Genomic DNA, 48,887 nt, shown 5'->3' on the forward strand with positions numbered 1-48,887 from the left:
CGGGTCACCCGGGACAACCCATCGCGTTCAACCAGGGCGATCGCCGCGCTCCAGAGTGACTCGGGAATGCGCTCCCCGGGTCGCTTGTGTTGGCGCCAGTGCGCGAACTGTTCGGCGAGCGCTTCCAAGGTCAATGGCGATGGCGATGGCGGGACGGTTGCGGTGTTCATGAGGGCCTCCGGTGATGGCTTTGCACCGGCGACATCCTAGTCACTACCCTGTCAAGGGATCACGCACGTTTGCCGGAACTACACGCTCGACCTGCATCGACGGTGCCCGCGATCGCTATGGGGTCTGCTATGCCACCGAGTCACGTTACGACTGCGGTACCACCGCCGAGATCCCGGACATCACCCGCGAGACGGCGATGAACTGCGCTGGGCCGGTGCGTTGTCTGGGCAATGACTGTCTGGATCTGACGTTCGAGCAATCGGATGACTTCGGCGAGGCCGCGGCAGCACTCCAAACCGTGCAGTACGTGCTCAGCGACAGCGACTGCACGAGCCCCGGTCAGTGTCAGATCTTCAAAGGCAAACCGGCCGAGTGCAAGCATGCCGTCGGTGGCATCGTCGATTGCTGCGAGACCCCCGCAGGCGTCTCGCTGGTCGACTACATCCAGCTGATCGTGGCGATGACCAAGATCGACGCCGCGATCATGGCCAGCGAATCCGGCAGCACCCTGCGCGGTGGCTGGGAGCTGCTGCGCGATCCACTGGTCGACACCTGGGATGCGGTGACCGAGACCATCACCTCGGCGGCGAACAACCTGGTCGGCAATACTGCAGCAGCCACCAGCGAAGCGGGCGCCAGGCTCTCGCTGGATGCGGCCAAGCAGGCACTGTTGCGCCAGACCGTGGACTGGACCGCGCAGGTGTTCGGCGACGCGGCGGCCAATGCGCTGTTTGCGGTCGAGGGCGGTGGATCGGCGGTGGTCAACGGCACCGTGCAGGCGGGCAACATCCAGCTTGGCGGGTTGATCGGCACCACCCTGGCCTGGGCGATGACCGCCTATCTGATCTACAGCGTGGTGATGATCCTGATCCGCATCATCTGGACCTGCGAGGAGGAGGAGTTCGAGTTGGGGGTGCAGCGCGAGCTGCGGGCCTGCCATTACGTCGGCAGCTATTGCGACAGCGATATCCTCGGGATCTGCATCGAGAAGCAGAAGGCCTTCTGCTGCTTCAATACGCCCTTGGCACGGATCATCAATGAGCAGGCCTATCCGCAGTTGGGTCGCAGCTGGGGGGAGCCTGAGCATCCGAACTGCCGAGGATTGTCGCTGCAGGAGTTGGAGCGGTTGGATTGGTCGCGGATCGATCTGTCGGAGTGGATCGCGCTGTTGACCCAGGCCGGGCAGTTTCCGCTGCCGGAGAACCTTGATCTGGAGGCGCTGACTGGAACAGGCTCGGAGCTGAGCACTGGGGCGCGGGCGGATGCGGCCGAGCGCAGTGCGGTGAGGGCTGAGGGGCTGGATGCGGGTGAGATCGGGCAGCAAGCGGCCGATCAGGTTTGGGAGGAGGTACGGCGAGGGTTGCCCTGAGTCCAGTTGACTCGAATCGAACACTTCGGTTTAAGGGAGCCCTCGATCCCCAGTCACATCGATGCCGCGCGCGCCTGGAGCTGACCGAGAAAGGCGCGTAGCTCTCGTTCCAGGCCAACCTTCATCAACGCTTGTCCCACCAGGGGAAACAGCTGAAATCCGGGCTCAAGCTCGGCGCGATAGTCGACCCGAACCGAATCCTCTTGCGGTGTCAGGCGCCACTCAGTGCGTCCCGCGGCGAAATCACTCTGTTCGGGAACGATCACTGCGACCTGGCGCCGTGGGCTTTCGCGCACATCTTCCACCCGTCTCAGTGTCTGACAATGGATCAGGACACAGGCGCGAATGCGCGTGCTGACCCGCACCTGCGTCGGCGTTGGCGTAGCGAGCACCTCGCTCTCGAGGATCGACGGACTGAGCCTGGAGAGTTGCTCATAATCGGTCAGCAGCCCATGCACCAATGCCAAGGGTGCATCGACCAGAAAACGCGCCTCGATGCGGTATCGCTGCTTCGACTCGCTGATCTGAAGCATCAGCAGATTCGCCGCATGCGTCTCCAGAGCGGTTGCGCCGCAGAGCACCAAGAGCGCGCTCAGGATGGAACGGGTGAGTCGCATGACTCGGCTGGATACCACGATTCGTTCAACGCAAGCGTGCATGGTGTGAATCGTTCGTGACGTTCCGATTGCGCTCGCAGGCGGAACCCGTTCGTGCAAGAGGCTGGTGGCAACAGTCAATCGACTGTTTTTATTGGCTTTCATGGAGTGATTCCAAAGTTGGCACAGGGGCTGCAATCTCTCTGGCAAGTCCCGGCAACGGCCAGGACGTCTACCAACCCACTGTCCAACGAGGAACACAGCATGAAAACCATCACCACCACACTGACCGCAACCCTGTTCAGCCTGGCTGCCGCTGGTGTCAGCGCCGCCGATGTCTACCAGGGCCTGAGCGCCGGTCATCCGGACCTCTCCAGCCAACCGACTGGCATCGAGGACGGCTTTAGCGTCAGTGCCACACCGCCCGGCGTCGGCAGCCAGATCGATCGCTATCACGGCCTCGCCGATGGCAACGCGGATCTGTTCAATGTCCGTATCCAGGGGCCATCCGACAGCGGTGAGCGTCCGAACATCTATGGCGCAGCTGAGGGCAATCCGGATCTGTCGTTCTAAGAGGGTTTGAGGCGTTGACGTCAGGATTGCAGTCTGGGGCCATCGGCCCCAGAGCCTGACGCCTGACGACGTCTCTCTCTGGATCTGCCGCCGTTTTCACCTCGTTCCCCCTTGCTCCGCCCGGAGCAATGCGTACAGGATGCCGAGCAGGTATCGCAATCAGCTCGCCGATTTCCCCAATCCCCAGCAGGTACCACCTGGTGCCAGCGAGCAGGATCGTCTTCAGCGACTTGGCGCAGACCTCTGCGCGCCGATCCCCCTATCAGCCCGACACTAGGGTTTCCCGTGACCGACATAGCCACCTCCACCGATCTGACCATCGCCCGCTATGACGCCGATGCCGAGCCGTTCTTCGCCGCGACGGTCGACGTCGACATGTCGCCGCTCTATTCGCCGTTTCTGGCCAAGCTGGCGCCCGGTGCGGCGATTCTCGACGCTGGCTGCGGTTCCGGTCGCGATGCCCGTGCGTTTCGCGAGCAGGGTTATGCCGTCACGGCCATTGAGCCGTCACCGCCGCTGGCGCGCCTGGCCGAGATACACACAGGACTGCCGGTCGAGGTGAAGCGCTTCCAGGCGATCGACTGGTGCGAGCGCTTCGATGGCATCTGGGCCTGCGCGAGCCTGCTGCATGTGCCGCTGGCCGAGCTGCCCGTTGTGCTGCAACGTCTCGCGCGGGCGCTGCGCCCCGAGGGTGTGCTCTACGTCTCGTTCAAGTATGGACACGGCGAGCGCGACAGCGGCGGCCGTCACTTCACCGACCTGAATGAGACCGCGCTGGCCGAGCTGCTCGACAGCGTGCCCGAGCTGACGCTGCTGGAGACCTGGACCACGGCTGACCGGCGCTCCTGGCGCGAAGCCGAGCAGTGGCTCAATGCGCTGCTGCGATTAACGCCACTGGGATGACAGACAATAGGGTCGCTGCCAGCCTGGCTTGTCTGCGCGTGAGGCGCCCGGAGTTGCACCTCATGCCGCGCGATCTGGCTCACAGCACTCCCCATCTGCGACGGGATGGAGCGCTCGTCTCCGCCGCTAATCGCCGACCTGCTCCAATGCCGCAATGATTGCGGCCGGCTCCATGCGCTGGCGATAATCGACGTCGGCAAACGCAGCGCGAATCACGCCGTCCCCATCGATCACGAAGGTTGCCGGTACCGGCAACACCCGCCGATCGGGGCCGTTGTACTCAGCCAGGTCCAAGCCGAGACGCTCACGGTAGACGGCATCCAGATCAGCAGGGACCTCGAAGTAGAGGTCATAGGCTTGCATCACACGATCATCCAGGTCGCTCAACACCTCAAACGCATAGCCGTCGTCCTCGACCTGCGCACGGGACTTGTCCGGCAATTGCGGCGTGACCGCGACGAGCTGCGCGCCGCGAGCCTCGATCTCGGGCAGGGATTGCTGCAGCGCGCGCAGCTGCAGATTGCAGTAGGGACACCAGGCACCGCGGTAGAAGGTCAGCACCACCGGTCCTTCGGCGAGCAGATCGGAGAGCCGCACGCGCTCACCGAAGGCGTTCGGCAGGCTGAAGTCAGGCGCCTGAGTGCCGACCGCCAGTCCCGGCTCTGGCATTGCAGTCGCCAGATCCTCAGCGGCCCGTTGCATGATGGCCCGATCGGCCGCATCGAGCTTGGGTCTGCCGGTCTTGGCGCGTTCCGCCTGAAAGGCGTCCAGTGCCTGTTGATAGCTGGGCAGGGGCGCCTCGGTCGCGGTCTCGGCTTGCGCGGCTGACGCCAAAAGCAGTGAGGAGGAGATTAGCGCGATCAGGGGAAAGGATTGCTTCTGCATGATGGTCTCTCGAGAAGGGGTGACAGCCAGAGGGCGATGGTTGCGCAAGCGGATCGAGCCTGGTCGATGATTGCGCACGCAGGTCAAGGTTGGTTGCGACGAACTGACCCCTTAAGACCGGTGTGATGGCCGAGTTCTTTCAACCGAATTGGTCAATCTTTCAACCGGGCTTTCAATTCAGTCAGTCCTCTCGATGCTGAGTCTGCGCATGCTCCTGCTTTCGGTGCAGCCGCCTCACGGGTGGCGATTTGAGCCCCTGGAGTCAATTCGACGCCGGTCGCTTGAAATGATCCGGCATCGCGGCAGGTCCAATCCCTATGATGAACGCGCATGCCTGCAACTACCCGCTCCGTGATCTGCGCCTGCTGCCGTCCGCATGGATGCGGATCGGGAGCAGTGTCGTCAGCATCCCAGTAAGCTATCGCGCGACTTGGCCCGATGGCCTCGGTGCGCGTGGTTGGAAGCTCGATGCCAACCTTGATGACCCCGAGATCATCGCCGCGACCAGCGATGCCAGCGGCGCGATCCCCACATCGGTCTTGGTCCATGATGCACTGGATCACCTGCTCTGCGGGTTCGCGCCCAGCGGTCATCGCGCCGAAGCGATGGCCCTTGAGCAGCTGGCGCGACGCACCGGCTCCGACCCAACGCCCGACTATCGGCAAATGGCCCGCGAGGATCTGCTCACCGGCCAGGTGGTTGGCGAGCCACTGTACCGATTCATCGGCGCAGAGCTCCGTCATCAGCTCCCGATGACGGCGACCGACTGGGATGATCGCTCGGTGGTGAATGCGCTGCGCGAGCGACTCGGTGACGAGGCACTGATCGAGCAGCTGGTACAGCGCATGGCCGGGCTCGGGCATGCCGGTCGACCGCACGCCCTGCTGAGTTGGCGCGTCACCGGCTTTGCGTACTCCCACCGCACCGAGCTTGGACTGCGCCTGCAGCGCCTGCTCGAGCAGATGGACGCCTGGGTCGACGCCGAGGGATTGACCGAAACGTCCGGCGAGATCCGCATCGGGCAGGGCGGCTGTGCCTTTGCCGCCGAGCAGGGACCGCGCTTGGAGGTTTAACAAGGCTGTTCGTCGAGACTGCGTTCGGCAGCCTAGACGCCATTCTGGACCCGGGACGGAGCTCTGTCATCGCATCACCGGCCCCGCGGCTCGAGCCCGAAGCAGTCCAGATCCGAGGCAACGCTCAGCGCGCCCTGATAGACAGCGCGAATCCGCGCCAGACTGTCATCCAGTGCCCGCTCCGAGCGGCGCATCAGATGGCTCAGCACCAGATGCTTGACCTCGGCCGCCTTGGCGATCTCGGCAATCTCCGAGGGCAGGGCATGCAGCCGTGCGGCGACCTGTCCTGCCTGCTCCGGCACGGCATGGTCCATGATCAACAGATCGGCATCGCGCGCAAAGTCGACGAACCAGGGATCATCGCCATTCAGATCCCCGCTGAAGACGATGCGCTGATCGCCCACGTCGATGCGGTAGGCCAGCGCCGGGACCGGGCCATGGCTGACGCCGATGGCACTGACCCGATAGTCATCGGTCTCAAGCACCAGGATCGGCTCGCGGCTGTCGGCCTCCAGCGTGTGGCGCTCCAGCCTGACCAGCCCATCGCTGCCATCGAGATAACCGGCGAGGTAGCCGAACGCCCCGGTCTTTGCAGCGAACAGCCCCTGCAGATAGCCCTCGAGATCCGGGTAATCCCCGCCGCCGGTTGGGCCGGCTATCGGCAAGGCCCGATTACGCGGGCTGAAATAGCCGCTTTTCAGCAGCGCCGGCAGGTCGGTCGCATGGTCGGCGTGCAGATGCGTGAGCGCGATCAGCTCGAGGTCGGCAAAGCGCGCGCCGCTGGCCCCATAGCGCGCGAAACTGCCGCCACCGAGGTCGACCAGCACCCGCGACTTGCCCTCCAGCCACAGCAGATAGCCCGCGCTGGCGCGCTCCTGCTGGGCCTCCGGACCGCCGGAGCCGAGCACCCGCACCCGCAACCGGTGCCTCGCAGGTGCTGGCAGCGGCACTGCTCCCAGCGCCCAGGCTGGCCAGGATCAACAACCCCTTGGCGAGTCGCCATCGTCTTGATGGTCGGGCCGGGGCGTTGCTGTGCAGGTTGATCCAAAACGGATCGAGCGGGTGCCAGCGCAACGTTGAAGTGAAGGTGCTGCGGAAACGGCTGAGAAACGAAATGGCACTATCGAGGGTCTCTTGCATGATGATGGCGTCATTCCGGGATAGATTCATGGTGGCTGAGATGGCCGCGAAGGTTTGCTGCAGATCACCCGTTATGACCGTCCTCGCGGCGGCCTTCTTTCGCCATCCATCGAGCGCTCATAAAGAGCACTAAAAGGAATACCGCGCCGCGCGGGTCCAAGAGGCAAACGGATCAGATCCACTGATCACATCCACCCAACCCGAGGCCCGAAGACCACCCGATGCCGGCCGAGATCGATCTCACCACCCATGTCGAGCTACCGCGCGCCGAGCTGCCCCAGGCCGAGCCCGGCGTCCTGGTGATCTTCGGCGCCCGCACGCTGATTCCCCACAGACACCGTTCAACCGGACCACAGGAGCAGCAATGAATCACGAGGCCAGACAGCGCGCTTGGCGACTCCTCGAGGAATCCGTGGTCACCTATCGCGGCCAGCCGGTCGGAACCGTCGCCGCCCATGATCCCGAGACCGAGGCGCTCAACTACGACCAGGTCTTCACCCGCGACTTCGCCATCTCCGCCTTTGCCTTCCTGCTCGACGGCCGCCCCGAGATCGTGCGCCACTTTCTGACCACCGCCGTGCGCCTGCAGAGCCATGAGCGTCAGCTCGATTGCTTCAAGCCCGGCGAAGGGCTGATCCCGGCCAGCTTCAAGGTCACTGGGGACGGTGTCGACGAACGGCTTACCGGCGACTTCGGCGAGGCGGCGATCGCCCGGGTAGCGCCGGTCGATTCCGGCTTCTGGTGGCTCTTGACCCTGCAGGCCTACGTGCGCGTGACCGGCGATCAGGCGTTCCGCGTGGACCCGTCGGTGCAGGAAGCGATCCGCCTGGTGCTCGATCTGAGCATGACCAGTCGTTTCGACATGTTCCCGACCATGCTGGTGCCGGACGGCTCCTTCATGATCGACCGGCGCATGGGCGTCTATGGCTATCCGATCGATATCCAGGCGCAGTTCTTTGCCGCGCTCTGTGCCGCCGCCGATCTGCTCGATGCCGATGAGCCGGCGAACGCGCGCTATCGCGATGCCCTGCACGAGCGCCTGCCGCATCTGGCCCATCACGTGCGCACCTACTATTGGCTCGACCTCGAGCGGCTGAACCAGATCTACCGCTACGGCATCGATGAATACGGACCGGCCGCGGTCAACAAATTCAATATCCATCCTGACGCCATCCCCGACTGGCTCATGGACTGGCTGCCGGAGACCGGCGGCTATCTGCTCGGCAACGTCGGCCCCGGCCGGCTCGACTATCGCTATTTCGCTCAGGGCAATCTTCTCGCCTGCGCCGCCGGGCTGGCCACCGAGGCGCAGACCGCCGCGCTGATGCAGCTGATCGCGCAGCGCTACGACGACCTGATCGGCCAGGTGCCGCTCAAGCTCTGCTTCCCGGCGCTGGAGGGCCAGGACTGGCGCCTGCTCACCGGCTGCGACCCGAAGAACCGCCCCTGGTCCTACCACAATGGCGGCAACTGGCCAGTGCTACTCTGGCTGCTGGCCCTGGTCGGTCTGCGCACCGGTGCCGATGAGCTGGTCGAGCGTGCGATGAGCGATGCCGAACGACGCCTCGTCCAAGACGACTGGCCGGAGTATTACGACGGCCGTCGTGGCCGCCTGGTCGGTCAGCAGGCACGCCGGCGCCAGACCTGGAGCGCCGCCGGCTATCTGGTCGCCAGCCAACTGCTGGAGCGCCCCGAGCGCATCGAGCTGCTGCACCTGGGTCGGACGGTGGAGGGTGCTAGCTGCGCGGCTCCGGTCTGAACGGTTGCGTCTCAGGCAAGCACTGGCACCCGTTGCCCGCAGTGGGTCAGTCCATCCTCGTCCTTGGGCTCCAGCATAGGGACCAGCAGGCGGGCGTTCGGCGCGAGCGGGATGGGCTCATCCCAGAAATACCTTGCTCGCCGGATAGGCGACCCGAGCCTTGGCCCGCGTGGCGAGGAAGAAGCCGAGCGTCAGCGGGCCGACGCGCCCGATGAACATCACCGCGATGATCACCGTCCGTCCCAGCTCGTCCAGCGCGCCCGTGGTGCCACGCGAGAGACCGACCGTGCCGAACGCGGAGGTGACCTCGAAGGCGGCGTCGAGGAAATCGCCCTCATAGGTCAGCATGATCAGGAAGATAGCGACCAGCACTGTCATCAGGCTCACCATGGCCAGCGCCAGGACCTTCATGACCTCCTCAGCCCCCAGACTGCGCCCAAAGACGTGAAGCTGTGAGCGGCGTTTGAAAAAGGCCAGGGTGGCCAGCAGCAGCACGATGAAGCTAGTCACCTTGATGCCGCCCGCCGTCGATGTGCTGCCGCCGCCGATCACCATCAGCGACATGAACATCATCGCCGTGCTGTCATAAAGGCCACCGATATCGACCGTGTTGAACCCAGCGGTGCGCGTCGTCACCCCCTGGAACCAGCTGGCCCAGAGCCGCTCGCCGATGCCATCGAGACCACCCAGCGTTGCCGGATTGGTCCATTCCAGCACGGCGAAGAGCAGCACCGACCAGAGGATCAGGCCCAGCGTGCCGACGATCATCAGCTTGGTGTGCAGCGAAAAACGGCGCCAGCTGCGCTTGCCGTAAAGCTCGGTGACGACGACGAAGCCGAGGCCGCCGAAGATGAACAGCGCCGGAATCACCAGGTTGATGATCGGATCAGCGACCCAGCGCGACAGGCTATCCGGGAACAGCGCGAAGCCGGCGTTGTTGAAGGCCGAGACGGTGTGAAACAGTGCCTGCCAGAGCCCGTTGGCCCAACCGAACTCGGGCACGAAGACGATGGCCAGCAGCGCCACGCCGAGCAGCTCGCAGGCCAACACCACTTGGATGATGCCGCGCACCAGCGCTAGCAGGTCGGTGATCGAGGTCTGGTTGAGGTCGTCGCGCAGGTAGATGCGGTGGGAGATGCTCAGCGGCAGGCCAAGCATGGTCAGCACCAGCACCGCGAAGGTCATCAGCCCCAGCCCGCCGAGCTGGATCAGCACCATGACCACGGCCTGTCCGAACAGCGTGAGCTGGCTGCCGGTATCGATCACCACCAGGCCGGTGACGGTGACTGCCGAGGTGGCGGTAAATAACGCGTCGGACCAGGAGATCGGCGCCGGGGTGGCGATCGGCAGTTTCAATAGCCCGGTTCCGACGGCGATCAGCGTCGCATAGAGCAAGGCGAGGATGGCGGGTGGCGGAATCTGGAGCCTCCCGCCCTTGCGGAGCCATTTCAGGCGCATGGGCCGAATCAGAACGCTTGTCAGAGAGCCGGTGGGCGCACCGATCAGAGGCTGTCACCGAGGCGACGCATGTCCTCGCGGCGCCCCAGCAGCAGCAGTTTGTCGTCAGCTTGCAGCTCCTCCTCCGTGCGCTTGCAGGAAATGAACTCCGTGCCACGCATCAGGCCGAGGACGCGCACCTCGAACGCATCGCTCAAGCCCAGCGCATCGATCCGTTTCCCGGCAAGCCCATCGGGCACGCGAAAATCCACCACATGGAAGCCGTTACCAAGGCTGACATAATCGCGCACCAGTGGGTTGTGCAGCATCTGCGCGATGTGGCGGCCGATCTCCTGCTCGGGCTGGATCACGCGATCGGCGCCCAACTTGCTGAGGATGCGGTGATGGGTGCGGCTGATCGCCTTGACCCAGACAGTGGGCACACCGAGCATCTTGACGTTCATGGTGCAGAGGATGTTGGCTTCCAGTTCCTCGCCGATGGCCACCACCGCCACGTCGTAATTACCCACGCCAGCCTCGCGCAGGGCCTGTTCATCACGCCCGTCGGCGATCAACGCCTCGGCCAGCGTCTCGGCGACGTTGGCCACGTTTCGCTCCAGGATGTCGATCCCCAGCACGTGATTATTGAACCGCGCAAGCTCGGAGGCGACCGTGGTGCCGAAGGTGCCAAGGCCGATCACCGCGAAGCTGCGCTTTTGTTGTGTTGACATCGTGGCTATGCGGGTCGTGATTCCAAGAATGGCGGCGATTCTAGTCCTTGGGCGCCCGCTTGCAAAAGCGACGACGACGCGCTCCGACAAAATAGTATGCCTTTGTTACGCGCTTCCCCGGTCGGTGCCTAGCGCTGTTACGCCCGCGCTCTCTAACCTTACCCGCCTTGGTTAACAACGCTGTGTGAGGTCATCGTGTACGCCATCCTGCTGTTCGTCGTGCTGGCGTTGCTCGTCTATCTGTCGGTCGCCCTGCTGCGGCCAGAGAGGTTTTAGCCATGGGCATCATCGGCGCACTGATTCTCCTGGCCCTGTTCGGGCTGTGTTTTCTGTTCGTGGAATGGGAGGACCAGCTATGAATGAAGTCCTGCTCATCTACGCGGTCGCACTGTTATTGGCCTGGCCGTTGGGACTCTACTTGGCGACGATCTATTCGCCCAGACCGACCGCGCTCGATCGGCTGTTCGGGCCGGTCGAGTGGGTCCTTTACCGCGCCATCGGCGTTGATCCGCTGGCGCCCATGCACTGGAAAGCCTACGGCAAGGCGCTGCTCAAGCTGCATGTCGTCCTTGCGCTCCTTGTGCTGGTGATTTTGATGCAGCAGGGGCGGCTGCCGCTGAATCCGGACGGCATCGCGGGCATGAGCTGGGATCTGGCGCTGCATACCACGGCGTCCTTCATCACCAATACCAACCAGCAGCACTACTCGGGGCAGGCGCAACTGTCCTATTTCGCCCATCTGGTCGCCATCGTCAGCCTGCAGGTGATCACGCCGGCCGCAGGCATCGCGGCGCTGGTGGCCATCCTGCGCACGGCCTTTGCGCGGCGCGAAGCGTCTGCATTGACCACCGACGGCGCGGTATCGGTTGGCAACTTTCATGCCGATCTGGTCCGCGCCATTGTCCGGCTGATGCTGCCGGTAGCCTTCATCACCGCGCTGCTGCTCGCCTGGCAGGGGGTGCCCAACACGCTTGAAGGCGCCCAGACCGCCACCCCGCTCGATCCCAGCGCGGAGCTTGCCGAGCAGCGTATCCCGGTCGGCCCGGTGGCGCCCATGGTCGCGATCAAGCAGGTGGGCACCAACGGCGGCGGCTGGTATGGGCCGAACAGCTCCGTGCCGCTGGAGAACCCGACGCCGGTGTCCAATGTCGTCGAGACCGTCGCCATCGTGTTGATCCCGATGGCCTTGGTGTTCATGGCCGGTTATCTGACGGGCCGGCGTCGTCTGACGCTCCTGGTGATGGGCGTGATGCTGTCGATGTCGGTGGTCCTGACGGGCATCAACATTTGGTCGGAGAACCAACCCAACGCCTCCTTTGCCGGCCTCGCGGCCGAGGGTCCGAATTTGGAGGGCAAGGAGGTGCGCTTCGGCGCGACGGCCACGGCGCTTTGGGGCAGCTTCACCACCCAGACCTCCAACGGCTCGGTGAACGGCATGCACGACTCCTTCAACCCGCTGGGCGGCGCCGCGACGCTGATGGATATGTTCATCAACGCCACCTTTGGCGGCGTCGGCGTGGGGCTGATCAACTTCCTGCTGTTCCTGCTGCTCGCGGTCTTTCTCGGCAGCCTGATGGTAGGTCGCTCACCAGAGGTCTATGGCCGCGCGCTGGAGGCCAAGGAGATCAAGCTGATCTGCATCGCGCTCTTGATCCAGCCGCTGCTGATCCTCGGACTGACCGCCACGGCGGTGGCGATTCCGGGCCTGGCTCAGAACTCCAATCCGGGCTTCCATGGCCTGAGCCAGGTGCTCTACGAATACACCTCCGCCTTCGCTAACAACGGTTCCGGCTTCGAGGGGTTGGGCGACGATACGCCCTGGTGGAACATCAGTTGCGCCCTGGCGCTGATCCTCGGGCGGTTTATTCCCATCCTGGCACCGCTGGCGTTGGCCGCCCACCTGGCGGGCAAGCGCGTCGCGCCCACCACCTCGGGCAGCCTGGCCGTGGAGACGCCCACCTTCGCCGTGCTGACCCTGGGGGTGATCCTGATGTTCGCGCTGCTCAGCTTCTTCCCGGTCCTGGCCCTCGGCCCGTTCGCCGAGTTCCTGTCGTTGGCGAGCTGATGCATTGGAGAAAACATGATGAAACATCAACGCAATGCATCCAAGTTGCTCACCGCCGAGACCCTGGCCCGCTTGGCGGGCGAGTCGCTGCGGCGGCTCGACCCGCGCTGGCTGGCGCGCAACCCCGTGATGTTCGTGGTCGGGGTCGGCACCCTGGTGACCCTGTGGCTGACGGGCGACGCGCTGCTGGCCGGTCGTCCCTGGGGCTTCGATCTGGCGATCAGCCTCGTGCTGCTGTTCACCCTGCTGTTTGCCAACGCGGCCGAGGCGCTGGCGGAGGCGCGGGGCCGGGCACAAGCCGAGAGCCTGCGCTCCACTCGAGAGCAGCTCGTGGCCCGGCGTGTGCGGGGGAAGGGGTTCGGGAATGGCTCTGGCCAGGGCGACGATGAGGAGCAGGTGCCGGCCACGGCCCTGCGTCGCGGCGACTGGGTGCGGGTGCTGGCGGGAGAGCTGATTCCCGCCGACGGTGAGATCGTCGAAGGGGCCGCCAGCATCAACGAGTCGGCGGTCACCGGCGAATCGGCGCCGGTGCTGCGCGAGGCCGGTACCGACAACAGCGGCGTCAGCGCCGGCACCAAGCTGCTGACCGACAGCATCCTGGTCGAAGTGACGGTGGAGTCGGGCCAGTCACTGCTCGATCGCATGATCGCGCTGGTGGAGAGCGCCAAGCGGCAGAAGACGCCCAACGAGATCGCGCTCACGGTGCTGCTGGCCGCGCTCACCATGGTGTTCCTGATCGTGGTGGCGACCCTGGTGCCTTTTGCCCTGTTCGTCGGTGGCGAGGTCTCGGTGCCGGTCTTGGTCGCGCTGCTGGTCTGCCTGATCCCCACCACCATCGGCGGGCTGCTGCCGGCCATCGGCATCGCCGGCATGGATCGGGCCATGCGCGCCAACCTGGTCGCCAAGTCGGGCAAGGCGGTGGAGGTGGCCGGCAACATCGACACCCTGCTGCTGGACAAGACCGGCACCATCACCCACGGCGACCGCCAGGCCAGCGACTTCCTGCCGCTGACCAAGGTCGCGCCGGAGCGGCTGCGGGATGCGGCCATGCTCGCCTCGCTGGCCGACCCCACGCCGGAGGGCAAATCCATCGTCGCGCTGGCGCGAGATCGCGGCGCGACGGTCGCGGCCGACCCCGAGGCGCGCGTCCTGGCGTTTTCCGCCAAGACCCGCCTCTCCGGCATCGACCAGCCCGACGGCCGGCGTATCCGCAAGGGTGCGCCGGATGCCATCCGCCGCTTCGTCACCGAGAACGGTGGCGCCTATCCCGACGAGACCACCGCGCTGGTGGAGCGCGTGGCGCGAGGCGGCGCGACGCCGTTGGTGGTCGCGGAGGACGACCGGGTGCTCGGCGTCGTGCCCCTGTCCGACATCATCAAGACCGGCATCAAGGAACGCTTCCAGCGCCTGCACGCCATGGGCATCCGCACGGTGCTGATCACCGGCGACAATCCGCTGACCGCCGCCGCCATCGCCGCCGAGGCTGGCGTGGCGGACTACATCGCCGAGGCCACGCCGGAAGACAAGCTGGAGTACATCCGGTGCGAACAGGCCCAGGGACGCCTAGTCGCCATGATGGGCGACGGCACCAACGACGCGCCGGCCCTGGCCCAAGCGGATCTCGGGCTGGCGATGAACTCCGGCACCCAGGCCGCCAAGGAGGCGGGCAACATGGTGGATCTCGATTCCGATCCGACCAAGCTGCTGGAGGTGGTGGAGATCGGCAAGCAGTTGCTTGTCACCCGTGGCGCGCTAACCACCTTCTCGCTGGCCAACGACGTGGCCAAGTACTTTGCCATCCTACCGGCCATCTTCATCGCCAGCGTGCCGGCCATGCAGGCCCTCGACATCATGCAGCTCAACAGCCCGGCCACGGCGGTGCTGGCGGCGGTGATCTTCAATGCCCTGGTGATCCCGGCGCTGATCCCGTTTGCGCTGCGTGGGGTGCGCCTCCGCCCGCTCAGTGCCGACGCGCTGTTGCGCCGCAACCTGTTGATCTATGGGCTTGGCGGGCTGTTGCTGCCGTTCCCGGCGATCAAGCTCATCGATCTTGGTCTTGGTTTGGTGATGTAGGAGATGGTGATGAATCACGCCCCATCCTTTGCCCCGACAGTCTCCGCGACCCCAATCGGACGCTGGCTCCAGGCGCTGCGCGGCGCCCTGGTGCTGATGCTGCTCTGCGGTGTCCTCTACCCGCTGCTCACCGTGGCGATCAGTGGCGTCCTGTTTCCCAGGCAGTCCACCGGCAGCCTCATCGAACGCGATGGCACGGTGATCGGCTCGGCACTGGTCGGTCAGCCGTTCAAGGCGCCGGGCTATTTTCATGGCCGCCCCTCGGCTGCCGGCTATGATCCCTTTGGCGTCTCCGGTTCCAACCTCGCATCCAGCAACCCAGCGTTGCGCGAGCGGGCCAGGGCCAGCTCAAGCGAGATCGCAGCCGCCAATGCCGTGGAACCGGCGGCGATCCCGGTCGATCTCATCGCTGCCTCCGGGTCGGGCATCGACCCGCACATCAGCCCGGAAGCGGCCGAACTCCAGATCGACCGGGTCGCCGCCGCGCGCGGGCTGCCCCGCGCGGCCATTGCGGCCTTGGTGGCGGCACATGTGGAGTCTCCGGTGCTTGGGGTACTGGGGCAGCCGCGGGTCAATGTGCTGCGGTTGAACCTGGCACTTGCCGACCTCGGTGTAGAGGCCGGCGTAACGCCATGAAGGTGACAGCGGATCATCGGCCCGACCCCCAAGCCCTGCTATCGGCCATCAAGCGCGAGCGGCACGGGGCTCTCAAGATATTCTTGGGCGCCTTCCCCGGCGTCGGCAAGACCTACAAGATGCTGGAGGCCGCGCGTGAGGCGCGGCGCGAGGGCGCCGATATCGTCATCGGGATCATCGAGAGCCATGGCCGGCAGGAAACCGAGTCGCTGTGCGAAGGACTGGAGTCCATTCCCCTGATGCCGGTCGCGTATCGGGGCGCACAGTTTCGGGAGCTGAACCTGGATGCCATTCTCAAACGTGCGCCGGCCGTGGTGCTGATCGACGAACTGGCCCATCGCAACATTCCGGGAACCCGCCACCCACGCCGTTATCAGGATATCGATGAACTGCTAGAGCACGACATCGATGTCTGGACCACGGTCAATATCCAGCACCTGGAGAGTCTGAACGATGTCGTCGCACGCATCACCGGCGTGCGCATGCGCGAGACGGTTCCGGACACCCTGCTCGGCGAGGCGCGCGACCTGGTGCTGGTGGATCTGACGCCGCGCGAGCTGATCGAGCGACTCAAGCAGGGCAAGGTCTACATCCCTGAACAGGCCCGCGCGGCACTCGATGGGTTTTTCAGTCCGACCAATCTGTCGGCCCTGCGCGAGCTGACCTTGCAGACGGTGGCCGAGCGCATCGACCGCGATGTGCGTGAGGTCATGCGCACGCAGGGGATCGCGGGACCCTGGCCGGTGCGCGCGCGCATCGTTGTTGCCGTCGATGGCGTCGGTAACGGTGACGAGCTAGTGCGTCTTGGCCGGCGTCTCGCCGAGCGGCGTCGGGCACCCTGGAGCGTCGTGTTCGTCGAACGCGGTGACATCGGCCCCGAACAGCAGGCCGGTGTCGAGCGCACCTTCGAGCTGGCCGCGCGTTTAGGCGGCGAACCCGTGACCCTGCGCGGCCACGATCCCGTGGAGGAGTTGATCGCCTTCGCGCGCGACCACAACGCCACCACGCTGGTGGTGGGGCGCAGTCGGCACCGACCCTGGGCGGGATGGTTTGGCTCGACCTTGAGTCAACGCCTGTTGCGTCAGGCCGAGGAGTTCGAGATCACCTTCGTCGCCTCACGTTCCGCCCGCGTGCGCCGTCGGCGGCGCTGGCTCCGGCGACTTGAGCCCGCGCGTGACTATGTCCTGTTACTGGCCGTGGTGGCAGCGGCGACCGGGATGGCCGCTGTCATCGAGCCGCTGGTTCCCTTGCCCAGCTTGTCGCTGGTCTTCCTGACCGCCGTGTTGCTGGTCGCGGTACGCACGGCCATGCGCCCGGCACTGATCACCGCAGTCCTGAGCGCTGCCGCTTACAACTTCTTCTTTACCGAGCCGCGTTACACCTTTGCCATGCATCACACGCATGAGCTGGTGACCGTCGGCTTTTTTCTGATCATGGGCTTGATCGGCGGCCAGTTGGCCGGTCGCCTGCGCCACCAGGTGCTCGCGCTGCGCGGCACCAATGAACAGACGCAACGGCTGCTGTCCTTGAGCCGCCGACTGGCGGCCGCGGTCGACCTCGCGACGGTCCATCGCGAGGCGACCCTGGCCATCGCCGAGCATCTGCACGTTCCGGTCGTGCTGCTCGCACCCAGTGATGGTGGTCAGCTGGCACAGGCGGCCTCCTCACAGGACGAGCTGGCGCTCAATGACAAGGCCTGGTCGGCGGCACAATGGGCATTCGATCATCGGCAACCGAGCGGCTTTCAAACCCAAACCCTCTCGGCGATCGATTGGCGCTTTCTGCCCCTGGCCATCGACCAGGACTGCTTCGGTGTGCTCGGTGTCCATCAACCAAGCCAGGGCTTCCAGAGTGAGCAACTCGCCGCCATCGATGCTCTCACCACGCAGGTGACCATGGCCATGGCGCGTACCCGCCTGGCCACCACCCTGGAGCAGGCCAAGGTCGCGGAAGAGACCGAGCGCTTGCGTTCGGCATTGTTGTCATCGGTGTCCCACGACTTGCGCACCCCGCTGGCGTCGATGATCGGCGCGGCCAGCAGCTTGCGTTCGTTGGACGAAGCGCTCTCCACCAAGGACAGACAAGAGCTGCTGGATTCTGTCATCAGTGAAGGCGAGCGGCTCAACCGCTACATCCAGAATCTGCTCGACATGACGCGGCTCGGACATGGCACACTGAAACTGGAGCGGGATTGGATCGGCATCGACGATATCCTCAACTCGGCGCTGCGCCGCACCCGCGAGCTGCTGAGCCCGTGTCGTCTGGTCAGGAACATCGAGCCGGGCCTGCCGCTGCTCTATGTGCATCCGGCATTGATCGAGCAGGCGCTAGTCAATGTCATCGAAAACGCGGCAAAATTCTCACCTGATGGCGGCGAAGTGCGGGTGGCGGCAACGCGGGAGGGCGCCGAGCTGCTGATCACCGTCGCGGATGAAGGACCGGGCATTCCGCCCGATCAACGCGAACAGGTATTCAATATGTTCTTCACCGGCGGCGAAGGCGATCGGGGCAAGCATGGCAGCGGACTGGGGCTGGCCATCTGCAGCGGCATGATCGGCGCCCATGGCGGGCGCATCGAGGCGCTTCCAGGACCGGGCGGTCGGGGCACCAGCATCGCCATCCATCTGCCGCTGATCGAGCCTCCCGTCGGCGAACAAGCGGAGTGAGCTGAGAGGCGTGAGTATAAAGCGCACTGTTCTCAGGTCTCATCCTGCATTTCTGGTGATGACAAAGCACGCATGACGGAAAACCCGACATCGACGCGCATCCTCATCATCGACGATGAGGAGCAGATCCGTCGATTCCTGCGCATCAGTCTCAAGAGCCAGGGATATCAGGTCATCGAGGCGGAGACGGCGGGGAAGGGGCTCGAGCTCGCGGCGACCCAGACGCCGGATTTGATCGTGCTCGACCTGGGCCTACCCGATGCCGATGGCCAATCCGTGCTGAGTGAGCTACGACACTGGTCGAGCGTGCCGGTCATGATCCTGTCGGTCCGGTCATCGGAGAGCGACAAGGTCGCCGTGCTGGACGCGGGTGCGAATGACTATGTGACCAAGCCGTTCGGCATCCAGGAGTTCTTAGCGCGCGTGCGTAACTTGCTGCGCTTGCCTAGGGCGACAGAGAAACCCGATGCCGGGATTTACGATGACGGCTATCTCTGTATCGATCTGGTCAAACGCTTGGTGTCCGTGATGGGCGACGATGTGCATCTCACGCGCAAAGAGTTCGCCATCCTCAAGCTGTTGGTCTCGAACCCCGGCCAGGTCATCACGCAAACCCAGCTGCTGCGTGAGATCTGGGGGCCGACGCATACCCATGACACACACTATCTGCGCAACTTCATCGGTCGCATCCGACAGAAGCTTCGCGAAGACACCGATGAGCCCCGCTATCTCCGCACCGAGCCTGGTGTTGGGTATCGCTTTCTCGATGGCAGGGGCCATTGACGCTGGCCGGTGCAGCAGAACGAGGCCTGGGCTATCAGGAATGCATAAAGCGCTATGAAGATCATCATCCTCGGCGCTGGCCAGGTGGGCACCTCGGTGGCTGCGAACCTGGTCAGCGAGGCCAACGACATCACCGTGGTCGATACCGACGCACGGCGTCTGCGCGAGCTCGCCGACCGCTTTGACCTGCGTACACTGCAGGGGCATGGCGCTCAGCCGGATGTGCTACTGCGCGCGGGTGGCGAGGATGCCGAGATGATCATCGCGGTGACCAACAGTGATGAAACCAATATGGTCGCCTGCCAGGTCGCCTACACGCTGTTTCATACGCCGACCAAGATCGCTCGGGTGCGCGCTCAGGGCTTCCTCGATCATCATCAGGCCTTGTTCGGCGGCGATGCCTTCCATGTGGACGTCACCATCAGCCCTGAGCAGCTGGTGACCGACTACACCCTGCGCCTGATCCAAACCCCCGGCGCGTTGCAGGTGACCGATTTCGCCAATGGTCGGGTGCGGCTGGTGGCGGTGCGCGCCTACTACGGTGGCTCATTAGTCGGCCAAGAGCTGCGCGCCCTCTACGATCACATGCCGCATGTCGAGGCGCGGGTGGCGGCGATCTACCGCCAGGATCGGGCCATTCAACCCGAGGGCGATACCGTCATCGAGGCCGATGATGAGGTCTTCTTCGTCGCCGCGCCTAAGCACATTCGCTCGGTGATGGGCGAGCTGCGGCGACTGGATAAGCCCTATAAGCGGCTGATCTTCGCCGGCGGCGGCAACATCGGCACCCGCCTCGCGCGGGTCACCGAGCATGACTACCGGGTCAAGGTGATCGAGAGCAATCTCGAGCGCTGCAAGCAGATCGCCGAGTCGCTCGAGCGCACCATCGTGCTGCATGGCGATGCCGCCGACGAGGAACTGTTGTTGGAAGAGAATATCGAGGACACCGATGTCTTCTGCGCCGTCACCGATGACGACGAGGCCAATATCCTCTCAGCCATGCTCGCGAAGCGTCTCGGCGCACGCAAGGCGATGGCGCTGATCAACCGCGCGGCCTATGTGGACCTGGTGCAGAGTGGCCCGATCGATGTCGCGATCTCACCGCAACAGGCTACGATTGGCACCCTACTCAAGCACGTGCGTCGCGGCGATGTGGTGATGGTGCATTCGTTGCGCCGCGGCGCCGCCGAGGCGATCGAAGCCATCGCTCACGGGGACCAAAGCTCGTCGAAGGTGGTCGGACGGGCAATTGAGGCGATCAATCTGCCCAAGGGTGCCAGCATCGGCGCCATCGTGCGTGGCGATCAGGTGTTGATTGCCCACCGCGACACGATCATCGAATCCGAGGATCATGTGATTCTCTTCTTGCAGGACCGTCTGCGGGTGGCCGAGGTCGAGAAGCTGTTCCAGGTCGGCGTGACCTTTTTCTAGCGGCGTGCCTAGAGCCCGATGCACGAACCGCGTTGACGTTGATTCACGACCCTAGGAGACGATCCCCGCATGCACTGGCGAGCTATCGTGCGCCTGTTCGGTATCTTGTTGCTGCTCTATAGCATCAGCTTTTTACCCTCTATCCTGGTCTCATTCTGGTACGCCGACGAACAGTGGCCGGCCTTTGCGCTGTCCCTGGCGCTGACCGCGAGCGCGGGTCTGGTTCTCTGGCTGCCAAACCTGCGGGAGCGTGAACAGCTCTCGGTGCGCGATGGCTTCTTGATCGTCACCCTGTTCTGGGCGGTGCTTGGTATGCTGGGCGCGCTGCCGTTCATCCTCGGCCTGGATTGGGGCATCACCGATGCGGTGTTCGAATCCATCTCTGGATTCACCACCACTGGGGCAACGGTGATCGAAGGCATCGACCGCTTGCCGCGGTCGATCCTCTACCATCGCCAGCAGATCCAATGGCTCGGGGGCATGGGCGTGATCGTGCTCGCGGTCGCAATCCTACCGCTGCTCGGTGTCGGTGGCATGCAGCTCTATCGGGCCGAGACCTCCGGCGTCGCCAAGCACGAGAAGCCGACCCCGCGCATCGCCGAGACCGCGCGTGTGCTCTGGACCCTCTACTTCGCGCTGACCGCAGCCTGCGCGCTGAGCTTTTGGGTCGCTGGCATGAGTCCCTTCGATGCCATTGGCCATGCCTTCACCACGGTGGCGACGGGCGGTTTCTCAACCCATGATGCGAGCCTCGCCTATTTCGACAGCGTCGCCATCGAGCTGATCGCGATCGTCTTCATGGTTGCCGGCGGAGTCAACTTCGCCGTCCACTTCCTGGCTTGGCATAAACGCGATCTCGGCGCCTATCTGCGCGACACTGAGGTGCTGGTCTACCTGCTAATCTTCGTCGGCGGTGCGCTGCTGATCAGTCTCAGCCTGTTCATGACCACGGCTTATGCGACGCTCGCGGAGGCATGGCGCTATGGCTCCTTTCAGGTTGCTTCGATCCTCACCAGCACCGGTTTCGGCACCGCCACCTTCGGTCTTTGGCCGCTGCATATCCCGCTGCTGTTGGTGGTGCTCTCCTTCACCGGCGGCTGCGGAGGCTCCACTGCGGGCGGCATCAAGGTGTTGCGCGTGCTGATCCTAGCCAAGCTCGGCATTCGCCAGCTCAAACAGCTGGCCCATCCGCATGCGCTGATCAACGTCAAGGTCGGCAATCGCCCGATCATGGAGGACGTGCTGTTCTCGATCTGGGGCTTCTATGTGCTCTATGTGGCGGTCTGCCTGGCGCTGACCATCGCCATGATGGCAGCGGGACTCGACCTGGAATCGGCCTTCGGCGCCGTGGTCGCGACCGTCAACCTGCTCGGTCCCGGCCTGGGTGAGGTCGCTGCCAACTTCGCAAGCGTCGATGATGTGGTCAAATGGCTCGGCGTCTTCGGTATGCTTGCCGGGCGGCTGGAGATCTTTACCCTGTTGATCCTGTTTCTTCCTGCGTATTGGCACCATTGACGTGGGGGGCTGTTCGCACCGGACGCCGTTTCGCTGAATGCTGTGTCGCGTAAACCGCGATGCAGAAGGGGCAGTCGGAAAGCGGCGGCTTTGCCTTGACCATCCAGCTCGGCGTCTCCGGGGTGGTCGCGGTGCTTTGCGTTGGGCTCCTGTTCGGCCAACACCGGCGCCGGGAGTCCGACGACGAGGCCTAATCGGTGCTCTGGGCCTACAAGGTCTGGCTTACGAATAGGTTGTTGTTCACTCTCGGAGCGTCTGAAGGCCGAACCTGGCGTGAGGAGATTTCAACTGTCGTTTTTGCGGTCAGAGTCTGCGCTCGGCGGCTCATCCAGCGGTACCGCGAACAGATCGAGAAAGAAGCTCAGCGCGATGAACAGCTCGATCACACTGGCCAGCTCGACCACAGCGGCATCGCTCAGTCCCAGCGACCACAGGCGCGCGATATCGGCGTCCGTGATGGCATGGACATCGGTCGCCGCCCGCCGTGCCAGCTGCAACAGCTCGATCCAATCGGCGGGTAAGGGCACCCGCATCAGCGCCGCTCGCTGACCGGGTCACTGACTGGTGGCGTGGCGTCCCAGCCACGGTGATAGATATCCCCAAAGGCTTGCTGCTGCGCCTGCGGACTCCAGACCTCGCGGTAGCCATCACCATCCTCGACGAGCAGTCTGTCGACGGAGATCCATCGATGAGGCTCAATCACCGTGCCGATCACCCTGACCTGCTTGCGCACATGACGGACCTTGGTGTCGCGCGGGACGTTGGAGAGGAAATAGTACTGGCCATCGGACAACTGCAGCACCAACTCCAGCTCGAATGAGAGATGGGCATCCAGATTCTCGAGCGGGCAGACATGGCCGCCCTCGGCACAGCGCAGGCCGTTGATCCGGCCCTCGATCGTCGTCTCGGCCAGCACGGGCGTGCCACTCAGTAGGGTGATGAGGCCAATACAGGAGGTCAGGCCGGCGAGCGGGAGGCGAGGCGGTCGCTGTGTCGACATGGCACTGAATCTCTCGACGGGGACGAGGAAGAGGAGGCTGCCTCAGCAACCGTTCACGCAGTAGACCGACTCCTGCGGGTCGGCATCGCCACGGTCATCGGACTCGCCTTCGCGATGCGCGTCGTCGTCATCACCGTCTGAATAATCCAGCAGCAATGCCGCCTTGAGGCTCGCCTCGAAGGCTAGCGCCCGCTTGAGCGCGCGCGCACAAGGCGCGCACTGCGCCGCATGGGCTTGGAGATCGGCTTGTCGTCCTTGCGGATCGACCAACAGTTGGCGGCGAAAGGAGAGACAGTTCATGGGTGGAGCCTGCTGCGCGACGCGGATAGCGCTTGGAATACCGGATGAAGACCCGCCGTGCGCAGCAGATCTTTCGTACCGATGACCGACAGCTGATGACCGCACTGCAGCGAACCGATACCGCGTTGCAACGGAACGTGTTAACGAAACGTTCTATTGGTCTTGCTCGCTTTCTCGAAAGACAAACAAAAACAAGGCATTAAAAGCTGGCACGACGGCTGCACTAGGACAGGCAGATTGCTCATCGACTTCGGGAGTCCTTCCATGTCTGCTTCTGCCGCGCTGACCTCCGCCCCATCGACCACCGCCAGCGAGGCGCCAAGCTTCGAGGCCCTCGCCGAGACCCATCGGCACAGCCTCTTCAAGTACGCCTACCGGCTCTCCGGTAACAAAGAGATCGCTGAAGACCTGGTCCAGGACAGTCTGCTGCGGGCCTGGCGCTCGTTCGCACGGCTGCAGAACCCAGCGGCTGCCTTGGGCTGGATGAAGACCATCGTACGCCGCGAGAATGCGCGCCGCTTCGAGCGCATCCAACCGCGCGAGAGCGCGATGCCGACCGAGGAGCTGCCGACGCAGCCTGCGCAGGACTATGACACCTCCACCGACGCCTTTGTCTTGCGCCGGGCGCTGCGGGCGCTGCCGGCGGAGTATCGCGAGCCGTTGATCCTGCAGGTGCTACACGGCTATTCGCAGCAAGAGATCGCCGCGCGGCTTGGCCTCAGCTGCGCAGGGGCTGGCACGCGGCTGTTCCGGGCTCGGCAGAAGCTGCGCGCTGCGCTGGGCGAGCGTTCATGATGGCCGCCTTGGATCGGGTTCAGAGCGACCTTGGCCGACGCGGCTTGCTGGGCATGGCGCAGCGCGGCTTTGATCCAGCGATGCCATTGCTGCTGGTCGAAGACAACGCACCGCTGCGCCAGATGCTGAGCTGGGAGCTGAGTGACCTCGGCTATCAGATCCATGCCGCCGGCGACTGCGCCGAGGCTCGAGCGCTCATCGCGCGACAGCCGGTGCGCGGAGCCCTGATCGATATCCGCTTGCCAGATGGTGATGGCCGTGCGCTAGCGGCCGAGCTGGCGGCGTGCGCTCCGGGACTCGCGATCGTGCTGATGAGCGGTGCCCATGATCTGCAGCCTGATCCAGGGCTGGCGCCGCATGTCTACGCCTATCTGAAAAAGCCGGTCAATCTGCACAGTATCCACCAGCTGTTTGTTGCGAGCGGCAAGCCTGCTCGAGCGGCCTTCAACAACGACTCACGCGCTCCATGAATCAAGTGCTCAATGAGCCCAGCCCCTCGCCTCGCCGGCGCGGGTTGTCCAGTCGTTTGCCTTCAAGGCGCAGTGATCCGCCCAACCGATGCCAGGAGCACCTCATGCCCTCGCTGATTCCGGACCCGGATGTTCAAGCGGAATTGCCGGACGCCCTGCCTGCCATTCCTGCCAAGCCGGCCATGCCGGCGCTGAGCGAAGCCGAGCGCCGCTTCAGCCGACTACCCAAGCCGCTGCGCACGCTCGAGGCAGCGCCGGCGTCCCTGAAAAGCTATTTGGCCCTCGGCGCCTTGTTGGAGAAGACCTCACTCTCGAGCGAGGAGCAGCAGGTGGTGCTGCTCAGCGTCAGTCGCGAGAGCCGCTGCGCCGTCTGCATGGGTGCCCACGGTCTGCTCGCGGACATGACGGACTTGCCACCGGAGATGACCGAGGCGTTGCGCGAAGGAGGCTGCCTTCCCGATCAACGCCTGGAGTCTCTCAGGCAGTTCACCGCCGCGCTGGCCAAGGCGCACGGGCGCATCGATGAGGCCGCGGTCGCCGCGCTGGAGCAGGCCGGCTACGACCGGCAGCAGGTCCTTGAGGTGATCCTCGGGATCGGCATGAAGACCCTCGCGCGCTACAGCGATCAGATCCCCGGCACCGATGGACAGCCCTGGCCGGCAGCCTGTCTCGCCTGCTAGCGAGACCCCTTCAACCTTTGGAGTCCCCCCATGCATGCCGCTGAGCTCTTTGTCCGCTGTCTCGCCGCGCTGCAGTGCCCGGTCTAAGAGGAGTCCTGACGATGCTGACGCTATTCGATTCCACCCAAGACTTCCTGCTGACCTCGCTGCAGCTGATGTCGGCGCTGTTCATCTTCGTCATCGGCCTGGCGGCCCTCTGGGCCGTCTACGCCTATCTGGTCGACAGCACCCAGAAGTCGCAGGCGATCCGGCGCAACTATCCGGTCATCGGCCGTTTTCGCTACCTGTTCGAGCGTCTCGGCGAGTTCTTCCGCCAGTACTTCTTTGCCATGGACCGCGAGGAGCTGCCATTCAACCGGGCGCAGCGCAACTGGGTCTATCGCGCGGCCAAGGATGTCGATAACACGGTCGCCTTCGGCTCGACCCGTAACCTGACGGTGCCGGGGCAGGTGATCTTCGTCAACTGCCCGTTTCCGACCCTGGGCGAGGATGCGGTGCCGCCGCAGCCGCTCACCATCGGCCCCTTTGCGCGGCAGCCCTATACCACCGCAGGGCTGTTTCATATCTCCGGCATGAGCTACGGCGCCATCTCCAAGCCGGCGCTGGAGGCCCTGGCGAGCGGGGCGGCCAAGGCTGGCTGCTGGCTCAACACCGGCGAGGGCGGGCTCTCTCGCTATCATCTGGAGAGAGGGACCGACCTGGTGTTTCAGATCGGCACCGCGAAATACGGCGTGCGCGATTCAGCCGGCAACCTCAGCGATGAGCGCCTGCAAGCGGTCGCCGCCCATCCCCAGGTGCGGATGTTCGAGATCAAGCTCAGTCAGGGTGCCAAGCCCTGCAAGGGCGGCATCCTGCCGGCGGCCAAAGTGACGCCGGAGATCGCCGAGATCCGGGGCATTCCGGTCGGGGTCGATAGCATCAGCCCGAATCGCCATCCCGATGTCGGCAATACCGCCGAACTGCTCGATCTCATCGAGCGGGTGCGGCGGGTCACCGGCAAGCCGGTCGGCTTCAAGGTGGTGCTTGGCGCCTATGGTTGGCTCGATGAGCTGCTGGGCATGGTGCATGCGCGCGGTGTGGCCTCGGCGCCGGATTTCATCACGGTTGACGCTGCGGATGGGGGTACCGGCGCGGCGCCGATGCCCTTGATGGACGACATGGGCCTGCCGTTGCGTGTCAGCCTGCCGATGCTGGTCGATAAGCTCAACGAGTACGGCCTGCGCGAGCGCATTCGGGTGATCGCCTCCGGCAAGCTCATCACCCCGGCCGATGTCGCCTGGGCGCTCTGTATCGGTGCCGATTTTATTACCTCGGCGCGTGGGTTCATGTTTGCGCTTGGCTGCATCCAGGCGTTGCAATGCAACAAGAACACCTGCCCGACCGGGATTACCACCCATCAGCGCAAGTTCCAGCGTGGCCTGCATGCGCCGACCAAGGCCGTGCGCGTCGCGGCCTATGTGCAGAATCTCTCCAAAGAGGTCGGCATCATCGCCCATTCCTGCGGCGTGCGCAGCCCGCGTGAGCTGCGGCGCTTTCATGCCCATCTGGTGCAGGCGGATGGACGCACGATCGGCTTGGATCAGCACCATCCGGAGGCGAAGCGCCGCGTGGTCGAGTCCTTGAGCCAACCAGGGCAACCAGGGCATGCAGCGGATCTTGCTGCTGCGGGCTCGGTGAGTGCGGCGAGCAGCCCGATCGCGCCGCCGGCCGATCTATGGGGTCGTCTTGAGATCACACGTCCCCCTCAGATCGAGCATGCCGCCGAGGAGCGAAAGGTCCCCCTCCAATGACACAAACTCAAAACAGCAGCGGTGGTCAGGTTCGCCCGCTCAGCGACGGTGCTCGGGGTTCTCGAAATCGAACCGGCAGCCTGCCGACCAGGCGCGGCGGTCGTTGCCGTGGTTGGGCAGTCCACCGGCGTCTTTCAGCATCCGCGCCATATGCATCAGGTTCCAGGTCATGATCGTGGTATTGCGTTGCGTGAACTCGTTGTCGAAGCCGGCGCCGTCGTCGCCATAGCTCGGCCCTGGCCCGGCCTCGCCGAGCCAGCCGCAATCGGCCTGCGGCGGGATGACGTAGCCGAGATGCGACAGCGAATAGAGCACGTTCATTGCCACATGCTTGATCCCGTCTTCGTTGCCGGTGACGACCACGCCCCCGGTCTTGCCATAGAAGATGGATTGCCCGTGATCGTTCAGAAGCCCGGACATGGCGTAAAGACGCTCGATCAGAAGGCGGCAGAGGGATGATTGCTCGCCGAGCCAGATCGGCGTGCCGATGACCAGGATCTCGGCGGCCTCGACCTTGGGCCACAGATCGGGCCAGTCGTCATGCTCCCAGCCATGCTCGCGCATGTCGGGCTGGACGCCGAAGGCGATGTGGTGCGCGCTCATGCGGATCTCCTCGACCGCGATGCCGCTCTTGCGCATGATCTCGGCCGATGTCCCCATCAACAGTGCTGTGTGCGACGCCTGATCGGGATGCTTGAGCGTGCAATTGAAGAACAGGGCGCGCAGATCGGAAAAATCGGTGGTGTTCTGCTGGCACAACGCGGATTGTCGTTCGCTAAGACTCATGAGACCGTACCTGTTGCTGATGGTGGGCGCTAACCGACGGGTGACTGTCGGACAGGTTCGCGTAGTTTGGCCGAGCCGAAAGGATACGCCGGCGAGGAATCGCTCGTCTGTCAACGTACGGGTGCAGCCTATAGGGGCCAACGATCCCGGTCAGCGGAGCGCCACTGCCCGCCGGAGCAGCACTCGGGGGTCGTCGGGTATGCGCCTAATGTCCTTGCCTTTCAGAGTCGGCCGGTGCATCTGAATCCTATCCAGCAGCGGTTTGTCGCGGCTGGCCAGCATCCGCGACAGCCTGGCGACAGCTGCTAAACAGAGCAATGAGCCGAGCAGGAGCCTTCCGATGACCGAAGACACAGACCAGAATCAATCCCATCGCATCGCCACCGAGGTCAGGCCTGCCGGGTCGCTCGAGGTGCTCAATCCGTTCAATCTGCAAGCGATCGCGACCGTCGACACTGTTGATGGCCAAGGCGTCGAGCAGGCGATCGCGGTGGCCGATGCCTGTTACCGGCAGCGCGACGGCTGGCTGCCCGACTTTGAGCGCATGGCGATCCTGCGCCGGGCCGCTGAGCTGATGGCGACCCGGATTGAGGAGCTGGCCCTTCTGATCGCGCGTGAGGGCGGCAAACCACTGACCGATGCACGGGTCGAGGCCGAGCGCGCGGTCGATGGCCTGCGCTGCTGCGCGGAGCTGCCGCGCCAAAGCGGCGGGCACGAGGTGCCGATGCAGGCCACCGCCGCTGGTGCCGGGCGCTGGGCCTTCAGCACCCACGAGCCGATTGGCCCGGTGGTGGCGATCAGCGCCTTCAACCATCCGTTGAACCTGATCGTGCATCAGGTGGCGCCCGCAGTGGCAGCCGGCTGTCCGGTGATCGTCAAGCCGGCTGAGGACACGCCGCTGTCGTGCCTGCGGTTCATCGATCTGCTGCGCGAGGCCGGCCTGCCTCCGGCCTGGGCGCAGGCTTTGGTGACGGATTCGCCGATGACCGCCGAGGCGCTGGCGACCGACCCCCGCGTCGCCTTCCTGAGCTTCATCGGCAGTGCGCGCGTTGGCTGGCATCTGCGCTCGCGGCTCGCGCCCGGAGCGCGCTGCGTGCTCGAGCATGGCGGCGTGGCGCCGGTGCTGGTCGATCGTGGCGTCGATCTGCAGCATGTCGTGCCCTTGTTGGCCAAGGGCGGTCTCTATCATGCCGGTCAGGTCTGCGTCTCAGTGCAGCGCGTCTACGTGCATCAGAATCAGGCACTGAGGCTGGCACAGGCACTGGCCGAGACCGCAGCCGAGATGCGGGTCGATGATCCGACCCTGGCCGAAACCGCGATCGGACCGCTGATTCGCCCGGCCGAGGTCGAGCGCGTGGATCAGTGGGTGCGCGAGGCGATCGGGCAGGGCGCAACCTTGCTCTGCGGGGGCGAGCCGCTCTCGCGCACCTGCTATGCGCCGACGGTGCTGTTCGACCCGCCGGTGACGGCCAAGGTCAGCACACAGGAGCTGTTCGGGCCGGTGATCTGTGTCTATCCCTATGTTGAGGTCGATGCGGCGATTGAGGCGGCCAATGCCTTGCCGTTTGCGTTCCAGGCGTCGGTGTTTACGCGCGAGCTAGCGTATGCGAGGCATGCGGCCAGCCGATTGGCGGCCTCAGCGGTGATGATCAATGATCACACCGCCTTCCGCACCGACTGGATGCCCTTTGCCGGATTACGTCAATCGGGGCTGGGTACCGGCGGGATGCCCTATAGCTTCGAGGAGATGCGCATCGAGAAACTGGTGGTTTGGCGGGCGGACTGAGGCTGATACGCCATACGCCAACTGCGGTTAACGTGAATCTCACGCGATTCATTTTCCGGGGTGGCACTGCGCCATGAGAGTTAGGTCCGTTGGCTAATTGCCAGGCATGCCTATGTCATCTAGGGAAGTGGGTTGTGTTTACCGAGACCGAAACTCTCTCAATCTTGTCCAAGCAACGAGCTGGTCCATGTTTTGGAGCGTAAACACCTTCCCTCGCGTCGCGAGTAAGAGCTTCTTCATGTCTTCGCGGCGCACACCGAAGCCGCGTCCGGCGATGCATGCAACGACCTCAAATCTGGGCTGACCCGGCGGTTGGCCGAGCAGGCTGAGCGCGCCGAGATGCTGAACGCGAGTGACCTTGTCGCGTGCTGTACCGTCGTCTTCGGTCAGTTTGGCCTCAATGATGATTTGAGGATTGATCTCATTGGGGATCACAAAGTCTGGAGCTTGATCGAAGCCAGGCAGGCGCTCAGCGCGCTTGGTTTTTCGGAAGCTGATGCCCTCTCGGCTCAGCACCTCCTCGATGGCATTCTCGACGATGTTTCCGATGAGCTCGCTGATCGAGTCACGATGTCCAGCGAAAGGGCGGCCGAGAAAACGCTCGTAGAGGAGGGAGGAGTAGGGTGCACCAAGCTCGGCGAAGCTGCGGACGCTGTCGAGACCGGCTGCGGTGTCTGGCTTATCGATTCGATGCAAACGGTCTCTTGGCACTTGAGGCGCACCCGAGGCAAGGATGTGGCAGGCAGCTTCAACAAGCGCGCTGATACGCGTGTTTGTGACGCCACCGGCCTGTCGCAGTGGCGCAGCTGGGTTCATCCGTATCTTTCGGTCGATGCTTCGCGCCGCGCCTTGGCCGATCTCGATACCGGTGTGCTGCGATGCAAAGTAGGCCCATTCCGGTGGGGTGAAGCCGAGTATGCAGCGGAGGACGATCAACGTGATCGGTGTTTCGTAGACCGCCGGCAGGATGGTCTCGGGAGTGACCTGATTGAAGTTTCGTGTCGCACGTTTCAACGCTTCGTAGCCCGTGTCGAAGATGGCAAACTCAACGAATCCTGGGCCTTTCGGCATGACCAGAAACTCGGAGGTGAGGCAGGCAAAGACCTCGTCGACGTACTGATCGAGGTTGGTTTGAATCTCATCGAACGGCGTTTCAAAAGGATACGGCATCCATGACCTCTGGCTCGGCCGCTAATGCCAACGGATACGGCAGTGGCGTCGTTTCCGCAATCTTTAGGGTCTTGATGCTGGCAACGATCTCGTCCAAATCCCCCCAAGTGTGGACGGCGTCGGCGACGCGGGCGAGCTTGTCGGCCATTGGCAGCGTCGGGTCCCAGCTGGAGCGCAAATTCCAGATGGCCATCCGAGTCAAGTGGCCGTAGGCGATGCAGCGGGTATCGCCGAGCGTTGGTGTGCGGCCGGCCTCGGTGAGCTGGGCGATGTCTGAGGCGATGACGGCATTCAGCTCCACAGCAGTCTCGAACAGCCAACGGCGGCGGGTATTGCCGGTGGCGCGGCAGACGAAGACGGTGTCGATGATGGAGGAGCCGGTGCCATGAATATGGATGGAGCCGCTCATTTCCGCCGGGCAGGGTAGCGACGCAGAGCAGACGAGACCCGCATCGAGCAGTGCGGCCGCAACGGCGAGGTAGGCCTCAATCCGATTATGGTGGTAGGTGAAGGCAAGCGGCGCACCGGGCTTCAGGGCTTCGGCCATGCCGCGGTAGACGGCAGCGAGCCCTTCGGCGAAGCCGGCAAGATCGCGCTTTTGAGTCACATTACCAGTCAATTCGTCGACAGAGTGTGTCGAGCTGCGGTCGAAACCTTCCGCCTCCCGACCGACGAGCCGTCGCAGCCAGACATAGCAGAAGTCCATCAGCTCGGCGTATTGGACGTTGCCGAAATAGGGCGGGTCCGTGAATACGGCATCAAGGCTGTTGGTGGGGAACTCAGCAGTGGTTGAACTGGCGCAGCGAATGCTAACAGCTCGGCTGCGGCTGCCGTTGCGCTGCTCGCCGACCCATTCCCCGCCGATGGGTACCTGGGCCTTACGGCTGCCCTGCCGGCGAATCTCGAACGGGGCCTCGCACCAGCGCTTGGCCTTGCTGTATTTTTCTGTGATGTTGACCCAGCCGCCGGAACCGACGCCGGAACCGTTGCCGTTGCGGATACCGAGGATATTTGATTCACACTGGACCAAGCCGACCGGAAAGCCGTGGACAGAGAAGATGTCCAGGGACTTGAGTGCCATGGTGTCGTAGCGACAGAGCATGTTCTGGTAACGCAGCAGGTCCGATAAGTTGGTGGCTAGCGCGTGGCGCAGGCGCTCGTTGCTGATGGCAGCAATATGTCGGCAGCTCAGTTCGAGACCGAGCAGCTGACGCGGATTGAACAGTTCGCGATACTGGCGATAGCCCCAGCGCAGCAGGCGACCGGTCTCATCACCGGGAGGGATCAGCTGGTCTGGGACAAAGTCCGGCGCTAGCGCCTCGAAGCGGGCTGAGGCGCGTTGGACTTTCTCCAAATCCCGGCCGTCTGGCTTCTTGAAGAAGCGTCCGCGATGTTGGCCCTTGCGAGCAGGGTTGTAATACTCAATCGCGAACAGCCGGTGCCGAAGCGGGCCAGTTTCCGAGCGTGGATAGCTGTTCGTGTGGCCACAGTCGGGGCAGTTGCAGCGATTGCGCCGGGCTGGTCCCTGGGTTGTCAGCGTTGCACCGCAGCGATGACAAGCGCCGGGTTGCTTACGATCATCGACCTCGTTCAGGTCGCCGCAGTCTGGGCAGATCAAGACGTTCATCGGGTGGCGCTTATTCTCTGCGATCAGATACCCGGGAAATAGATCGATCGCCCGACCGCAGGCTGTGCAGTCCAGCACTTTGACCCAGAGGAAGTATTTCACCGGCACGGCCTTGTCGCCGTAGAGGGGACAGTCAGTGCGGTACAGGTCGCCGATTTCGGCATCCAGCGATTGACTGAGCTTTTCGACGGCGGTTGCGTATGCGCTGAGGTCGAGATGCTCGATCTCCTCGCGGACAATCCAGGCAGCCATCGGATTGATGTCTAAGCCTTGAACATCGCAGCCGATGCGGTTTGCTTCGATGATGGGGGTGCCACCGCCCATAAAGGGATCGGCGATCTGGATGCCGGCAAAGTCGTGGGCCTGGTAGAAGCTCTCCGGCAGCGAGCAGTCTGCGAGCTCAGAAAGCAACAGTGCGCGGAAGAGCGTGCCAGGGCGGCGCGCGAACCACTTGTGTACCGCGATGATGGGACGGTAGTTCTGCTGGACTTGCTTTTCCTGGAGTGCCAGTGCGGCGACGAAGGGAATCTCGAAGACGTGCTCGATCGACATGGACTTAGGATGGAGACTCCATTCCAGGTGGTTAGGGCCGCCGAGCGGCTCGCGATAGAGAGTCTACGGCATCTTAGTCAGATTAGGGTGTACCTGCTCTCACGTACATGCTGCGCTCCTCAGCCGTTGGCGCACAGAGTCCTTAATCGTCGTGCATGGCCTGCTGTGTCAGCGGGCAGACTGAGGCCTAGCCTCAAGCGAGACGATCGTCGATTACTCCGGCGTCAATCACGCTCGGCAACAGGGGTTGGCGAGCGTTCCGTCACGCCTTGGGCACCCTGATCCTGGGACACCTCATCGCCGCTGTCCTCGACCGTGCGCGTAAACCGCAGATGGGCGATATCAGGAGGGAAGAACATCGCCCAGTTCCACTCCAGATAGAGCCGCGCCTTGCGCGCCAGGGTCGGGATATAGAGCAGGTAGAAGCCGCGCCAGAGCAGCCAGGGGATGAACCCGGACAGATTGATGCCATAGACCCGAGCCACGGCGCGGTTATGACCGATGGCCGACATCAGGCCCTTGCGCTTGTAGCCGAACGCGCGGGTCGGCTCGCCGCGCTCGCGCCGGGCGATGTTGGCCGCGAGCTGCGGTCCCTGGCGCAACGCGAACTGGGCCGTCGGTGGGCAGGACGCGCCGTCCTCGCGGCTGTTCGGCACCGCCGCACAATCGCCGATCGCCCAGACGCCCGGCAGACCAGGCACCGACATATCGGCCTCGACACGCAAGCGACCGCGCTGCTTCTCAGCAGGCAGAGCATCGATGAGCCGGTTCGCCGTGGTGCCGATGGTGCTGACGATGGTGCCGGCATCGATACGGCTGCCTCTGTTGAGCGTCACGCCCTGCGCATCAATAGCCTCACTACGGGTCCCGAGCCGCACCTCGACCCCGCCATGCCGGGACAGCTTGCGCTCGGTAAAGCGGCCCAGTCGCTCCGGCAGCTCCGGCAACAAGTGTGGACCCCCATGGACGATCACCACGCGCGCGGGCTCGAGCTGCGACTGCCGATACCAACGTTGGCTCTCGGTGAGAAAGTCGCTGATCTCGCCGGCGACCTCGACCCCGGAGAAGCCGCCACCGATGACCACGAAGGTCTTCAGCCAGCGGCGCAAGGTCGGGTTCTCGGTCAGCTCGGCGTCCTCGAGCCGGGCGATGACCCGATTGCGCAGATAGAGCGCATCGCCGACGGTCTTCAGCGGCAGCGTGTGCTCGGCCATGCCGGGGATCATGTGCAGATTGGCCCGGCTGCCGCAGGCCAGCACCAGATGATCGTAGTCGAGGCGGCCAGTTTCGGAGCTGTTGCGGAAATGGACGCAGCGGGCCTCTGTATCGATGCCGGTAACTTCGACCTGGTGGACCTTGGCGTGACGCACCATCTGGCGCAAGGGCGCGACCACATGACCGGGCAGCACCGAGGCCCCGACCACCTCCGGCAGCAGTGGGTTATAGGTCAGATGGTTCTCCGCCGAGAGCAGATGGATCTCGGCCGAGCGCAGGTGCCGCTCAAGGGCCTTGGCCGCGGTCGCACCGGCGAAGCCGCCACCAATGATAACGATCCGGGGGCGACGGTCGGGGTCCGTAATGGGCGTGCTGGAGGCATCGGGCATGACGGGCTCCGGTTGGTCTGTTTACTGTCGGCGCGTGCCCAGTAGAATCTGGCGCTCACGCAGATCGTCCAGCAGGCTGCGCCCGGCCTCGATCAGCTGCGCCGGCCTTGGATGCTGAAGCTCGAGCGCGATGCTGTTGAGCAGATCCCGTCCGCTCCGGTGGCTCTGTTCTCGCAGCAGCACCAGCAGTCGCTGGGTCACCACGTTGATCTTCAGAAACGCGATGCGCTCCTGTCGCGTGCGGTACACGACCAGATGCGTCGGCTCAGGGTCCGGCGCGTGCGGCTGGAAGTCCGCGCTGATGCGATGCACCGGGAAGCGGTAGCTGAGGTTCCAGGCCAGCGGTGAGACCACCGGGACGCCGTCGAGCAGATCACCGTTCGGATCGGCGAGCGCGGGTCCGGCCTCGGCCTCGCTGAAGATCAAGGCGGTCTCGACCCACTCGTAGTGGGCAAGCTCCAGCACAAAGGGCGGGTCTTCAGGGCGCAAGGCCCCCGCTGTGCTCAGATAGGCCAACAGCTCCTGGCCCAGCTCCGGGAACAGGGGCGTCTCGGCGCGATGGGCGATCAAGAATCCGCGGATCAGCGCTCGCCAGCGCTCGCGACCCAGACACTGGTAGAGGACCGGAAAGCCCTGCTCGAGCAGCGACGCGACATTGTTGAAGATCAGCTCCCGATAGATCCGCAGACGGCGATCCTCGATGCCCGCTGGCGGCGGTTGCTGCGGGTCGCGCAGATGAGCGGTGAAGGCCTGCTGAATCTGCATGAATCCGGGCGCTGCCTGAACGTTGGCCTGAACGTTGGCCTGAGCGTCGGCCTGAGCGTCGGCCTGTGAGTGGGAATGGGTCTCAGGCATGAGCAAGGTGTCCGTTGGCAGTGACCCGCGGGGCTCCGAGCTGGTCGGTGTATTGCCGCTGAATGTCGCTGATCCGCTGCACCTCGGCCGTGAGCTCAGCGAGCGGCGGGATGTTGAAATCCCGCTCGAGCAGGGTCGGGAAGACGCCAAAGCGCGCATAGGCCTGCTCCAACAGCGCCCACACCGGCTCGATCACATCGGCCCCATGGGTATCGATGCGCAGGTCCGGCGCCTCTTCGTAATGCCCAGCGATATGGCCGTAAACGATGCGCTCGGCGGGCAGGGCATCAAGGAAGGCGATCGGGTCGTAGCGATGATTGATGCTGTTGACGAGGATGTTGTTCACATCCAGCAGCAGGTCACAGTCGGCTTCGTCGAGCACCGCGTTGATGAAATCGATCTCGCGCATCTCTTGGCCTGGTGCGGCGTAATAGGAGACGTTCTCCAGGGCGATGCGTCGCTCGAGGATCTCTTGCACCTGACGGATGCGCCGGGCGACATGCTGTACCGCCTCGGCGGTGAACGGGATCGGCATCAGGTCATACAGCTGTCCATCATCCGAGCAGTAGCTCAGATGCTCGGTGTAGACCGCGATCTGGTGTGCATCGAGAAAGGTCTTGATGCGGTTGACGAACGGCACATCGAGCGGCGCGGGTGAGCCGATCGAGAGGGACAAGCCGTGGCAGACGAAGGGATGGCGCTCGGTCAGGCCGCGCAGCAACCGCCCCCAGCGGCCACCAACAGCGATCCAATTCTCCGGCGCGATCTCCCAGAAGGAGACCTCCAGCGGAGGCTGTTCGGCTGCGGCGGCGATGAACGCGCGCCGCAGACCGAGACCGGCGCCATGAACGGGGTCGGGAGTCATGTTCATGGCTGGCTTCTGGCGTGGGTCTATGCGGTGGTCAGGGCGGGATCAGCCCTTATTGCCGCACTTACCCTCGCCGCACTTGCCTTCGCCTTCGCCCTTGCCGTCATCCTTATTGCCGCACTTGCCCTCGCTGTCGCCTTTAGCCCCGCAGCTGCCCTCGGCCAGCTGCAGATAGCCGCTGTCGAGTTGCTCGGTGACGAAGGGGTTGTCGCTGGCCTGGGCCAGATTGGCGACGCTCAGGGTGCCGACGAGGGTGGCACCGGCGATCATGGCGGCTGAGGTGATGATCTGCTTGGACATGGAAACACTCCGAAAGAATCTAAGGTTGGTATGCTGATAGCCCTTGTGGTGGCCTCGAGTCGCAGCGGTCGGCTCGCCGGCTTGCCCTTGGCCAGTGGCTATCACTCGTTAAAGACCGCAGTGGTCGGTGAAATCTTTCAGCGGATGTTGGCGAGGCTGCCGAGAGACGTCGTCCAGGGGTTTTTAGATGACGTGCGGGCGATGCCACGATCGGCTGAGCCTCTGTGGCGCAGCGGAGCAGGCGTGTTACCCGCATGCTGAAACCTCGAGCCAGGCCGAGGACAGCGCATCGGGCGCGATGGCCGACGATCCTCAGAGCACCGCGTCGATGCCTGCCTGGCTGTATTCGCTTAGCCGAGGCGCGGGATCAGTGACCACCTCGATCACCCAGGCCTTTACCCATGTCGTTGTCCCGGCACCTCGCCAGTCTGAGTCTGCAAGTCGCCGCAGCCTATCTCGCGCTCGGGCTGCTGCTGAGCGCGGCGAGCCTCTACACCCTCAGCGCCTTTCAACGCCAATTGGGTGCGATTGAGCTGGTCAACCGGGCCGGGCAGCTCGAGCTGGCGGTCGAGCAGATGCACGCCCAGGCGATGAACTATTGGCAGAACGCCCCGCGCGACTATCCGACCTACTACCGCGATGTGCGCCTGTACTACCAAGACCTGCTGACGCAGATCGAGACCATCGATGGCATCGTCGCCACCTTCATGAGCGGCGACTTCAGCGACGCGATGCCCATGCCGATGCCGGCCTGGCTGCAGCCGCACCTCGGCCTCGAGGCCGAAGCAGCGATTGCCGCACTTGAAGACACCTGGGAGACCTGGCGCGCGACACTCTTTGACGCCCTCGGTGACGACGCGGACGAGCCGCGCCTGGAATGGGCCGCTGAGCAGGTGATCGAAGACCATAGCCGTCTGAATGCCGCCGTGGAGGTCTTCGCCAAGGCCCTGCGCAGCTGGTCCGCGCGCGAGTACCAGCTGATGATCCAAGGCACCCTGGCGGCCGCGGGTATCACCCTGGTGATCGCCGTGCTCCTGCTCTGGCTGCTGCAGTGGAAGGTGTTGGCGCCGCTGCGCCGCACCACGGCCGGCTTTCAGCGCGTCGCCGATGGCGACGTCCGCTATCAGCTGCCGGTGGTCGGCACCACCGAGCTGCAGGATCTCAGCAGCAGCTTCAATCGGCTCTCCGAGCGGCTCGACCTGCTCTACCGGCTGATCCACGCCCTGCAGCAGGGCCAGGACCTGGATCAGCTGATGGGGCTGCTCAACACCGAATTCAGGCCGCTGCTGGGCTGCGACTGGAGCGGCCTGGTGTTCATCGACGAGCGCCGGGCTAGCGCCCGCGTCGAGACCAGTTGGCTCGACGGCCTGCCGCAGCCGGGCGCTCAGCGGCTGTACCGGCTGCAGGGCACGCTGCTCGAGCGGGTGTTGGCCGACGAGACGCCCCTGCATGTGCAGGCCATGGCCGAGCGCGCGAGTGCCAATCCGGCCTATGAGCTGCTGCGCCATCTGGTCGCGCTCGGCATGCGCGACGCCATCTTCTTGCCGCTGACCCCGCAAACGCAGACCCCGATCCCGGCGGTGGTGGTATTTGCGACCCGCGATCCCGCCGGGTTCGGCGATGCCCGTCAGCGACTGCTTGGCAACATCGGTCAGCTGCTGACCCAAGGGGTTGGGCGCACCGCGCGCCTGGCCGAGCAGGGGCGGCTCGCCGCCATTGGCGAGTTCGCATCGGGCATCGTGCACGAGCTGCGCACGCCATTGAGCACCATCGCCATGGCCCTCAATTACATGGCCGAGCGCACCCCAGAGCCGCGGGCCAAGCGCCGTTTGGACCTGGCACTGGGTGAGGCCGAGCGCACGCGCCGGCTGCTCGAGGAGATCCTGCTGTATGCGAAGCCGTTGAGCCTGGACCCGCGCCCGGTGGCGCTCCGGCCCCTGCTCGAGGAGCAGATCGCCATGGCGGCCGAGCGCCATCCTGGGCATTCGATCCGGCTCGAGCAGGCGTCGGTCGGGCTTCAGGTGCTGGCTGATCCGGATCGACTGCGCCAGATCCTGACCAACCTCACCGACAATGCCTGCGAGGCCGCGCCTGTGGGCAGCGTCGTTACCTGGCGGATCGCGAAAACCGCCGAGACTGCTGGGGCTGCCAAAACTGCAGAGGCTGCTGGTACTGCTGATACTGCTGGTGCTGCTGGGACCGTCGAAACCGCTGAGGCTGCCGAGACTGTTGGGACTGCTGAGCACGTCAAGCAAAGCGACGCGGACGAGGTCAGGCTCTCGGTGCACAACACCGGTGAGCCGATCCCGGCGGAGCGCTTACCACGTCTGACCGAGCCCTTCTTTAGCACCAAGGCCAGCGGTACCGGGCTTGGGCTGGCGATCGTGGCGCGGCTGGTCGAGCAACATGGTGGGCGTCTTTCGATTCGGTCGACGGCAGAGCAGGGCACCTGGGTCGAGATCGTGCTGCCGCAATGGGTCGATGAAACGCGCGGGATGGCAGCTGCGGCTGATCCCAGCAGATAAAGTCACCACGGAGACACGAAGGGCACAGAGAAAGACAGACATCCGCACCCTCCGTGTACCCCGTGCCTCCGTGGTGACACTGAGCGATGAGCGTTAGCGCTTCATGACCCGCAGCTGGTATTTCTCGATCTTGCGATCCAATGCCGGCCGGGAGATGCCAAGGATCTCGCAGGCCTGTCCCTTGTGCCCCTGGGTATGATCGAGCACCTGCTGAATATGCGCTGCGGCGACCTCATCGAGGCTGCGCAGCACTGACGCCTGGTCGCCCGCTGATCCGCTCGCCTGACCGGTGGGCGTGGCCTCTGCATCCCCGCCGATCGGACCTTGCTGACCGATACCGCCGCCGCCAAGCGCGAGCATCTCCGGGGTGATCAGCGCATGGTGGGTCTGCAGCAGGGCTTGGCTCAATCGGTTTTCCAGCTCGCGGACGTTGCCGGGCCAGTCATCCTCGGTCAGTCGCGCCAGGGCGGCCGGGGTGATGGTCGGTGTTGGGCGCTCAAGTCGAGCCGCGATGCGCGCGAGCAGCCCTTGCACCAACAGCGGAATGTCCTCGCGGCGCTCGCGCAGCGGCGGCATGCGGATCTGGATCACCTGCAGCCGGTAGACCAGATCCTCGCGAAAGCGCCCGGCAGCGGCCTCGGCAAGGAGATCCCGATTGGTGGCGGCAATGATGCGCGCATCGGTGTGGATGGACTCATGGCCGCCGACGCGCTCGAAGACGTGTTCCTGTAACACGCGCAACAGCTTGGCTTGCAGCGCGGGGGCCAGCTCGCCGATCTCATCGAGAAACAGGGTGCCGCCGGCGGCCTGCTCAAAGCGCCCCTGCTTGCGCGCCTGGGCGCCGGTGAACGCGCCCTTTTCATGGCCGAACAGGTCGCTCTCGAGCAGGGTGTCGACGATGGCGGCGCAGTTCACCGCGATAAAGGCCCCGGCACGGCCGCTGTGCTGATGGATCAGCCGTGCGACCACCTCTTTGCCGGTGCCGGACTCACCAGTGATCAAGACCGTCGCCTGTGTGTGAGCACTGCGCGCGATGGCCTTGCTGACGTCCAGCATGGCGTTGCTGCGACCGATCAGATCACGCGGCGCCTCGTCTTCAGAGGAGCCGGCAGGCGGGCTGTCACTGGTCTGGCTGAGCGCCTCACGCTCCCGCAGCAGGCGCTGCACGGCCTGGGTCAGCTTATCGGTGTTGATCGGCTTGTGTATGAAATCCGCGGCTCCGCGCTGGATCGCATCGATCGCTAGCTCCAGGTCATGCTTGCCGGTCATCATCAGGATCGGCAACTGCGGGTCGATCTCAAGCAACGGGCCGATGAGCTCACTGCCGAGCCCGTCGGGGAGCTGCTGATCGAGTAGCACCAGATCGAAGCGCCCCTGGCGCAACTGGTCGAGTCCTGCCTGAGCCCGCTCTGCATGGGTCACGGCGAAGTCCAAGTCCTCAAAGTGCATCGCGAGCATCTCGCCAAGGGCGCGATCATCCTCGATGATGAGCAGGCGTGGGGTCATCGCGTCGTCCTCTCAGGTGTCGGAATCGGGCTTTTTGCTTGGGCTTGGGCGGTGAGGCTTGGGCGGTGGCCAGTCCGTCCTCTGACGGCGCTGGTTGGGTTCGCGATCGGTGTCCACGCGCAGTGAAATGATCTCGTGTCTGAACCGGTCCGGTCTCTAAACTCACGGTGAGTGACCCTGTTAACGGACCCTTGGAGAACGCCATGTCTTTCAACTTTCCTAATCACGACACTGAATCGGCGCCGAAGGATGCGCTGCCGGCACTGACCGACGCCGAGCGCCATTTCGGCATGCTGCCCAACCTGATGCGCAAGATGGCCACCGCGCCAGCGCTGCTGAAGGGCTACCTGGCCCTGGGTGAGCTGTTCGAGCAGACCTCGTTCTCGCCAGCGGAGCAACAGGTGGTGTTGCTGAGCGTCAGCCGCGAGAACCGCTGCGACTATTGTATGGGGGCGCACAGCGTGCTTGCGGACATGGCGGATGTGCCCAAGCCGGTGACCGACGCGCTGCGGGCGGGCCAACCCTTGCCTGATCCACGACTCGAGGCCCTGCGACGCTTCACCACCGCAGTGGTCGTGGCGCGGGGCTGGGTCGATGAGGCAGAGGTCGCCGCGTTTCAGGAGGCCGGCTACGACGCGCAGCAGGTCTTGGAGGTGGTGCTCGGGGTCGGTATGAAGACCCTGTCGAACTACACCAACCACATCGCTGGCACCGAGCTGGACGCCCCTTTTCAGCATCGTGCCTGGCAGGCGACTGAGGCTGATGACTGAGGTGGGCTGGAGCGCATGCACATCACTTGCCCAACCTGTTCAGACGCCTGAGATCGATGGGTCTGCCGAAGGCAACCCAGATCTCAGCTTCTGAGACCAACGTCTCGAATCAGCCGGCCGGTCTCTGAGGCCGGTGCAAGCAACGCTGAGTCCAGGATGGAGCTCGGCGTTGTTCTTTGTGTTGGGTGTTTGTATTGGGTGGTCTTCGCTGTCTACACTGCAGGCATTGCTGCTGCACTTTAGGCAACCGCGACATGACGCCACCGGGACGACCCGCCCTGTTACTGCTCCTGGCCCTAAGTGCAATGGCTGCGGCCGAGCCCCAGTCTGAACCCACACCTGCGCCTGTGCCAATCCAAGGCGAGACGGAGGCCCTCATCGTCGATGAGATGGACCCCCTGCGCGAGGCGCTGGCACCCTTGATCCGTGCCGCGCAGTCCGACTACCACATTCCCGGCCTGAGTCTGGCACTGGTGCGCCACGACCGCATCCTCTGGCTCGAGGGCTTCGGCCTCGCCGACCCCGAGCAGCAACGCCCGGCCCAGGCCCAGACCCGCTACCGCGCCAGCTCCTTGGCAAAACCGATCACCGCCTTGCTGGTCCTGGCCCAGCAGGCCCAAGGAACCATCGACATCGACCAGCCGGTTGGCTCGGCGCTGCCGGGCTTTCGTCTCAAGGCCCGTTTCGACCAGACCGCGCAGCCGATCACCCTCCGCCAGCTCCTGAGCCATCATTCCGGGCTACCGTCCGATCTGAACAAGGGCCTCTGGTCGGATGAGCCCTTCACCGAGGTACGCACACGCTTGCGGGATGAGTATGCCGCCTTCCCCCCGAACCTGATCTTCAACTACTCCAACCTCGGCTACAGCCTGCTAGGCCATCTGCTGCAGGTGGTCACGCAGACACCCTTCGCCGCGCACGCCCAGCAGACCCTGTTCGAGCCGCTGGGCTTGGCGCACACCCGCTTTGCCGCGCAGCCGACGTTCGATGACGCCTTGGCCATGGGCCACCGCAACGGCGATCGCTTTGTGCCGCTGCCGTTGCGCGATCTGCCGGCGCAGGGCTTGGAGACCAGCGCCGCGGACATGGCGCGCTTGAGCATCGCGCTGCTCTGTGCCGGCGAGCTTGAGGGCCGGCAGGTGATTGAGCCGAGTCTGATCGAGGCGATGATCGAGCCGCAGAATGCCGAGGTTGCGCTGGACCTGGGCCTGAGCGTCGGGCTCGGCGTCTTCCTCGAGGAGCAGAGCATCCTGGGAGCCACGCGCGTGGTGCGCCACAGCGGCAATAGCCTGGGCTATACCGCCGAGTGGGTGCTGTTGCCGGAGCAGGGTCTGGGCGTGGTGGTCCTGGCCAATGCCGGGCACGCCGAGCGCGTGGTCAAGCCGCTGGCCGAGGCGATCCTCAGCAATGCCATGAAGCTCGAGCCCGAGCCGATTCCGGCCGACCTCTTTATCGCCGCGGCGAAGACACCACCAACGCCGACCGCGGCCACAGAGCCGACCGAGAGGCTCCCGGCCGAAGGCCATTTTGCGACCGACCTTGGTCTGATCGCGATCCAGCCACAGCAGGACAGTCTCTGCGCCTGTATGACTGGCGAGCAGCTCGACCTGATGCCCTATCCACAGGGCTGGATTGGCGCTGCGCCATCGGATCAACGCGGTGACGAGCCCGAGCCCGCGAGCCTGGGCAGCGCAAGCCTGCGCCGACTCCGGGAGCTGCGCATGCAAACGCGTCGCATCGAAGGCCGCGAGGTGATGATCGCCGACACCCCGCAAGGTGAGCGCATCATCGGCGAGAAGGTGCCGCAGGAGCCGGTTCCACGCGCCTGGCGTGAGCGTCTCGGCTCCTGGCGCATCCTCAATCCAGACCCCGGCTTTCCGGTCACTGACCTCAAGCTCACCGATGGCAAGCTCTGTCTCAGTTATCGGATGCCGGTGCTCTCGCCGGATCGGATTCAGGTGCCGCTGCGCGCGGTCACCAACGAGCGCGCGATCCTGCTTGGACTGGGGCGCACGCGCGGGGATTCGGTGCAGATGGTTGATCACGAGGGACAGACGCGGCTGCGCTGGTCGGGGTATCTGGCTGAGCCTGTTGGCCGTTCCGATGACCCAAAGGCGTCATCTGCCGGGGTGGCACTGGGCCATGAGCTTTAGCCGCCTCCACCACTGATCCGTCGCTCGTTGCTGGGCCTAGGCGCGCCGATCTCAGGCATTCGCACCGTTCACCGATGCTCAGTTCGCCCGATAGACCTCAGTCTCGGGGTGAAAGGCATACCAAGCAAACCAGAACAGGGTCGTAGCCGGGAGTGGGTCGCCCTCAGCATCAAAGGCGCGCGCACTGGGCTGTGCCCAATCGAAGCGCACCTCAATGGACTCACCGCCAAGCTGATCAGACACGCGGCCATCGGTCTGCGAGAGCTCCGCGAACGGATAGGCCTTGAACTGTCCATTCACCTCAACCCCAAGCACGCGCTCCTTCGGGTGATAACGCTTGGAGCGCGCGCTCACAGGAAAGTAAAGCTCGTCATGGCTGCTATAGCCGCCATAGGGGGCACGATCATAGTTGTGGCGATGGCCGGTCTCGGTGGACAGCACCTGGGTCTGCGGATGGGTGCGACGCCAGGCGCCCCAGGTCGTGTGGGTCAAGGGCAGGGCGGTGAGCTTGGTCCCGGCCAAGGGGCCGGCGATGGCCTGTTTGGCGATCTGACTCCAGAGGCTCTCGGTCTGACGGTCGTAGAGTAGCAGATCGCTGTTGTAGAGCAGTCCGGAGACGCCGAAGCTGAGCTCGCGGCCCGCCTGCTCGGCGCGGAACGCGATGCCTGAGCCGCACAGCGGGCAATAGGTGATCGCAATCGGCTCGCCCTCGATGCGGTCATTGACGATCTCATGCCAATCCATGATCTTGATCGGATAGGCGCGGGCCTCGCCTTGATGGACCAGGCCCAGGACCTCGTCGTCACGCGTAAGAAAATCCACCGCCTCGGCCTCGACAAAGCGCGGCTGATCGATCGCCGGGATGCCATCCCGATCCGGCCCACCGGCATGGATCTCAGCGACCGGGACCAGGCTGTTGTGCACGTCAAAGCCGTTGAGTTGTTGTGCCGTCGGTGCCGCATCCAGCAGCACACTGGCACTGAGTGCGACGAGACCGACGACGGCAAAGACGGCTGGGAGTGCTGAACTGAGGCGTTGAGTCATGCGATGGCTCCTTGGCTGGCCGGGGTCGGATGGCGGGTTCGGATGAGATCAGGCGTGAGCGGTTGCGAACCTGGCCTCCGTCTTGCGGGACCGTGCGCTGCGACGCTCCAGCCAACGCCCGATCCAATCATCGACCGACAGGTAGCGCCCGGCGCCGATGAACAACAGCGCCACCAGCATGATCAGGTAGGTCGCGGCAAACTCGATGCCATTGTTCAGGATCACCAGGCTGCCGTTCTCGGTCAGCCACTCATAATTGCCATGCTCGCGCAGGATGTCCTTCGCCCGATCCAGCCGCTCAACCGCGCCGATGGTGCGCTCGTTGGCGAACAACGAGCCACTGCCCTCGGCGATCGCCAGCCAGCCGTGCTGCCAGTGCACCGTCACCATGGCCACGAGCATGGTCACGATCAACGGCACCGAGATCAGCCGCACGCCAAGGCCAAACACCAATAAGACCGCGCCAACGGTCTCGGTTGAAGCCGCCAGGAACGCCATCACTGTTGGAAAGGGCAGACCTAAACCCCAGTCCGGATTACCAAACCAGGCCACCGTGCTGTCGAAGCTGGCAAACTTCTTGGTCCCCGCCATCCAGAAGATCGGCGCCAGATAGAGCCGCAACAGAAGCGGGGCGATGAAATCGACGCGCCTTGTGGCATCGAGTAGGCTGCGCGCCTGAGTCATGAGACGAATGAACATGGGGAACACTCCGATTGGGTTGCTGAGTCGCTGATAGCGAACAAGACCCGATCAGCGCGGTTGATCTTTCGCGGAGGATGGCAGGATGTCTGAAGCAAGTGAACCGAGTGCGCTGCCCACACGGGAGCAGGCCGCTGAGCCGGCGCACCCACTGCGCAAGATCTTCGACCACGCCAACGATGCGATCCTGCTGATCGACCCCGAGCGCGATCGCATCCTCGAGGCCAATACCCAGGCCTCGCGCATGCTCGGCTACGACCCGGCCGAGCTGACCCGCGACGTGCGCGTCTCCAGCGTGCATCCGCACGAGATGGAGCGCTTGCGCCAGTTCGCCCAAGACGTCAAGGCGCGCGGCCAGGGCTGGACCGACGAGCTCAGCTGTATGCGCAAGGACGGCCTGCAGCTGCCCTCCGAGATCTCCGCCTCGGTGGTCCAGGTCGACGGCCGCGACTGCATCGTCGCCATGGTGCGCGACGTCTCCGCGCGCAAGGCGGCCGAAGCGGCTTTACGCCGCAGCGAAGCCCGCTTCCGCGCCTTCGTCGAGAACGCCGGCGACGGCTTCTTCCTGGTCGCCAGTGATGGACGCATCCTCGACACTAACAGCCGGGCTGCCGAGATGCTCGGCTATCAGCGCGCGGAGGAACTGGTCGGCCGCTCGGTGCTCGAGATCGATGTCGGCCTGACGCCAGAGACCTTCGCGCAGCTCCTTGCCGAGCTCGAGATCGACCAGCCCAAGCTGCTCGAGAGCCGGCATCGTCGTCGCGACGGCTCGGTCTTCCCCAGCGAGGTCAGCCTCTGTGCCCACGGCGAGGCGCAGGCGCCGAGCTACATCGCCCTGCTGCGCGACGTCAGCCAGCGAAAGACCGCTGAGGCGGCTATCGCCCGCTTGGCCGAGATGGGCGAGTTCGCGGCAATGATGGTGCACCAGATCCGCAATCCGCTCTCGACCCTGCGCATGGCGCTGGATTATCTCGGTAGGCAGTCGCTCACTGATGCGGCGAGCAAGCGGCTCACCCTGGCGCAACGTGAGTCCGATCGGCTCGGCCGGCTGCTCGAGGACGTGCTCGCCTATGCCGGCCGCCGCACCGTCTCACCCGAGCCGGTCGCGCTCGATGCGCTGATTCGCGCGCTGCTGCCGTCGCTGCAGGCGCTGCCGAGCGTTGCCGATCGGCGGCTGCAGGTCGACTTGGGAGTGCCGGAGACCGAGATCCAAGCCGATCCGACGCAGCTGCGCGAGGTCCTGATCAACCTCGTCGTCAATGCCTGCGAAGCGGTGGCAGCTGGCGAGCCGGTGTCCCTGCGCACCGCTCGGCAGCCTGGCACGGCGAGCCCGATGATCGAGGTGCGCAATGGTGGCGAGCCGATCCCGCCGGAGGTGCTTGCGCGCATCGGCAAGCCGTTCTTCTCGACCAAAGACACCGGCAATGGCCTCGGCGTGGCCTATGTGCGGCGGGTGGCCGCGGCGCATCATTGGGTGTTCTCGCTGGAATCGACAGCAGATTCTGGGACCGTTGCGCGGTTGCTGCTGTAGCCCAACCATGTTGGCCTCATCGAGATTGCCATGACAGCAACACAACAATCCGCCGATCACCCGGTCGAGACGGTCCTGCGCTCGCGCGGCGTCGAACGATTGGTCATTGGCCAGCCGACCAGCGATGGCGCTGGCGTCAAGCTCACCCGGGTGCTGACCCAGTCCTTGCAGCGGCGGCTTGATCCCTTTCTGCTGCTGGACAACTTCGACAGCGATCAGGCCGATGACTACATCGCCGGTTTCCCCGAGCATCCGCATCGCGGTTTCGAGACCGTCACCTACATGATCAACGGGCGCATGCGTCACCGCGACAGTGCCGGCCACGAAGGACGGGTCGGGCCTGGCGGCGTGCAATGGATGACGGCCGGTCGCGGCCTCATCCACTCCGAGATCCCGGAGCAGCAAGCCGGGCTGATGGAGGGCTTTCAGCTCTGGCTGAATCTTCCAGCACGCGACAAGCTGCGAGCGCCCTGGTATCGCGACGTCCAGGCCACCGAGCTGCCAGGCTTTACAACCGAAGCCGGTGCCGAGGTGGTGCTGATCGCCGGTGAGAGTCATGGCCTGTGCGGGGCGGTGACGCGCCTGGTGACCGAGCCGCTGATCTTGGATCTCCACCTGAGCCCGGGCGGCTACTTTGCGCAAACCTTGGCCGCCGATCGCAATGCCTTCGTCTATGTCTATCGCGGCGAGCTGAAGATTGCGGGGAACCGTGTGCCGCGCAAGCAGATGGCGATCCTGGACAACCCTGCCGACAGCGATGGCGTGTTGGTCGAGGCGACTGAGGGCGAGACCCGCGCCCTGTTGATCGCCGGCCGTCCGCTGAACGAACCCATCGTGCAGCACGGGCCGTTCGTGATGAACAGTCGTCAAGAGATCAATCAGGCGGTGTTGGACTTTCAGGCTGGGCGTTTGGAGCGCTGATGTCAGCGCCGACTGCTGTGATCCGCTGATCGATTGATGCAGAAGGGGATGCAGGGATGCCTGGCAACCAGACGGACGCCGCCCGAGTGACTGCTGGCGAGGTCAGCCATTGTTCGATAGAACCGCGCCAATGCCCAAGCAGTCCGCTCGCTATCGCGCTCGACAGCTCGGCGCACTAGCGCTGCCAACGCTCTTGCACGACCGCGCAGCTTGAGCATCAGTCGGGTCTTTCGCTGACCCTTGCGATGAAATCCGCCAGCGTTTCGGCATAGTCCTCGGTATTCGCCAGCTCATGGCCACCACGCGGAAGCACCAGCCTCTCACTGCCAACAGCCAACGCCTGAGTCTCCTGCGCGTCGACCACCTCATCATCCTGCGCGACCACGATCAGACCCGGCACCGACGGATCTACCGGCTCCTCCTCATACGCCCTATAGGCGAGGGCATCCTCCAGCGCCCAGTCGAAGCTCGCCTCGACATCAAAGCGTTGCAAGCGGCCCTGATAACGCGCCAGTGTTGCCGACGGGCGCAGGGCTGGATTCAAACCGATCCAGGAGTGGCCGTGCCGCGCACCCAGGTAACGCGCCCAAAACCCGCCCAGGCTACTGCCGACCAACAGCTGTGGCGCTGGCGACATGCTCAGCGCTGCCTCGGCAGCATGCAGATAGTCCTCGGGCCGATAGCCGCCCTGCGTCGCCAGACAACGGACCTCATGGCCGATTGCATGCAGGAGATCGATCTTGGGGCTCTTGGGCTTCGGTCCGCTGGCAAAACCGTGCAGATAGAGGATCAGGGCCATGGTCAAGACTCCGGTTGCAGGGGAGAACAGCGGTGACGGTGGCTTGGCAGAGGCTAGGGCTGCAGCGTCGGCGCGTTCTGCAGCATCACCGGCGCAATCTGCGGCATCATGTCGGCTTTGACGCACCTGGCTCAAATCGCTATCGCTTATCCGATCCGGCCGCCCATGATTGACCCCATCCAAAAGCCCGCCTATCACTGGCTGCTGCATCCAGACAGCGCCCGTGCTGTGGCCGACTACCGCCAGCAACTGGCCGAGCAAGGCCTGGCCCAGGCCGGCGCCTATCTGCGAGAGCAACTGAGTGATCAAGCCCCCGACAGCCTCAGCGAGGCCGCCTTCCTCGAGCACCTGATCAACACCAGACGCCCGCTGATCTTCGCCGAGTCGGCGGTCTATGGCGATGGGCGCGACTGGTCACCGACCGAGCTGTCGCTGCTTGGCGATCTGGGTGTGGCCGTCCCGGTGCGCATCTTCGATGACGGCCGCCATCACCGTCCAGCCGTGCATCCCGAGCCGCTGTCGGGAACGCTGCTGTTCATCCCTGGCGCCC

The 48,887-nt window shown here is 64.4% G+C and carries 44 protein-coding genes and 1 pseudogene; 26 read left to right on the forward strand and 19 right to left on the reverse strand.

The annotated features are described in order from the left end of the window. Window positions 1-184 precede the first annotated feature (184 nt). The gene (gene traN, locus CCR96_RS23990; RefSeq protein ID WP_201224623.1) at window positions 185-1,540 is read left to right on the forward strand and encodes a conjugal transfer protein TraN; all 1,356 of its coding nucleotides are present in this window, start codon (window positions 185-187) and stop codon (window positions 1,538-1,540) included. Window positions 1,541-1,593: 53 nt separating this feature from the next. Here the strand turns inward: traN and CCR96_RS23995 are convergent, their stop codons facing one another. Continuing rightward, on the reverse strand, window positions 1,594-2,157 hold the full coding sequence (locus CCR96_RS23995; protein ID WP_201224625.1) for an SRPBCC family protein: 564 nt from the start codon (window positions 2,155-2,157) through the stop codon (window positions 1,594-1,596). A gap of 243 nt (window positions 2,158-2,400) precedes the next feature. Here CCR96_RS23995 and CCR96_RS24000 point away from each other — a divergent pair, with 243 nt between their 5' ends. Both CCR96_RS24000 and CCR96_RS24005 read left to right on the forward strand, forming a co-directional pair. Further along, window positions 2,401-2,709, forward strand: coding sequence for a hypothetical protein (locus CCR96_RS24000; RefSeq protein ID WP_201224627.1), 309 nt, complete (start codon window positions 2,401-2,403; stop codon window positions 2,707-2,709). 285 nt (window positions 2,710-2,994) lie between these two features. After that, on the forward strand, window positions 2,995-3,612 hold the full coding sequence (locus tag CCR96_RS24005) for a class I SAM-dependent methyltransferase (RefSeq protein WP_338035944.1): 618 nt from the start codon (window positions 2,995-2,997) through the stop codon (window positions 3,610-3,612). A gap of 126 nt (window positions 3,613-3,738) precedes the next feature. Here CCR96_RS24005 and CCR96_RS24010 read toward each other — a convergent pair whose 3' ends face one another. Then, window positions 3,739-4,497 carry a peroxiredoxin-like family protein gene (locus CCR96_RS24010; protein ID WP_201224629.1) on the reverse strand — a complete coding sequence of 253 codons (759 nt, stop codon included), beginning with the start codon at window positions 4,495-4,497 and terminating at the stop codon, window positions 3,739-3,741. A 317-nt stretch (window positions 4,498-4,814) separates the two neighbouring features. On the opposite strand from CCR96_RS24010, the gene CCR96_RS24015 reads away from it, so the two are divergent. Beyond that, the gene (locus tag CCR96_RS24015; protein ID WP_201224631.1) at window positions 4,815-5,570 is read left to right on the forward strand and encodes a hypothetical protein; all 756 of its coding nucleotides are present in this window, start codon (window positions 4,815-4,817) and stop codon (window positions 5,568-5,570) included. 74 nt (window positions 5,571-5,644) lie between these two features. On the opposite strand, the gene CCR96_RS24020 is transcribed toward CCR96_RS24015, so the two are convergent. Then, window positions 5,645-6,520: an MBL fold metallo-hydrolase gene (locus CCR96_RS24020; protein ID WP_201224633.1), complete on the reverse strand. Its 876-nt coding sequence runs from the start codon at window positions 6,518-6,520 to the stop codon at window positions 5,645-5,647. Window positions 6,521-6,931: 411 nt separating this feature from the next. Between CCR96_RS24020 and CCR96_RS24025 the strand changes: the two genes are divergently transcribed. Together CCR96_RS24025 and CCR96_RS24030 are read left to right on the forward strand one after the other, a co-directional pair. Further along, a complete protein-coding gene (locus CCR96_RS24025; protein WP_201224635.1) occupies window positions 6,932-7,078 on the forward strand; it encodes a hypothetical protein in 147 nt (48 codons plus the stop codon). Beyond that, window positions 7,075-8,469, forward strand: a complete 1,395-nt coding sequence (locus CCR96_RS24030) for a glycoside hydrolase 100 family protein (protein ID WP_201224637.1) — start codon at window positions 7,075-7,077, stop codon at window positions 8,467-8,469. Before CCR96_RS24025 ends, CCR96_RS24030 begins: the two co-directional genes overlap by 4 nt. Before the next feature lie 117 nt (window positions 8,470-8,586). On the opposite strand, the gene CCR96_RS24035 is transcribed toward CCR96_RS24030, so the two are convergent. Continuing rightward, a complete protein-coding gene (locus tag CCR96_RS24035; protein ID WP_201224639.1) occupies window positions 8,587-9,927 on the reverse strand; it encodes a TrkH family potassium uptake protein in 1,341 nt (446 codons plus the stop codon). Between the two features lie 44 nt (window positions 9,928-9,971). Beyond that, complete coding sequence (locus CCR96_RS24040; RefSeq protein ID WP_201224641.1) at window positions 9,972-10,727, reverse strand: potassium channel family protein; 756 nt, start codon at window positions 10,725-10,727, stop codon at window positions 9,972-9,974. 105 nt (window positions 10,728-10,832) lie between these two features. On the opposite strand from CCR96_RS24040, the gene kdpF reads away from it, so the two are divergent. The 9 genes from kdpF (at window position 10,833) to CCR96_RS25245 (ending at window position 22,000) form a co-directional block, all read left to right on the forward strand. After that, window positions 10,833-10,913 (forward strand): K(+)-transporting ATPase subunit F, encoded by an 81-nt coding sequence (gene kdpF, locus CCR96_RS25710; protein ID WP_416274564.1) that lies wholly within the window; start codon window positions 10,833-10,835, stop codon window positions 10,911-10,913. A 79-nt stretch (window positions 10,914-10,992) separates the two neighbouring features. After that, window positions 10,993-12,702, forward strand: coding sequence for a potassium-transporting ATPase subunit KdpA (gene kdpA / locus CCR96_RS24050; RefSeq protein WP_201224643.1), 1,710 nt, complete (start codon window positions 10,993-10,995; stop codon window positions 12,700-12,702). Window positions 12,703-12,720: 18 nt separating this feature from the next. After that, window positions 12,721-14,775, forward strand: coding sequence for a potassium-transporting ATPase subunit KdpB (gene kdpB / locus CCR96_RS24055; protein WP_201224645.1), 2,055 nt, complete (start codon window positions 12,721-12,723; stop codon window positions 14,773-14,775). 9 nt (window positions 14,776-14,784) lie between these two features. Then, complete coding sequence (gene kdpC / locus CCR96_RS24060) at window positions 14,785-15,411, forward strand: potassium-transporting ATPase subunit KdpC (protein ID WP_201224647.1); 627 nt, start codon at window positions 14,785-14,787, stop codon at window positions 15,409-15,411. Continuing rightward, on the forward strand, window positions 15,408-18,077 hold the full coding sequence (locus CCR96_RS24065; RefSeq protein WP_201224649.1) for a sensor histidine kinase: 2,670 nt from the start codon (window positions 15,408-15,410) through the stop codon (window positions 18,075-18,077). The genes kdpC and CCR96_RS24065 overlap by 4 nt, the downstream gene beginning before the upstream one ends. A gap of 72 nt (window positions 18,078-18,149) precedes the next feature. Then, on the forward strand, window positions 18,150-18,860 hold the full coding sequence (locus CCR96_RS24070) for a response regulator (protein ID WP_201224651.1): 711 nt from the start codon (window positions 18,150-18,152) through the stop codon (window positions 18,858-18,860). 54 nt (window positions 18,861-18,914) lie between these two features. After that, the gene (trkA, locus tag CCR96_RS24075; RefSeq protein WP_201224653.1) at window positions 18,915-20,291 is read left to right on the forward strand and encodes a Trk system potassium transporter TrkA; all 1,377 of its coding nucleotides are present in this window, start codon (window positions 18,915-18,917) and stop codon (window positions 20,289-20,291) included. 69 nt (window positions 20,292-20,360) lie between these two features. Then, window positions 20,361-21,806 carry a TrkH family potassium uptake protein gene (locus CCR96_RS24080; RefSeq protein ID WP_201224655.1) on the forward strand — a complete coding sequence of 482 codons (1,446 nt, stop codon included), beginning with the start codon at window positions 20,361-20,363 and terminating at the stop codon, window positions 21,804-21,806. A gap of 59 nt (window positions 21,807-21,865) precedes the next feature. Continuing rightward, window positions 21,866-22,000: a hypothetical protein gene (locus CCR96_RS25245; RefSeq protein WP_274601190.1), complete on the forward strand. Its 135-nt coding sequence runs from the start codon at window positions 21,866-21,868 to the stop codon at window positions 21,998-22,000. Between the two features lie 90 nt (window positions 22,001-22,090). On the opposite strand, the gene CCR96_RS24085 is transcribed toward CCR96_RS25245, so the two are convergent. From CCR96_RS24085 to CCR96_RS24095, 3 genes are read right to left on the reverse strand one after another with little or no spacing between them, the layout of a single operon-like run. Next, the gene (locus CCR96_RS24085) at window positions 22,091-22,339 is read right to left on the reverse strand and encodes a carboxymuconolactone decarboxylase family protein (RefSeq protein WP_200252260.1); all 249 of its coding nucleotides are present in this window, start codon (window positions 22,337-22,339) and stop codon (window positions 22,091-22,093) included. After that, on the reverse strand, window positions 22,339-22,806 hold the full coding sequence (locus tag CCR96_RS24090; protein ID WP_201224657.1) for a hypothetical protein: 468 nt from the start codon (window positions 22,804-22,806) through the stop codon (window positions 22,339-22,341). The genes CCR96_RS24085 and CCR96_RS24090 overlap by 1 nt, the downstream gene beginning before the upstream one ends. 42 nt (window positions 22,807-22,848) lie before the next feature. Beyond that, window positions 22,849-23,106 carry a hypothetical protein gene (locus tag CCR96_RS24095; RefSeq protein ID WP_200252266.1) on the reverse strand — a complete coding sequence of 86 codons (258 nt, stop codon included), beginning with the start codon at window positions 23,104-23,106 and terminating at the stop codon, window positions 22,849-22,851. A 264-nt stretch (window positions 23,107-23,370) separates the two neighbouring features. Here CCR96_RS24095 and CCR96_RS24100 point away from each other — a divergent pair, with 264 nt between their 5' ends. The 4 genes from CCR96_RS24100 (at window position 23,371) to CCR96_RS24115 (ending at window position 26,841) form a co-directional block, all read left to right on the forward strand. Beyond that, the gene (locus tag CCR96_RS24100; RefSeq protein WP_201224659.1) at window positions 23,371-23,901 is read left to right on the forward strand and encodes a sigma-70 family RNA polymerase sigma factor; all 531 of its coding nucleotides are present in this window, start codon (window positions 23,371-23,373) and stop codon (window positions 23,899-23,901) included. Beyond that, window positions 23,898-24,371, forward strand: a complete 474-nt coding sequence (locus CCR96_RS24105) for a response regulator (protein ID WP_201224661.1) — start codon at window positions 23,898-23,900, stop codon at window positions 24,369-24,371. Before CCR96_RS24100 ends, CCR96_RS24105 begins: the two co-directional genes overlap by 4 nt. Window positions 24,372-24,475: 104 nt before the next feature. Continuing rightward, the gene (locus tag CCR96_RS24110; RefSeq protein WP_201224663.1) at window positions 24,476-25,051 is read left to right on the forward strand and encodes a carboxymuconolactone decarboxylase family protein; all 576 of its coding nucleotides are present in this window, start codon (window positions 24,476-24,478) and stop codon (window positions 25,049-25,051) included. Between the two features lie 101 nt (window positions 25,052-25,152). Beyond that, the gene (locus CCR96_RS24115) at window positions 25,153-26,841 is read left to right on the forward strand and encodes an FMN-binding glutamate synthase family protein (protein ID WP_201224665.1); all 1,689 of its coding nucleotides are present in this window, start codon (window positions 25,153-25,155) and stop codon (window positions 26,839-26,841) included. 39 nt (window positions 26,842-26,880) lie between these two features. Here CCR96_RS24115 and CCR96_RS24120 read toward each other — a convergent pair whose 3' ends face one another. Further along, a complete protein-coding gene (locus CCR96_RS24120) occupies window positions 26,881-27,627 on the reverse strand; it encodes a flavodoxin family protein (protein WP_201224667.1) in 747 nt (248 codons plus the stop codon). A 340-nt stretch (window positions 27,628-27,967) separates the two neighbouring features. On the opposite strand from CCR96_RS24120, the gene CCR96_RS24125 reads away from it, so the two are divergent. After that, on the forward strand, window positions 27,968-29,413 hold the full coding sequence (locus CCR96_RS24125; protein WP_201224669.1) for an aldehyde dehydrogenase family protein: 1,446 nt from the start codon (window positions 27,968-27,970) through the stop codon (window positions 29,411-29,413). A gap of 138 nt (window positions 29,414-29,551) precedes the next feature. Here the strand turns inward: CCR96_RS24125 and CCR96_RS24130 are convergent, their stop codons facing one another. The 6 genes from CCR96_RS24130 to CCR96_RS24155 form a co-directional block, all read right to left on the reverse strand. Continuing rightward, window positions 29,552-30,583 (reverse strand): hypothetical protein, encoded by a 1,032-nt coding sequence (locus CCR96_RS24130; protein WP_201224671.1) that lies wholly within the window; start codon window positions 30,581-30,583, stop codon window positions 29,552-29,554. After that, a complete protein-coding gene (locus CCR96_RS24135; protein ID WP_201224673.1) occupies window positions 30,567-32,762 on the reverse strand; it encodes a DUF1156 domain-containing protein in 2,196 nt (731 codons plus the stop codon). The genes CCR96_RS24130 and CCR96_RS24135 overlap by 17 nt, the downstream gene beginning before the upstream one ends. Window positions 32,763-32,986: 224 nt before the next feature. Continuing rightward, window positions 32,987-34,366, reverse strand: a complete 1,380-nt coding sequence (locus tag CCR96_RS24140) for an NAD(P)/FAD-dependent oxidoreductase (protein ID WP_201224675.1) — start codon at window positions 34,364-34,366, stop codon at window positions 32,987-32,989. Window positions 34,367-34,387: 21 nt separating this feature from the next. After that, window positions 34,388-35,221, reverse strand: coding sequence for an HvfC family RiPP maturation protein (locus tag CCR96_RS24145; protein WP_201224682.1), 834 nt, complete (start codon window positions 35,219-35,221; stop codon window positions 34,388-34,390). Next, window positions 35,214-36,092, reverse strand: coding sequence for an HvfB family MNIO-type RiPP peptide maturase (locus CCR96_RS24150; RefSeq protein ID WP_201224684.1), 879 nt, complete (start codon window positions 36,090-36,092; stop codon window positions 35,214-35,216). Before CCR96_RS24150 ends, CCR96_RS24145 begins: the two co-directional genes overlap by 8 nt. A 42-nt stretch (window positions 36,093-36,134) precedes the next feature. Then, window positions 36,135-36,389 carry a low-complexity protein gene (locus CCR96_RS24155; RefSeq protein WP_200250791.1) on the reverse strand — a complete coding sequence of 85 codons (255 nt, stop codon included), beginning with the start codon at window positions 36,387-36,389 and terminating at the stop codon, window positions 36,135-36,137. A 401-nt stretch (window positions 36,390-36,790) separates the two neighbouring features. Here CCR96_RS24155 and CCR96_RS24160 point away from each other — a divergent pair, with 401 nt between their 5' ends. Beyond that, window positions 36,791-38,914 carry a sensor histidine kinase gene (locus CCR96_RS24160; protein ID WP_201224686.1) on the forward strand — a complete coding sequence of 708 codons (2,124 nt, stop codon included), beginning with the start codon at window positions 36,791-36,793 and terminating at the stop codon, window positions 38,912-38,914. 93 nt (window positions 38,915-39,007) lie between these two features. On the opposite strand, the gene CCR96_RS24165 is transcribed toward CCR96_RS24160, so the two are convergent. Further along, window positions 39,008-40,420 (reverse strand): sigma-54-dependent transcriptional regulator, encoded by a 1,413-nt coding sequence (locus CCR96_RS24165; protein WP_201224688.1) that lies wholly within the window; start codon window positions 40,418-40,420, stop codon window positions 39,008-39,010. Between the two features lie 203 nt (window positions 40,421-40,623). On the opposite strand from CCR96_RS24165, the gene CCR96_RS24170 reads away from it, so the two are divergent. Then, window positions 40,624-41,190, forward strand: coding sequence for a carboxymuconolactone decarboxylase family protein (locus CCR96_RS24170; RefSeq protein WP_201224690.1), 567 nt, complete (start codon window positions 40,624-40,626; stop codon window positions 41,188-41,190). Between the two features lie 254 nt (window positions 41,191-41,444). Further along, complete coding sequence (locus CCR96_RS24175; RefSeq protein WP_201224692.1) at window positions 41,445-43,343, forward strand: serine hydrolase domain-containing protein; 1,899 nt, start codon at window positions 41,445-41,447, stop codon at window positions 43,341-43,343. A gap of 78 nt (window positions 43,344-43,421) precedes the next feature. Here the strand turns inward: CCR96_RS24175 and CCR96_RS24180 are convergent, their stop codons facing one another. Then, a complete protein-coding gene (locus tag CCR96_RS24180) occupies window positions 43,422-44,387 on the reverse strand; it encodes a DUF3179 domain-containing protein (RefSeq protein WP_201224694.1) in 966 nt (321 codons plus the stop codon). 48 nt (window positions 44,388-44,435) lie between these two features. Next, a complete protein-coding gene (locus tag CCR96_RS24185; protein WP_207192067.1) occupies window positions 44,436-45,086 on the reverse strand; it encodes an HvfX family Cu-binding RiPP maturation protein in 651 nt (216 codons plus the stop codon). A gap of 85 nt (window positions 45,087-45,171) precedes the next feature. Here CCR96_RS24185 and CCR96_RS24190 point away from each other — a divergent pair, with 85 nt between their 5' ends. Together CCR96_RS24190 and CCR96_RS24195 are read left to right on the forward strand one after the other, a co-directional pair. Further along, the gene (locus CCR96_RS24190) at window positions 45,172-46,617 is read left to right on the forward strand and encodes a PAS domain S-box protein (RefSeq protein WP_201224696.1); all 1,446 of its coding nucleotides are present in this window, start codon (window positions 45,172-45,174) and stop codon (window positions 46,615-46,617) included. A 30-nt stretch (window positions 46,618-46,647) separates the two neighbouring features. Further along, on the forward strand, window positions 46,648-47,538 hold the full coding sequence (locus tag CCR96_RS24195) for a pirin family protein (protein WP_201224698.1): 891 nt from the start codon (window positions 46,648-46,650) through the stop codon (window positions 47,536-47,538). Between the two features lie 217 nt (window positions 47,539-47,755). Here the strand turns inward: CCR96_RS24195 and CCR96_RS24200 are convergent, their stop codons facing one another. Next, entirely contained in the window at window positions 47,756-48,337 is a 582-nt protein-coding gene (locus tag CCR96_RS24200) for a YqiA/YcfP family alpha/beta fold hydrolase (RefSeq protein WP_201224699.1), read from the reverse strand. A 165-nt stretch (window positions 48,338-48,502) separates the two neighbouring features. Here CCR96_RS24200 and CCR96_RS24205 point away from each other — a divergent pair. Next, window positions 48,503-48,887, forward strand: a pseudogene (locus CCR96_RS24205) (hypothetical protein); the annotation flags it as partial.

The sequence above is a fragment of the Halochromatium roseum genome, from assembly GCF_016653315.1.
Classification (GTDB): domain Bacteria; phylum Pseudomonadota; class Gammaproteobacteria; order Chromatiales; family Chromatiaceae; genus Lamprobacter; species Lamprobacter roseus.

Coding starts and splice junctions, on each gene's coding strand:
- traN (WP_201224623.1), top strand. CDS start 185: ATGGCTTTGCACCGGCGACATCCTAGTCACTACCCTGTCAAGGGATCA.
- CCR96_RS23995 (WP_201224625.1), bottom strand. CDS start 2,157: ATGCGACTCACCCGTTCCATCCTGAGCGCGCTCTTGGTGCTCTGCGGC.
- CCR96_RS24000 (WP_201224627.1), top strand. CDS start 2,401: ATGAAAACCATCACCACCACACTGACCGCAACCCTGTTCAGCCTGGCT.
- CCR96_RS24010 (WP_201224629.1), bottom strand. CDS start 4,497: ATGCAGAAGCAATCCTTTCCCCTGATCGCGCTAATCTCCTCCTCACTG.
- CCR96_RS24015 (WP_201224631.1), top strand. CDS start 4,815: ATGATGAACGCGCATGCCTGCAACTACCCGCTCCGTGATCTGCGCCTG.
- CCR96_RS24025 (WP_201224635.1), top strand. CDS start 6,932: ATGCCGGCCGAGATCGATCTCACCACCCATGTCGAGCTACCGCGCGCC.
- CCR96_RS24030 (WP_201224637.1), top strand. CDS start 7,075: ATGAATCACGAGGCCAGACAGCGCGCTTGGCGACTCCTCGAGGAATCC.
- CCR96_RS24035 (WP_201224639.1), bottom strand. CDS start 9,927: ATGCGCCTGAAATGGCTCCGCAAGGGCGGGAGGCTCCAGATTCCGCCA.
- kdpA (WP_201224643.1), top strand. CDS start 10,993: ATGAATGAAGTCCTGCTCATCTACGCGGTCGCACTGTTATTGGCCTGG.
- kdpB (WP_201224645.1), top strand. CDS start 12,721: ATGAAACATCAACGCAATGCATCCAAGTTGCTCACCGCCGAGACCCTG.
- kdpC (WP_201224647.1), top strand. CDS start 14,785: ATGAATCACGCCCCATCCTTTGCCCCGACAGTCTCCGCGACCCCAATC.
- CCR96_RS24065 (WP_201224649.1), top strand. CDS start 15,408: ATGAAGGTGACAGCGGATCATCGGCCCGACCCCCAAGCCCTGCTATCG.
- CCR96_RS24070 (WP_201224651.1), top strand. CDS start 18,150: ATGACGGAAAACCCGACATCGACGCGCATCCTCATCATCGACGATGAG.
- trkA (WP_201224653.1), top strand. CDS start 18,915: ATGAAGATCATCATCCTCGGCGCTGGCCAGGTGGGCACCTCGGTGGCT.
- CCR96_RS24080 (WP_201224655.1), top strand. CDS start 20,361: ATGCACTGGCGAGCTATCGTGCGCCTGTTCGGTATCTTGTTGCTGCTC.
- CCR96_RS25245 (WP_274601190.1), top strand. CDS start 21,866: ATGCAGAAGGGGCAGTCGGAAAGCGGCGGCTTTGCCTTGACCATCCAG.
- CCR96_RS24085 (WP_200252260.1), bottom strand. CDS start 22,339: ATGCGGGTGCCCTTACCCGCCGATTGGATCGAGCTGTTGCAGCTGGCA.
- CCR96_RS24090 (WP_201224657.1), bottom strand. CDS start 22,806: ATGTCGACACAGCGACCGCCTCGCCTCCCGCTCGCCGGCCTGACCTCC.
- CCR96_RS24095 (WP_200252266.1), bottom strand. CDS start 23,106: ATGAACTGTCTCTCCTTTCGCCGCCAACTGTTGGTCGATCCGCAAGGA.
- CCR96_RS24100 (WP_201224659.1), top strand. CDS start 23,371: ATGTCTGCTTCTGCCGCGCTGACCTCCGCCCCATCGACCACCGCCAGC.
- CCR96_RS24105 (WP_201224661.1), top strand. CDS start 23,898: ATGATGGCCGCCTTGGATCGGGTTCAGAGCGACCTTGGCCGACGCGGC.
- CCR96_RS24110 (WP_201224663.1), top strand. CDS start 24,476: ATGCCCTCGCTGATTCCGGACCCGGATGTTCAAGCGGAATTGCCGGAC.
- CCR96_RS24115 (WP_201224665.1), top strand. CDS start 25,153: ATGCTGACGCTATTCGATTCCACCCAAGACTTCCTGCTGACCTCGCTG.
- CCR96_RS24120 (WP_201224667.1), bottom strand. CDS start 27,627: ATGAGTCTTAGCGAACGACAATCCGCGTTGTGCCAGCAGAACACCACC.
- CCR96_RS24125 (WP_201224669.1), top strand. CDS start 27,968: ATGACCGAAGACACAGACCAGAATCAATCCCATCGCATCGCCACCGAG.
- CCR96_RS24130 (WP_201224671.1), bottom strand. CDS start 30,583: ATGCCGTATCCTTTTGAAACGCCGTTCGATGAGATTCAAACCAACCTC.
- CCR96_RS24135 (WP_201224673.1), bottom strand. CDS start 32,762: ATGTCGATCGAGCACGTCTTCGAGATTCCCTTCGTCGCCGCACTGGCA.
- CCR96_RS24140 (WP_201224675.1), bottom strand. CDS start 34,366: ATGCCCGATGCCTCCAGCACGCCCATTACGGACCCCGACCGTCGCCCC.
- CCR96_RS24145 (WP_201224682.1), bottom strand. CDS start 35,221: ATGCCTGAGACCCATTCCCACTCACAGGCCGACGCTCAGGCCGACGCT.
- CCR96_RS24150 (WP_201224684.1), bottom strand. CDS start 36,092: ATGAACATGACTCCCGACCCCGTTCATGGCGCCGGTCTCGGTCTGCGG.
- CCR96_RS24155 (WP_200250791.1), bottom strand. CDS start 36,389: ATGTCCAAGCAGATCATCACCTCAGCCGCCATGATCGCCGGTGCCACC.
- CCR96_RS24160 (WP_201224686.1), top strand. CDS start 36,791: ATGTCGTTGTCCCGGCACCTCGCCAGTCTGAGTCTGCAAGTCGCCGCA.
- CCR96_RS24165 (WP_201224688.1), bottom strand. CDS start 40,420: ATGACCCCACGCCTGCTCATCATCGAGGATGATCGCGCCCTTGGCGAG.
- CCR96_RS24170 (WP_201224690.1), top strand. CDS start 40,624: ATGTCTTTCAACTTTCCTAATCACGACACTGAATCGGCGCCGAAGGAT.
- CCR96_RS24175 (WP_201224692.1), top strand. CDS start 41,445: ATGACGCCACCGGGACGACCCGCCCTGTTACTGCTCCTGGCCCTAAGT.
- CCR96_RS24180 (WP_201224694.1), bottom strand. CDS start 44,387: ATGACTCAACGCCTCAGTTCAGCACTCCCAGCCGTCTTTGCCGTCGTC.
- CCR96_RS24185 (WP_207192067.1), bottom strand. CDS start 45,086: ATGTTCATTCGTCTCATGACTCAGGCGCGCAGCCTACTCGATGCCACA.
- CCR96_RS24190 (WP_201224696.1), top strand. CDS start 45,172: ATGTCTGAAGCAAGTGAACCGAGTGCGCTGCCCACACGGGAGCAGGCC.
- CCR96_RS24195 (WP_201224698.1), top strand. CDS start 46,648: ATGACAGCAACACAACAATCCGCCGATCACCCGGTCGAGACGGTCCTG.
- CCR96_RS24200 (WP_201224699.1), bottom strand. CDS start 48,337: ATGGCCCTGATCCTCTATCTGCACGGTTTTGCCAGCGGACCGAAGCCC.